General features: G+C 55.3%; 48 protein-coding genes, 2 tRNA genes and 1 other RNA gene (2 of these 51 only partly in view). 35 read left to right on the plus strand and 16 right to left on the minus strand.

All coding sequences use genetic code 11. The features are described from left to right. Nucleotides 1-717 carry the 3' portion of a TAXI family TRAP transporter solute-binding subunit gene (locus ACIGG6_RS08705; protein ID WP_399843946.1) on the plus strand. It extends 114 nt beyond the left edge of the window, so 717 of the gene's 831 nt are visible here — the last part of the coding sequence; its start codon lies off the left edge, out of view; its stop codon occupies nt 715-717. A 271-nt stretch (nt 718-988) separates the two neighbouring features. Beyond that, on the plus strand, nt 989-2812 hold the full coding sequence (locus ACIGG6_RS08710; RefSeq protein WP_399843948.1) for a diguanylate cyclase: 1824 nt from the start codon (nt 989-991) through the stop codon (nt 2810-2812). On the opposite strand, the gene ACIGG6_RS08715 is transcribed toward ACIGG6_RS08710, so the two are convergent. Next, entirely contained in the window at nt 2809-3765 is a 957-nt protein-coding gene (locus ACIGG6_RS08715) for a calcium/sodium antiporter (protein ID WP_399843950.1), read from the minus strand. The two genes, ACIGG6_RS08710 and ACIGG6_RS08715, sit on opposite strands and share 4 nt — an antisense overlap. Before the next feature lie 156 nt (nt 3766-3921). Between ACIGG6_RS08715 and ACIGG6_RS08720 the strand changes: the two genes are divergently transcribed. The 6 genes from ACIGG6_RS08720 (at nt 3922) to ACIGG6_RS08745 (ending at nt 10382) form a co-directional block, all read left to right on the plus strand. Continuing rightward, nucleotides 3922-4602, plus strand: coding sequence for an SOS response-associated peptidase (locus tag ACIGG6_RS08720; protein WP_399843952.1), 681 nt, complete (start codon nt 3922-3924; stop codon nt 4600-4602). A gap of 247 nt (nt 4603-4849) precedes the next feature. After that, the gene (locus tag ACIGG6_RS08725) at nt 4850-6145 is read left to right on the plus strand and encodes a tyrosine-type recombinase/integrase (RefSeq protein ID WP_399843954.1); all 1296 of its coding nucleotides are present in this window, start codon (nt 4850-4852) and stop codon (nt 6143-6145) included. A gap of 127 nt (nt 6146-6272) precedes the next feature. Further along, nucleotides 6273-7034, plus strand: a complete 762-nt coding sequence (locus tag ACIGG6_RS08730) for a hypothetical protein (protein ID WP_399843956.1) — start codon at nt 6273-6275, stop codon at nt 7032-7034. 93 nt (nt 7035-7127) lie between these two features. Continuing rightward, a complete protein-coding gene (locus ACIGG6_RS08735) occupies nt 7128-7319 on the plus strand; it encodes a helix-turn-helix transcriptional regulator (protein WP_399843958.1) in 192 nt (63 codons plus the stop codon). Then, nucleotides 7316-7585, plus strand: coding sequence for a hypothetical protein (locus tag ACIGG6_RS08740; RefSeq protein WP_399843959.1), 270 nt, complete (start codon nt 7316-7318; stop codon nt 7583-7585). Before ACIGG6_RS08735 ends, ACIGG6_RS08740 begins: the two co-directional genes overlap by 4 nt. Next, the gene (locus ACIGG6_RS08745) at nt 7578-10382 is read left to right on the plus strand and encodes a hypothetical protein (RefSeq protein ID WP_399843960.1); all 2805 of its coding nucleotides are present in this window, start codon (nt 7578-7580) and stop codon (nt 10380-10382) included. Before ACIGG6_RS08740 ends, ACIGG6_RS08745 begins: the two co-directional genes overlap by 8 nt. A 410-nt stretch (nt 10383-10792) precedes the next feature. On the opposite strand, the gene ACIGG6_RS08750 is transcribed toward ACIGG6_RS08745, so the two are convergent. The 3 genes from ACIGG6_RS08750 to smpB form a co-directional block, all read right to left on the minus strand. Further along, on the minus strand, nt 10793-13978 hold the full coding sequence (locus ACIGG6_RS08750; RefSeq protein WP_399843961.1) for an Eco57I restriction-modification methylase domain-containing protein: 3186 nt from the start codon (nt 13976-13978) through the stop codon (nt 10793-10795). Nucleotides 13979-14799: 821 nt separating this feature from the next. Then, nucleotides 14800-15179: a transfer-messenger RNA gene (gene ssrA, locus ACIGG6_RS08755) on the minus strand. 44 nt (nt 15180-15223) lie between these two features. Then, nucleotides 15224-15715, minus strand: coding sequence for an SsrA-binding protein SmpB (gene smpB, locus ACIGG6_RS08760; RefSeq protein ID WP_062360527.1), 492 nt, complete (start codon nt 15713-15715; stop codon nt 15224-15226). A gap of 127 nt (nt 15716-15842) precedes the next feature. Here smpB and ACIGG6_RS08765 point away from each other — a divergent pair, with 127 nt between their 5' ends. Continuing rightward, nucleotides 15843-16277 (plus strand): type II toxin-antitoxin system RatA family toxin, encoded by a 435-nt coding sequence (locus ACIGG6_RS08765; RefSeq protein ID WP_083023377.1) that lies wholly within the window; start codon nt 15843-15845, stop codon nt 16275-16277. Further along, complete coding sequence (locus ACIGG6_RS08770; RefSeq protein ID WP_399843962.1) at nt 16267-16578, plus strand: RnfH family protein; 312 nt, start codon at nt 16267-16269, stop codon at nt 16576-16578. Before ACIGG6_RS08765 ends, ACIGG6_RS08770 begins: the two co-directional genes overlap by 11 nt. Before the next feature lie 8 nt (nt 16579-16586). On the opposite strand, the gene bamE is transcribed toward ACIGG6_RS08770, so the two are convergent. Beyond that, complete coding sequence (bamE, locus tag ACIGG6_RS08775) at nt 16587-17051, minus strand: outer membrane protein assembly factor BamE (RefSeq protein WP_399843964.1); 465 nt, start codon at nt 17049-17051, stop codon at nt 16587-16589. A gap of 72 nt (nt 17052-17123) precedes the next feature. On the opposite strand from bamE, the gene fur reads away from it, so the two are divergent. Continuing rightward, the gene (fur, locus tag ACIGG6_RS08780; RefSeq protein WP_016915905.1) at nt 17124-17576 is read left to right on the plus strand and encodes a ferric iron uptake transcriptional regulator; all 453 of its coding nucleotides are present in this window, start codon (nt 17124-17126) and stop codon (nt 17574-17576) included. 123 nt (nt 17577-17699) lie between these two features. On the opposite strand, the gene recN is transcribed toward fur, so the two are convergent. Then, nucleotides 17700-19373: a DNA repair protein RecN gene (gene recN, locus ACIGG6_RS08785; RefSeq protein ID WP_399843966.1), complete on the minus strand. Its 1674-nt coding sequence runs from the start codon at nt 19371-19373 to the stop codon at nt 17700-17702. A gap of 199 nt (nt 19374-19572) precedes the next feature. On the opposite strand from recN, the gene grpE reads away from it, so the two are divergent. The 3 genes from grpE (at nt 19573) to dnaJ (ending at nt 23550) form a co-directional block, all read left to right on the plus strand. After that, entirely contained in the window at nt 19573-20202 is a 630-nt protein-coding gene (gene grpE / locus ACIGG6_RS08790) for a nucleotide exchange factor GrpE (protein WP_399843968.1), read from the plus strand. Nucleotides 20203-20354: 152 nt separating this feature from the next. Beyond that, nucleotides 20355-22286 carry a molecular chaperone DnaK gene (dnaK, locus tag ACIGG6_RS08795; protein WP_253501965.1) on the plus strand — a complete coding sequence of 644 codons (1932 nt, stop codon included), beginning with the start codon at nt 20355-20357 and terminating at the stop codon, nt 22284-22286. Nucleotides 22287-22395: 109 nt separating this feature from the next. Next, complete coding sequence (dnaJ, locus tag ACIGG6_RS08800; RefSeq protein WP_083023369.1) at nt 22396-23550, plus strand: molecular chaperone DnaJ; 1155 nt, start codon at nt 22396-22398, stop codon at nt 23548-23550. 68 nt (nt 23551-23618) lie between these two features. Here dnaJ and ACIGG6_RS08805 read toward each other — a convergent pair whose 3' ends face one another. Then, nucleotides 23619-24563 carry an HNH endonuclease gene (locus tag ACIGG6_RS08805; protein ID WP_399843971.1) on the minus strand — a complete coding sequence of 315 codons (945 nt, stop codon included), beginning with the start codon at nt 24561-24563 and terminating at the stop codon, nt 23619-23621. A 172-nt stretch (nt 24564-24735) separates the two neighbouring features. Here ACIGG6_RS08805 and ACIGG6_RS08810 point away from each other — a divergent pair, with 172 nt between their 5' ends. Then, nucleotides 24736-25017: a DUF2218 domain-containing protein gene (locus ACIGG6_RS08810; RefSeq protein ID WP_399843973.1), complete on the plus strand. Its 282-nt coding sequence runs from the start codon at nt 24736-24738 to the stop codon at nt 25015-25017. Nucleotides 25018-25132: 115 nt separating this feature from the next. Continuing rightward, nucleotides 25133-25939: a 4-hydroxy-tetrahydrodipicolinate reductase gene (gene dapB, locus ACIGG6_RS08815; RefSeq protein ID WP_399843974.1), complete on the plus strand. Its 807-nt coding sequence runs from the start codon at nt 25133-25135 to the stop codon at nt 25937-25939. A gap of 199 nt (nt 25940-26138) precedes the next feature. On the opposite strand, the gene ACIGG6_RS08820 is transcribed toward dapB, so the two are convergent. After that, on the minus strand, nt 26139-27497 hold the full coding sequence (locus ACIGG6_RS08820; RefSeq protein ID WP_399843975.1) for an NCS2 family permease: 1359 nt from the start codon (nt 27495-27497) through the stop codon (nt 26139-26141). A 566-nt stretch (nt 27498-28063) separates the two neighbouring features. Between ACIGG6_RS08820 and carA the strand changes: the two genes are divergently transcribed. From carA to greA, 3 genes are all read left to right on the plus strand, one after another. After that, the gene (gene carA, locus ACIGG6_RS08825; protein ID WP_399844019.1) at nt 28064-29209 is read left to right on the plus strand and encodes a glutamine-hydrolyzing carbamoyl-phosphate synthase small subunit; all 1146 of its coding nucleotides are present in this window, start codon (nt 28064-28066) and stop codon (nt 29207-29209) included. A gap of 75 nt (nt 29210-29284) precedes the next feature. Next, the gene (gene carB, locus ACIGG6_RS08830; RefSeq protein WP_399843976.1) at nt 29285-32515 is read left to right on the plus strand and encodes a carbamoyl-phosphate synthase large subunit; all 3231 of its coding nucleotides are present in this window, start codon (nt 29285-29287) and stop codon (nt 32513-32515) included. After that, nucleotides 32512-32988, plus strand: a complete 477-nt coding sequence (greA, locus tag ACIGG6_RS08835) for a transcription elongation factor GreA (RefSeq protein ID WP_044629467.1) — start codon at nt 32512-32514, stop codon at nt 32986-32988. Before carB ends, greA begins: the two co-directional genes overlap by 4 nt. 102 nt (nt 32989-33090) lie before the next feature. Here greA and yhbY read toward each other — a convergent pair whose 3' ends face one another. After that, nucleotides 33091-33417, minus strand: coding sequence for a ribosome assembly RNA-binding protein YhbY (yhbY, locus tag ACIGG6_RS08840; RefSeq protein ID WP_062360548.1), 327 nt, complete (start codon nt 33415-33417; stop codon nt 33091-33093). 114 nt (nt 33418-33531) lie between these two features. Between yhbY and rlmE the strand changes: the two genes are divergently transcribed. The 16 genes from rlmE to ACIGG6_RS08920 all read left to right on the plus strand — a co-directional run bounded on the left by rlmE (nt 33532) and on the right by ACIGG6_RS08920 (nt 50548). Continuing rightward, nucleotides 33532-34179 (plus strand): 23S rRNA (uridine(2552)-2'-O)-methyltransferase RlmE, encoded by a 648-nt coding sequence (gene rlmE / locus ACIGG6_RS08845; protein WP_044629468.1) that lies wholly within the window; start codon nt 33532-33534, stop codon nt 34177-34179. A gap of 227 nt (nt 34180-34406) precedes the next feature. Further along, a complete protein-coding gene (gene ftsH, locus ACIGG6_RS08850) occupies nt 34407-36404 on the plus strand; it encodes an ATP-dependent zinc metalloprotease FtsH (RefSeq protein WP_253501983.1) in 1998 nt (665 codons plus the stop codon). A gap of 107 nt (nt 36405-36511) precedes the next feature. Continuing rightward, the gene (gene folP, locus ACIGG6_RS08855; protein WP_399843978.1) at nt 36512-37429 is read left to right on the plus strand and encodes a dihydropteroate synthase; all 918 of its coding nucleotides are present in this window, start codon (nt 36512-36514) and stop codon (nt 37427-37429) included. Beyond that, the gene (gene glmM / locus ACIGG6_RS08860; protein WP_399843979.1) at nt 37426-38775 is read left to right on the plus strand and encodes a phosphoglucosamine mutase; all 1350 of its coding nucleotides are present in this window, start codon (nt 37426-37428) and stop codon (nt 38773-38775) included. The genes folP and glmM overlap by 4 nt, the downstream gene beginning before the upstream one ends. A gap of 129 nt (nt 38776-38904) precedes the next feature. Beyond that, nucleotides 38905-39654 (plus strand): triose-phosphate isomerase, encoded by a 750-nt coding sequence (gene tpiA, locus ACIGG6_RS08865; protein WP_044629471.1) that lies wholly within the window; start codon nt 38905-38907, stop codon nt 39652-39654. Nucleotides 39655-39658: 4 nt separating this feature from the next. Next, nucleotides 39659-40018 (plus strand): preprotein translocase subunit SecG, encoded by a 360-nt coding sequence (gene secG / locus ACIGG6_RS08870; protein WP_399843982.1) that lies wholly within the window; start codon nt 39659-39661, stop codon nt 40016-40018. Nucleotides 40019-40052: 34 nt separating this feature from the next. Next, nucleotides 40053-40139: transfer RNA gene (locus ACIGG6_RS08875), tRNA-Leu, on the plus strand. Between the two features lie 134 nt (nt 40140-40273). Further along, nucleotides 40274-40350, plus strand: a tRNA-Met gene (locus ACIGG6_RS08880). Nucleotides 40351-40648: 298 nt separating this feature from the next. Further along, complete coding sequence (gene rimP, locus ACIGG6_RS08885) at nt 40649-41110, plus strand: ribosome maturation factor RimP (protein ID WP_139527972.1); 462 nt, start codon at nt 40649-40651, stop codon at nt 41108-41110. A 70-nt stretch (nt 41111-41180) separates the two neighbouring features. Further along, entirely contained in the window at nt 41181-42695 is a 1515-nt protein-coding gene (nusA, locus tag ACIGG6_RS08890; protein ID WP_253501988.1) for a transcription termination factor NusA, read from the plus strand. A gap of 27 nt (nt 42696-42722) precedes the next feature. Beyond that, entirely contained in the window at nt 42723-45263 is a 2541-nt protein-coding gene (gene infB / locus ACIGG6_RS08895) for a translation initiation factor IF-2 (protein ID WP_399843984.1), read from the plus strand. A gap of 17 nt (nt 45264-45280) precedes the next feature. Further along, complete coding sequence (rbfA, locus tag ACIGG6_RS08900) at nt 45281-45694, plus strand: 30S ribosome-binding factor RbfA (protein WP_399843986.1); 414 nt, start codon at nt 45281-45283, stop codon at nt 45692-45694. Continuing rightward, complete coding sequence (truB, locus tag ACIGG6_RS08905) at nt 45694-46614, plus strand: tRNA pseudouridine(55) synthase TruB (protein WP_399843987.1); 921 nt, start codon at nt 45694-45696, stop codon at nt 46612-46614. Before rbfA ends, truB begins: the two co-directional genes overlap by 1 nt. Before the next feature lie 106 nt (nt 46615-46720). Next, the gene (rpsO, locus tag ACIGG6_RS08910) at nt 46721-46990 is read left to right on the plus strand and encodes a 30S ribosomal protein S15 (protein ID WP_009723734.1); all 270 of its coding nucleotides are present in this window, start codon (nt 46721-46723) and stop codon (nt 46988-46990) included. Between the two features lie 137 nt (nt 46991-47127). After that, a complete protein-coding gene (pnp, locus tag ACIGG6_RS08915; protein ID WP_399843988.1) occupies nt 47128-49290 on the plus strand; it encodes a polyribonucleotide nucleotidyltransferase in 2163 nt (720 codons plus the stop codon). Nucleotides 49291-49378: 88 nt separating this feature from the next. Next, nucleotides 49379-50548, plus strand: a complete 1170-nt coding sequence (locus tag ACIGG6_RS08920) for an MFS transporter (protein ID WP_399843990.1) — start codon at nt 49379-49381, stop codon at nt 50546-50548. Between the two features lie 74 nt (nt 50549-50622). Here ACIGG6_RS08920 and ACIGG6_RS08925 read toward each other — a convergent pair whose 3' ends face one another. From ACIGG6_RS08925 to ACIGG6_RS08955, 7 genes are all read right to left on the minus strand, one after another. Then, on the minus strand, nt 50623-51801 hold the full coding sequence (locus ACIGG6_RS08925; protein WP_399843992.1) for an acetyl-CoA C-acetyltransferase: 1179 nt from the start codon (nt 51799-51801) through the stop codon (nt 50623-50625). Between the two features lie 210 nt (nt 51802-52011). Continuing rightward, nucleotides 52012-52392 carry an aspartate 1-decarboxylase gene (panD, locus tag ACIGG6_RS08930; RefSeq protein ID WP_009723730.1) on the minus strand — a complete coding sequence of 127 codons (381 nt, stop codon included), beginning with the start codon at nt 52390-52392 and terminating at the stop codon, nt 52012-52014. 33 nt (nt 52393-52425) lie between these two features. Next, complete coding sequence (gene panC, locus ACIGG6_RS08935) at nt 52426-53286, minus strand: pantoate--beta-alanine ligase (protein WP_044629481.1); 861 nt, start codon at nt 53284-53286, stop codon at nt 52426-52428. Between the two features lie 21 nt (nt 53287-53307). Beyond that, nucleotides 53308-54099, minus strand: coding sequence for a 3-methyl-2-oxobutanoate hydroxymethyltransferase (gene panB / locus ACIGG6_RS08940; protein ID WP_399843994.1), 792 nt, complete (start codon nt 54097-54099; stop codon nt 53308-53310). Between the two features lie 154 nt (nt 54100-54253). Next, nucleotides 54254-54781, minus strand: coding sequence for a 2-amino-4-hydroxy-6-hydroxymethyldihydropteridine diphosphokinase (gene folK / locus ACIGG6_RS08945; RefSeq protein ID WP_399843996.1), 528 nt, complete (start codon nt 54779-54781; stop codon nt 54254-54256). Beyond that, nucleotides 54774-56162 (minus strand): polynucleotide adenylyltransferase PcnB, encoded by a 1389-nt coding sequence (gene pcnB / locus ACIGG6_RS08950; protein ID WP_089674860.1) that lies wholly within the window; start codon nt 56160-56162, stop codon nt 54774-54776. The genes folK and pcnB overlap by 8 nt, the downstream gene beginning before the upstream one ends. Nucleotides 56163-57059: 897 nt before the next feature. After that, nucleotides 57060-57671: the 3' end of a sigma-54-dependent transcriptional regulator gene (locus tag ACIGG6_RS08955; RefSeq protein ID WP_399843998.1), read on the minus strand. It continues 771 nt past the right edge of the window; only the last 612 of its 1383 coding nucleotides appear in the window; the start codon falls outside the window, past its right edge — the gene reads right to left on this strand; the stop codon is at nt 57060-57062.

The following is a 57671-nucleotide window of genomic DNA, read 5'->3' on the forward strand; positions in this document are numbered from 1 at the left end:
GCGCTCGCGGGTACGGCTTACCACCAAATGGGCGCTGAGTTGGCACAAGCGATTCGCCAAGACAGTAGTGGCACCGTATTGCTGAGTAATGAAGAGAGCCAAGGCTCCGTGCAAAATGTCATGGAAGTGGCCGCTCGCGAAGGCCTTTATATGTTTACTTCTCCGCCAGCGCTGGTTGCTCAAGCCCTGTCAGGCGAGGAACCGTTTAGCGGTGGAGATCACCGGCACTTTCACACTATTCGAGGTCTCTTCCCCGTCCCATCGCTGACGATGCACTTTGTTATGGCAGGAGACGACGGCACAACGACCATTGATGCCTTGGAAGAGAAGCACATTTTGATTGGGCGAGGCACATTCAGCGCAGGTGAAGCGGCGCGCTACTTTGAACTCTTTGACTTAAAAGACACAGTTCGGCTTGCTGATGCTTCCATCACCAACGGGGCTGAAGCACTACGCAATGGTCAAATTGACGCCTATGTGACCGCTAGCTCTTTCCCTACGCCCAATGTAATGGAAACCGCCTCCTTAGTGCCGATTACCTTGGTGAGCTTTACGGATGAGCAAATTGCTCTTACCGGCGCAGTACGCCAGATCATTCCGGGGGGCACCTACCCCGGCATTGCTGATTGCGTCACCACCACGTCACTTCCAGTGATGGCCTATGCCACTGAAAAAATGGATGACGAGACCGCCTATCTGCTGACTAAAGGTTTCTAGGAGCAGAAGGCTAACCTTGCTGAGCAGTCCGCTTGGTGGGAGGGCGTATCACCAGATGATTTAGCCCATTTGAGCACTCCCCTTCACCCTGGAGCACTGCGTTACTACGACGAAACAGGCATTGAGTTGCCTGAGGGTATACGCCAGGAATGATCGGCATAGCTATTTATCAAATAATAAGGGAGTGCCTCATACTGTTACATACAAGCGTGTTAGTCTCAGCAAAATTGATGGCGGTTGACTTGAGCTGCTTCGCTAAGGATTAACGCGTATGCGTCGTACGTTCGTTGTAAAGATGCTGCTAGGGGCTGCGATTCCTCTCTGCATGACACTAGCCAGCGGCGTGGCACTCTATCTGGCGCTACAAAGTAGTCTCAGTGCCTCTTCGCAAATGCTGCAGCAACAAGCCATTATTGCCTCTGCTAACAGCTTAAAATTGCGCTTTGTAGATGCAGAAACAGGTCAGCGTGGTTATGCATTAACCGGTAGGGAGGAGTTTCTCTTACCGTATGAACAGGCTAGTGCCTCTTTCAGCTTAATGTTTGACCGTTTGGTGCAAATGGTTGAAGACCAGCCAGAGCAGCTTTCGCGCCTCAACAATGCAGGTAATTTGTTTGAGCGCTGGCAGCGCGAGGCAGCCACGATCTCTATTGAACGCCTTCGAAACGGCATCAGCACGCCTGATGTCGAGAATTTAGAGCGTGGCAAACAGCTGGTAGACAGTTTCCGTTTGTTAATGAATGAGTTGACCGAAGCGGCCAATTTGCAGCTCCAGAGCAAACAGCAGGAAAGCGTGATAATTGGTCATCGGGCAAATTTGATTGCCATTGTAGGTTTTGGTAGCGCCGTGCTGGCCGCGTTGGTGATGTGGTTGCTGTTAGCTAACCAAACCTCGCTATCCGTCAATGGCATTACTCAGGCAGCTAAACGTATGGCTGAGGGGGATTGGCGTACGCGAGCCCCTGAAATTGGCCAAGACGAGTTAACAGAAATGGCCCGGGCGTTTAACCAAATGGCAGAGCGGTTGGAGGGGATGGTTAGTGAAGAGCAGAAAGCTCGCCACTCTCTTGCCCAGCGAGTCGATGATATGGTGGCGAGCCGCACAAAAGAGATGCTGGCTATGAATCATCTGGTAGAGATGCTGCAATCCTGCCACCGTCGCGATGAGGCGATTCTGGTATTAGAGTCGATTCTACCCAGCCTATTTACTACCACGTCAGGTGCATTATTTTTAAACGAAGAAAAAGGCGAACACTATCCGCTAGTGGTGAGTTGGGGGCAGCCTGACACCATAGAAAGTAAGCGTTTGGCTGAAGGGGATTGCTGGGCGCTGCGGCGCGGCAAACCTTATGAGATAAGCGGCCAGATAAATCACGAAATTATTTGTGCCCACATTGATAACGTAGGGGGGGGTCATTACTGCACGCCGCTTTCAGCCCATGGCAGCATGTTAGGGGTACTGCATGTTGGCCTCATTGAGGGTCGCCAGAAGGAGTGGGAAAACCGCAAACAGCTCGCCCAAGCGGTGGCCGAGCAAGTATCGTTAAGTTTGGCGAATATTCAATTGCGCGAGCGGTTGCAGCAGCAATCAGTACGCGACCCGCTAACCGGTCTCTATAACCGCCGCTACCTTGAAGAAAGTATCCAGCGCGAGCTGGGCCGTGCAAAACGCGAGCAGGCGCCGTTAGCGGTGATTATGCTCGATCTTGATCACTTTAAATGTATCAACGACAAACATGGCCACTCGGCGGGTGACAAAGTGCTGGTGGCAGTCAGCGAGCTATTAAAGCGTGCGCTGCGAGGTGAGGACTTAATATGTCGGTATGGAGGTGAAGAGTTCACGCTGATTATGCCTGGCGCCACACTCGACATCGCCTTACTCAGAGCTGAGCATCTGCGTAGTAGCATTGAGCAATTGCGTATTGAGGTAGCTGATGACCAGCAGCTTAACGTCACAAGCTCGATGGGTATCGCCGCCTACCCTAATCACGGCGACGATACTCAAGTACTGCTTAGCCTAGCTGATGATGCCCTCTACGAGGCTAAGAGTGCCGGTCGTAATCAGGTCCACATCGCGGCCGAGCCATTTGCTTAAAAAATAGTAAAGCTCAGCGCAATATAAGCCGCGTAGCCACCAAGCAGCGCGGCACCTTCCCAGCGTGATAGTCGCATACCGGTGTAGAGAAACAGCAGCAGAATGCTTGCTGAACCCAGCATGATCCACTGATCAAATTGGCTTACCCGCGCTGCAATCGGTAACGGCTGAAGGAAGGCGGAAATACCTAAAATCCCCAGCACGTTAAAAATATTGCTTCCCAGGATATTACCCACGGCCACATCGGCGTGGCGGCGCAGCGCCGCAATAACCGAAACGGCCATTTCAGGCAGCGATGTCCCCACGGCCACAATGGTGAGCCCAATGACCGCCTCTGAAATACCGATCGACTGGGCTAAGCCAATCGCACCGTACAGCAGCAACTGCGAGCCGCCGATCAGCATGATAAGGCCAAGCACTAGGGCGACAATAATCATCGCCGTAGAGCTAGGAATAGCCGAAAGCTCCTCGGCTTCAGCGCTGTGCATTTGCGCTTCTGGCAGTGACTGGTTGCGCTCAGTCCAATAGGCCCACATAAGATAAGCGGTGAGCATTGCGAGTAATAGCGCTGCTTCCCAGCGGCCTAGGGCACCGCTCCAGGCTAAAACGATAAACAGCAGGCTGGCGGCGACCACAACGACCCCGTCCCGTCGCAAGGCTAACGGATGAACATTCATTGGGCAGATCACCGCGCACAGCCCCAGGATCAGCAAAATATTGCCGATATTGCTGCCCACGATATTGCCCACGGCAATATCAGGCTGCTCTCTAATTGCCGCGTCCACCGACACCACCAGTTCAGGGGCAGACGTACCAAACCCGACCACCACTAGGCCGGTAAGCAGCGGTGAAACTCCCATGCGCTTTGCACCCGCCACGGCGCCGCGAATTAACGACTCACCCCCAAGAAATAACAGCACAATACCGGCCAGCAAGCTCAACCCATACAGCATGTGTCATATCCTTATTGATCCACTCAGCCATTTGCCAAGCGTAAGCCTCTAACATTAGCTGGCTTCATGAGAGCTGCACAGCCCCCCAAGAAGGCCTTTATGTATGCACGTAGTGCAAAAAGCGCTGAACTGGCGCACAAGGGCGGCTGCGAAGTAATGATTATTGGCTATGCTTCCCTTATGTGTGGACGATTCGCATTATTCACCCCGTTAGAACGGCTGGCCAGAAAGGTTGGTGCTTCTGTGCCGGAACAAAAGGTGGTATTTCGCTACAACGTGGCTCCCGGCACGTGGATTACTGCCGTGCGTCAGGCTTCAGAGAACGAACCGCCGGTGATTGACCAAATGTGGTGGGGGTATCGCCCGAGGTGGGCCAAAAGCACGGGGAATCAGCCGATCAATGCGCGTGTAGAAACCGTGGCCACTAATGCTTATTTTAAGTCAGCTTTCGCTAGGCATCGGTGTTTGATACCCGCAGATGGCTGGTATGAATGGATTAAAGACACCAAGCCCAAACAGCCACATTACCTCTGCCGTAAAGACCGAAAACCACTATTCTTCGCCGGCATTTTTGCGGAGCGTGAGGATGGCAGCCTAGGCTGTGCAATCATCACTGAACCAGCCCGAGGCAGCGCTACAGACGTACATGACCGCATGCCGCTGATCCTCGACGATGCTAGCCTTGAACACTGGTTAGCGCCTGATCTTACAGACCGGGAGACTATTCGCAGCATGGTCCACCATTTGGATGCGGATCTGATTGAGCACTGGCCTGTAAGCACCTTGGTCAACAAGCCCGTGGAAGGGCAAGGCGAAGAGCTCATAAACCCTGCCTAAACAGGCCGTTTTCAGACGGCAGGCACAAAAAAAGCACCCGTAGGTGCTTGATTTGTAGGGGTGTCTGGTGGAGGCGGCGTCCACCTGTATGCTGTATCATGCCATACCATTCTGAAGTCATAACCCATTGAAGGCATTGTATTTATTGCTTTTTGCTATCTTGCCCCGTATCGCCTAATATCACCCTATGCTATTTTTTATGGCTAATAGGTTGGCTAATGGGATGGCGTATAGGGGGGAAGGGGTAATGCCAAAGGTAGCGAAAGAGTTAAGCGCGGCTGAAGTGAGGCGGATAGACCGGCCCGGTTTCCACCCCGTTGGTGGTGTCCCCGGCCTGCTGTTACAAGTTAGCCCCGGTGGTGGGCGTTCGTGGGTATTGCGAGTGATGGTAGGCCAGCGCCGCCGTGGCTTTGGTCTGGGGAGCTTCCCCGCCGTTTCCCTTGGTGACGCCCGCAACAAGGCCCGAGAATTACGCGAAAAGCTGGCGCAAGGTATCGACCCGGTAGCAGAGCGCCAAGCCGCCCGCGCCGCCCATATTGCCGCCCAAGCCAAGCGCCTGACGTTTCGGGAAGCGGCTGAACAGTATCACGCTACCAAAGAAAAAGAGTTCCGAAACGCCAAGCACCGTAAAGACTGGATTAGCTCGCTAAAGCGTTACGCCTTTATTCATATCGGGGAATTGCCCGTTGGTGATGTGGAATTGCCCCACGTCCTGAAAGCACTAGAGCCAATATGGGAAAAGAAAACCGAAACCGCGACCCGTGTTCGCCAGCGTATTGAGAGCGTGCTGGCGTGGGCTACTGTGCGTGGCTATCGCAATGGTGATAACCCGGCCCGCTGGCAAGGCAACCTTGATGCAGTGCTGGCTAAGCCCGCCAAAGTAGGAAAAGGCAAGCGACACTTCCCAGCCTTGCCGTGGCAGCGTGTCCCCGAGTTCCTGCAAGACTTACGCACCCGTGAAGGCATGGGCGCTAGGGCGCTGGAGTTTGCCATTCTGACCGCCGCCCGGTCTGGTGAGATACGTGGCGCTACCTGGGATGAAATCGACCTGAGCGCCAAGGTATGGACTATCCCCGCTGACCGCATGAAGGCAGGCAAGCCCCACCGCATACCGCTATCACCCGCCGCCGTTACCCTGTTGGAGTCGCTGCCCCGTATGCAAGGCCAGTCATTGATATTCCCGGCGGTACGTGGTGGCAAAATCAGCGACGTAACCATATTAGCCACCGTAAAGCGGATGAACGCCACCAAAGAGAAGGAAGGCGGCGAACAATACACGGATCCCACCGATGGCCGCCCTGTGGTGCCCCACGGTTTCCGTAGTGCGTTTAAGGATTGGGCGCGCAACCGTTCAAACTATCCCGATGAGGTAAGCGAATTGGCGCTTGCCCACGTCAACAGCGACGCCACCCGCGCCGCCTATGCCCGTGATGAATTGCTGCCCCAGCGTACCAAGCTGATGAAGGCATGGGCTGACTATTGCGCAGAACCGGCCAAAGCCAGCGCCAGTGTCACGTCGATTCGCCAAAGAGCTGAGTTATGAATCCGTAGGACTTATTTGTTGGGATTATGCGTTTCAGACTGATGTTCCATACAGTTGTAGCCTCTTATGGCATATTAACTGTCGAGTAGGGGATGTTGACGATTAATTTTCTAGCCAAGGTGTAAACGTGAGTCTGTATAAAACTCTTTTGAAGCGTAGTCAGTGGCATACAGTGGATATGGCTGCTCAGCTTTTGAGTATTGAGCTAGGTGAGGCGGTATCTGTCGAGCAAGTGGCTGAATGTGCTAAATCGGGTGATTTTCCAATCTTTGTAGATATTTCTATGCCGGCATGGCCCCTAGTTGAGGAGGGTGTTTTAGCCGATTTTTACTGCATTTTTCCTGCGCAGCAACACCCTGCTCCACCTTCACCTATTCTTGGGATGAGAGTAAATGTATACGATACAGAGTGTACCCTCAGTGGGAAGTACCAGCTTCCTCAGTCTGTTGCTTTTTCGGAAGTGTCTGAATGGTATGTGAAAGATTTAGATAGTGGCGAGGCTTTTGTTCCGGCGCACCAGTATGTCAGCACGCCGAGTGGAAAGAGCTTTCCTGAAAGACCGGCAAGGCCAGCGCCAAAAGATTGGCTTTTCAAAAGAGAGGACTTGGAAAGTTTCGTATCAGAACTTCGCTCTGAAGCGGGGGAAGGAGAGAAGCAAAAACGTTCAAGTGATGAGGTGAAGGCTCTGGAAGCGCTTGGGCTTCTCACAGAAGTGATTGCCTATACTGGTACAGATAAGCATAAATATCAGTGGGGGGAGAAGCCGAATTGCACTCAGATTGCCAAGGCTATGGAAACTCAGGCTGGCAATGTTTCAGGCATGGGTGAGGAAAAGCTTAAACGGTTGTTGGGTGATGCATTAGATGCCTATGAAAAAAAATTCAGGTGATTGCCTAATACATTTTACATAACTGTATTTACACCAAAATGCTCGAATGAAGCTTCACGATTCACCTCGTACCCACACGATACGAGGTGAAGCATGACCCCCTACACTTATTTGACCGTTCGCCAAGCCGCCGCCCGCCTAGCGGTATCAGTCCCCACCGTATGGCGTTGGGCGCGTGAACGCCCTGACTTCCCGAAACCACACCGCCTTGGCCCTAACTGTACCCGCTGGCGCTTAGCAGACCTCGAAGCTTGGGAGGAGCAACGCGGGGAGGTAGTGCCATGAGTCCGCGTTTAATTCGATTGGCTATCGCATTAGCTAAAGGCCCCATAACCCGTGAACAGGCTGACCGGATAGCGCCAGCCAGTAATGGCCCTCACTTCATTGGGGAGTTGCGCCGCAAGCTGGAAATCGACCTGAATTGTGACCGCGTACCGTTCACGACAAAAGACGGGGAACCGTCATGGCATGGCCGCTATACGCCCACCCGAGAGGAACGCGCCAAGCTGATGGCGTTTGTGATTGAGCAGGGAGGCAATCTTGATGACTAGCGCAGAAAATAGCCCCGCTGTGGCTGCAACCACTGGCGAGGCTCAAGGTATTACTTCACCCGAAAAGAATAGCACCGTTACCGCCGCCCTGACCATTATCACGTCAACGAAACCGGCACGGTTAACCAAGTGCTACCGGCTGGCTGATGATGGTGAGTTGCTGAAGGATCCCGGCGGGGATATGTCACAAGGTAGCGCCACCGTTTACAGCGTGGATAGTCTGGCGACCTTTGCCCGCTTGTTGCAATCACTCAAGACCAACCAAGCACTGGCCTATGGCCGCCCTGAGCGGTTGAATACCGGGCTGGTATCTAAGCGCCGCTGGCTGGAAGCGGGCCGCCCTGATGATCCTATCCCCCGTAGCAAAGAGCATTTTTCTTGGCCTGCTGGCGCTGGCGTCATGATGGCCGATTATGACCCCGGCGATAGTGCTAACACGCTTTCCCGTGATGACCTGCTGGCTTGCCTTCATGAAGCCGTGCCTGCATTGGCTGACGTTGCCGCGCTGTGGTGGCCTTCATCGTCTAGCCATATCGTGAACACGGAAACCGGCGACGATTTAACCGGCCTGCGTGGCCAAAGGCTGTATTGGCTGGCGCTGGATGCCCGTGATATTGAGCGGGCCGGTAAGGCGCTGCAAACCTACCTTTGGGCCGCTGGCCATGGCTGGGTAGACGTGGGCGCGGCTGGTCAACGGCTGAAGCGTACCTTGCTAGATGCCAGCGTTTGGCAAGCTAACCGCCTGGATTTTGCCGCCGGTGCTGAATGTATCCTACCGCTTGCACAACAGCGAGGCGAGCCGGTGTCCGTTGGTGGTGGTGTGGCTGTGCTGGATACCCAAGCGGTAATTCCCGACCCGGATCCCAGCACCTTGGCTGCTGCTGAAAAGAACAGGGTAGCAGCCATGCTTGCCGCTAAGTCTGAGGCCGATATGGTGCAGGCTGACTATATCGAAACCCGCGCCAGCGAAATGGCAGGCAGTGACGCCAGCGCCGAAACCCTAGAGCAGAGCCGGGAAACCATGAGCCGCGCCCTGAGTCATGCTGTTTTGGCCGGGGACTTTCCCATCATGCTGGTGGCTGACAATGGCAGCCAGCAAGCGCTAACCGTGGGGGATGTGCTAGATAATCCCGACCGTTACCACAACAGCCTGACGCTTGACCCCATCGAACCGAAATACCAAGGCGGTAAGACGGTGGGCAAGCTGTACCTGATGGGTGCCCGCCCGCGTCTGTATTCGTTTGCACACGGTGGCAAAGCGTACAAGCTGAGCAGGCCACCCGCGCGCGTGGAGCTAGTTAAAGGGCGTACCGTGGAAGCAGTGGAGCAGGTGCTTGGCATTATGCGCCGCGCCCCTGATGTGTTCGACTTTGGTGGGCCGCTGGTGAACGCTACCGATGGCCGCGTTTACCCACTGGATGAACACGCGCTAAAGCACTGGCTAGGCGGTGCTACGCAATTTTGGCGCTGGCATAAGCTGAATAACGGGGATCACGCGGAAGTGCTAGAGGATCCCCCAGTAAGCGTGGCAAAGGCCCTGCTATCCCTTGGGGAGCGCCGCCAACTCAAAAGCCTTAGCGCGATTATCACCGCGCCTACCTTGCGCCTTGATGGCTCGCTGCTGAACCGTCCCGGCTTTGATGAAGCTACCGGCCTGCTACTGGAAGCGGAAGGCGACGAAATCCACCCGGTGCCCATGCACCCGACCGGGGAGCAAGTTGAAACAGCGCTAGAACGCCTGATGCTGCCGTTTGCCGACTTCCCGCTAGTAGGCTCCGTGGATAAGGGCGTTTTGCTTGCTGCGCTGCTGACAGCCGCCGTCCGCCCCGTTCTACCCACCGCGCCAGCCGTTGGCTTTGATGCACCCACCCAAGGCAGCGGTAAGACCCTGCTAGCCAAGTGCGTGGCTGTGCTGGCGCTGGGAGAGGTGCCCACGATATGGCCGCATACCCATGCCCGCGATGATGAAGAAATCCGCAAGCGTATTATGACCATACTGATGACCGGTGCCCGTGCTGTTATCTGGGATAACGTCATTGGCGTATTTGATAGCGCCGCCCTGGCTGGCGCTTTGACTTCCCAGCATTACAGCGACCGCATACTAGGCAGAACTGGCCATGCCAACGTGCCTAATAAGGCGCTGTGGCTGCTGACAGGTAACAACCTGACATTGGCCGGGGATTTACCGCGCCGCGTTCTCAAGTGCCGGATTGACCCGGAAACGGATAGAGCCTTTGCCCGTCAATTCGACTTGAATCCCGAAGCCTACTGCCAGCACTACCGCCAACGCATTATAGCCGATGCCCTAACCGTTATTCGTGGCTGGCTGGCATCTAGTGATGCGCCAGCACCGGGGAAGATGGCTAGCTTTGAAGAATGGGACTTGATGGTAAGGCAGCCGGTGGCATGGGTAGCCCGTCATTTTGACCTGCTGGGAGAGTATGCCGACCCGATGGAAGCGGTAGACGCTGCCCAAGCGGCTGACCCCGAGCAGGAACAGTTAGACGCGCTGCTGTGCTCGCTGGCTGATGTGTTTGGTAGCGACCCCTTCACCGCTAAGGAGGTGAAGAGTATCCATGACAGCTATCACGACCCCCAGCTAAAAGACTTCCACTACCCTGAAGAAAAGCAGGCATTGGCGGAAACTATAAGCGAGTTCAAGACAGCAAGGCAGCTAACGACCCGCGCCGTGGGGAACGTGCTCAAGTTCCGGGCTGACCGCGTGGTCAACGGTAAGCGCTTGCGCCGCCGTAATGGTCGGGGAGGCATTGCCGCGTGGGTAATTGAGAACGTCTGACATCCGCTGACTGATATGGTTGCTTTGGTTGGTCTGGTGAGTCTGTTTTCTACCGTCATGAAATAGGCATATCAGAATCTTTATAGATACCCATAGCGAAACAGGGAAAATCTAACCAACCAGAGCAACCAAACCCACCAAACTTACAAACCTGATAATGATAAATTTTATCGCTAATTTTGAACTGTAAATCGTCAGCTACTCGAAAATTTGGAAACTCTTAAAATTAGCGAAAGCACCTGTAATAGGGGCTTTCGGCGTTTTTATTCTAATTGGCTTTCTTAAAAAGTAGGGACATACCCCCGGGGGGCGAGAAAAGAGATGGAACCGGGAGTTAGTTGGGTGTGGCACCGTAGCATTGGCCACACCCCCTCTTTTTTATAAGCTAGGAAAAATTGCTTTTCCAGAGCCTAAATTGAAGCTTCAAGTAATGCAATTTCGTCGATTGTGAGCTCGAAGAGGTCATATACAAGACTATTTATCTGGGATTCAACTTGAGCAATCTCAGATGTAAGGCGGGAAATATCAGCCTTGTTGCGATTGATCCAGTCTTCCCATTCAGTTCTTTCAGAAAGAGGAATGTCACTCTTGAAGACTTTCTTTACCTCAGCCCGGAAGGCCGCGAAGTCGGGTAGAGTCCACCATTCATGAAGTTTAGTGTTCATTTTTGGCTCACGACCTATAGGACATAGGTCAGGTATTCTTCGCGTTAGTTCTATTTGTCGTTCAAGGCGTCTCTCTGCTAGCTCCTGTGCCTGCTGCGCAAACTTGCAAAGTTTTTTTTCTTTTACATTAGATATCTCTGGGATAGGCAGAATTTCTACAAACTGGTTTTTCATCCTAAAATAGCCACCACGAAATACCGTAGTTGCTCCTGTAAAGAAAAACCATGCCACATTAGAATTAAGTAGTGCTAGAAGAGCTAAGTCGTCGCTGGGAATCAGAAAGGTGGTTGCTTCTTGGTAGTAGCCTTTTTTTTCCAATGAAAATGGTCCGCGATTGCAAACTTCTATGTACGCTATCTTGCGAGCTTCAAAAGCAGGGATATACGCTTCTTGGGCTTGCTGTAGCTCGAACCATTCCTGCTTAGTAGCACGTGACTCTAGTCTCTCCTTAAACGGCAAAAGCCAATCTCGGATTGCTGGGTAGTCGTCAATTTTTACTCGTTTTTTAGGTATGTAAATTATCCAGTTACCTTTTGGCTCGGTTCTCCAACGGGATAGTTCATTGCCTTTAAGAATCGGCCTAAGTAATTCGGCTGACCTTGAGTCTTGAGTGCAGAGCCGTTCCTTAGTTTGAGTATCGATGATAAAAGCATCGTTCAGACCCGTCTTGATGCCGTAAAGAGGAGAGCCATAACATTCTTTGAGTGTCTTCTTATCAGCCTTGATTTTTTCTCGAAGAGAGCGAAGCGCTGGATTTTCCAATTCCCAAGAGCCAGATCCAAGCGCATCTTGCGGATAAAGACCCGCTGCTGCTTCCCACGTGGCATGAAAGTTGTTTTCGGGTAATCGGTCTACCTTCCAAAAACGCAGCTCATGTCCCTCCGGCAGAGGGCTGCTCTTCATAGTCAATATGGCCGGGTAAGTAGTCACACCTTTAAAAATCTGAAGGTCGCCAAAATCTACAATAGTTTCAATTGTTGCTTCTTTACGCAGGTAGTTGCGCAGTGGTTTTCCAGATCCAGTTTTAAAAAAAGTATTTGAAGAGATGTAGCCCATCCGTCCACCTGGTTTTAGGAGGCGAAGGCCCTGCTCATAAAAGTAGCAATAGAGGTCTGCTCTATCCGAAGATACTCTATATCGGGCTTCTAGGTACGGCTTAAGTGTCTTAAGTAACTCCATTCGAACGTACGGTGGGTTTCCAAGAACGATATCAAAACCACCTTCTGAAAATACCTTTGGAAAGGCATTGGCCCAAGTGAACCCATGTTCGAGGTAAGCAAAATTGCTATCTTCAATTAGGCTATCGCCCACGCGTATATTTCCATCAAGGCTATCGAGTACCTTGCCTTGCCTCGCTGTTTTTATCCAGAGTGAAAGCTTGGTAATCTCCACGCTTTCGGCATTTACGTCCACACCGAAAAGATTGTTCGTGAGAATTTCGCTATCAGGATCAAAAAGATCCTCTGTGTACCCATCTTTTCCTTCTAAGCTATTGATTTTATTGTTTACTCTCGTCAATTCTGACTTTAGGAAGTCGAAAGACATAATTAAGAAAACGCCAGAACCGCATGCGGGATCGACGATACGCAATGTTTTTAAAAACTCACGATAAGCCTGCCATGCTTCAAGCTCCGCTGTTTTTCGGCGCCAAGGTATTTTGGCGTAATCAGAAAGCGTTGCACCCTTCTTAGCGTATTCTTGAATAATGCTTTTGAAGGTTTCTTCAAAGTGTGTACCGAGTGTTTCCTCCACTATGAAACGAGCGATATAATCAGGCGTATAAATTACTCCATCACGCTTTCTCCGCCCGCTGGTACCTGAGCCTCTCACAGGCTCTTCCGCTTCACCTCGTGCTACGGCTTTGAGGCGTTCGACATCTGTGATGGACTGCTCAAAGATGTGGCCCAATACAGTGACTGAGACCTCTGAAGCGAAGTCATAATCACCGAGGATGTTGAACCCTTCGCAAACAGTGTTGGGCAGAGACAGGTTATCGATAACTTCGTCCGGACGAAACAATCCGCCATTGTAGCGCGGGATTTTCAACTCTTTATTGCCTAAGTTGATTGCATCGAAGAGTCCCTTAAAATTATCCCAAACTGGGCTGGGGTTATACAGGTTGTGGCTCTTAAACGCATTTGACAGGGTTTCACGAGGAAGAAGGCCTGTATCCTCCGCGAATGCTATAAAAAGCACGCGGTCTAATATTTTCTGAGCTATGGCAATAGCTTCCAGCGGGGCAATATTTTCTTCTGCTACGTTTACTGCTGCGATTAACTTCTGCCTAAGATCTTTGTAGTCTTGGTAGAGCTTTTCGGTGATGTCTTTGTCTTCGCGTTGGCTTTCTTTTAGAAGTTCAAGTGTGCGGCCTGATAGTAGGTTCTCCGCAGACAATAACAGCATGAATCGAGCGTATTCCTGGGGATCTGTGAGCTCATCGAGTTGAAATATCTCATAATCAGAGGTGCCTTCCCCAAACCCGTACAGTCGTAGCTCAATATAGTTTGAGACAAGCACCCATTTTACCCCCCTTGCATTCACAGCGTACTCCCATGCCTGTTGTACTGGACTCTTATTCCGGCCCGGCATGATTGCATCAAGGTTGCGTGTATCGGCGCCTTTCAATTCAAAGGGAGCCAGAATATCTGGGGTAGTGCCTCCGAAGTGGCCAAGAGCTAGGTCAACACTTCCTCGTAATATTCCTTGTTCAGACGAAACGGTGTATTCCGCGCTTTGTCCAGGGCCGTGGTATCCAAGCACTCCCTCCACAATTTGGGAAGTAAATTGGCCATGTAGGGAGGTTTCTTTGATACGTCGAATTCGTTTGGAGAGAATTAAGTCTTTCCATCCCTCAAGCGCTTCCAGGTGGCTAGCAGGTATGGTGGCTGGTGAAAGGTGGCGCTGAAGGGTCTTTCGGTTAAATAGGTTCATATATTAGTAATTTTCATTCGTTTGTGTGTGTCCCATAGCCCTTATATACAGCTCTGAGCTCCATCGAGTGTTAGAACCTTTCTCGCAATACACGAGAAACAGGCTCTACGAACTATGCTTGATAGCGTGCAAAAATGATGCGAAGAACGGTATTTATGCCCAACATAACATAGACCGAAATATGATAATCGAAATTAGGGGGAGCTATTTTGCTACTGCTCATCATGCAGCTTGTGTCCGCATGGAAACTCCACCATACACCCCTTAACATTATTACAATGTCATGAATTTTGAGTCCCGCCGAGCTGTTTGGTGACCTAGCTTGGACACTGGGAATTTCTTCAGAACGTGGCCATGGAGAACATCCGACATTGGAGTGTGGGAGACAAGCAGATGCGATGCTGTTAGCACGCTATGGGTCTTGCTGGAGAAGTCCAAATAGAGCTGCATGGTGGTTACAAAAAGCCTTAAAGGTGTAGGCCGGAGAAGGACTTTCCGATGTTGCTTGAGAGTTGTCCTGCATAGCAGCTAGGGGGGGGGCATGAAACTAGGCGGAACCGGGAAGTAGGGACATTTTTTCTAACCGTTCGGTTTACGGTTATTGCTGGAACCTTTCGGCGCCAGCAGAAATGTAAGCGGTGTCACCAGCTTGAAAACAAAAAAAGCGGACAAAGTGTGTTCGTGTCGTGGGCGTGACGTGGAATGTTAAGCTCACCTGCTTACAGGATAGAATAGGTGCAAACTATCACCTCAGGGGATGGCTAATAGGATGGCTAATAAACAAAAAAAGCACCCGTAGGTGCTTGATTTGTAGGGGTGTCTGGTGGAGGCGGCGGGAATTGAACCCGCGTCCGCCAGCACGCGCCCATTGGCTCTACATGCTTAGATTCCGTCATTTGCTTTAGCGCGACTGACTCCGACGGTCAGGATTCAGCCACGCGAGCCTTCTAAAGTTTAACGGTTGACGAGAAGACACCGCCAACCGCGGTCCTATCAGCTTTAGCTCATATCCCCGCAGTGATGAATAGGCACATCACCTTGGGGCCAGACAAGAAGCTAGCAGGGTTTAAGCTGCCAGCGCGCCTTGAGCGTAGTTTTCGTCGTTTGCGACTATTTTTCGTGATGTGGTATTTACGAGATACATCACGCTCTCGGCATGCACCGCAGGGTTTGTCACCGGCGTCGAAACCATGTCGCCCCCTTAGTCAGAGCCGCATTCTAACGTGCTCATCGCTAATTGACCAGTTATGCCTTGTTATGTTCCCGCATAATTCGACCTTTTTGGCGATTCCAGTCGCGGTCCTTCTCAGTGGCCCGCTTATCATGGATTTTCTTACCGGTCACCAGCGCCAGCTCGCACTTCACCTTGTTGCGCTTCCAGTAGAGCTTGAGCGGTACACAAGTGTGGCCCTTGTCCTGGGTGACCGAAAAGATTTTGGCGATCTCTTTACGGTGAAGCAGCAGTTTACGAGTTCGCGTGGGGTCAGCAATTTCATGGGTGCTGGCCGTGTTCAGCGGCATGATATGGCTGCCCAGCAGGAACGCTTCGCCGTTGCGAATTAAAATGTAGGTGTCGGTGAGCTGCGCTTTACCAGCACGCAGGCTTTTCACTTCCCAGCCAGCCAGCGCTAAACCCGCTTCGAAGGTTTCGTCGATATGGTACTCAAACCGTGCCTTCTTGTTCTGGGCAATGACACTGCTGCCGGGGCCCTTACTGTTACCTTTCTTAGTGGCCATGGAACCTCATCGTTGATCTGTCAGTAGCATCCCCCTTCGTTATGTGGGGAGGCGTGATACCATTCAAGGTCTGAAAAAATGTTTCCCATGATACGCTTTGGGCACTGTGAAGTCAGCGGAGAGGTCAATGCCAACCGTTAATCGTACCGCCTTGGTGCGGCACACCCCCCAACAAATGTTCGATTTGGTCAATGACTTCGAACGCTACCCCGAGTTCCTACCGGGGTGCCGACGTGCGCGTTTGCTTGAGCACGACGCCGACCATCTCATTGGTGAGATGACCTTAGGGCGCGCCGGGGTGGAGCAAACCATCACCACTCGTAACGACCTGTTTGCCCCCGAACGCATCGAGCTGTCGCTGGTAAAAGGGCCGTTTAAGCAGTTGAAAGGGCGATGGCTGTTTACGCCCATGGGCGAAGATGCCTGCAAGGTGAGCTTGGAAATGGAGTTTGTGTTTGCCAACCGGCTACTCAGCATGGCGTTTGGAAAGCTGTTCCAGCAAATTGCTGGGCAGCTGGTAGATGCTTTTACCAAGCGCGCCGACGAGATGTATGGCCGATAACCTGCTGAAGGTAGAGGTCGCCTTTGCTCTACCGCACAAACAGCGCATCGTCGCACTCGCGGTAACGGAAGGCACTACCGCACGGCAAGCGGTCGAGATGGCCGATTTACCCAGCCTGTTCCAAGAAGTGCCCAGCGACATTTTTGCACAGGCGCCGCTGGGTATTTTTGGCAAGGCCATTCGCCACCCGGAAAAAGAGCCGCTGCGCGAGGGCGACCGTGTGGAGGTGTATCGCCCGCTGCAGATCGACCCGAAGGCGGCCCGCCTAGAGCGGGCCAAGCGTCAGGCCAAAGAGCAGTAGCCTGGCGCTTACTCGCCAGTGATGGTCGGCTGCGGCTCGGGGGCGGTTTCCGGCGTGGGCGTTCGCTGGCTGGGCAGTGCATCTAGCGGGTCGGCACCTTCAACGGCTGGCCCCATACCGCGGTCTGTGCTCACCGGCAGGTCGCGGGATAGGTCTCCCTCCTGCTCAATGTTGACCAGTCGGCTCGCGTCATCAAACGTGAGCGTGACGCGGCGCTGCTCAACACCTTCATAGGCTTTATCGATGCGGTAGACGTAGTCCCATTCGCGGGAGTCGAAGGGCGCTTCCAGCAGTGGGCGGCCCATTACGTAGGCCACCTGTTCTTGAGTCATGCCCGGCTGGAGCTGGCTGACCATCTCCTGGGTGATCAGGTTGCCCTGGGGGATGTCGCGCTTATAAACGCCGACATAGCTACAGCCACTGACAACGGTCAGGGCGACGGAAAGGGTAATGATACGAGTCAATTTTTGCATTTGAGCCTGTTCTTCACTATCGTGGTTTCGGTCGATGATACCCGACCTAACCTGTTACTGCGAAGAGCAACCATGGCCGATCAGAACCATGAACTACGCAAAGCCGGGCTGAAAGTGACCCTGCCGCGCGTCAAGATCCTGCAGATTCTCGAAAATGCTTCGGGTCAACACCACCTTAGCGCAGAAGAAGTGTATAAAACACTGATTGATGCGGGCGAGGATGTTGGCCTGGCAACTGTCTACCGCGTGCTGACTCAGTTTGAATCAGCGGGCCTTGTGATTCGTCACAACTTTGACGGTGGCCATGCAGTATTCGAGATGACCCAAGAAGACCACCACGACCATATGGTGTGTCTGGAAAGCGGTGAGATCATCGAATTTGTCGATGACATCATCGAGCGTCGCCAGCAAGAGATCGCCGAAGAGCACGGCTACGAGCTAGTGGACCATGCTCTGGTGCTGTACGTACGCCCTCGCGGGTCTGACGTTACACGCCAGGATAGCGGCCCAACGAATCGCAAATAGTGAATCGTTAAAGCGAATAGCCGCGTAAAAAACGCCCCCAGGGTGCCAGCGAATACTCACTGGCGCTCTGGGGGCGTTTTGTATTCAACGGGGGCTTGGGGTAGGGCGCGCCCGTTTGGTGGATCAGTGAGGCAGGCGCTGGCTGGCGTGGAGCATTTCCCGCGCGTGGGCCAGCGTTTGGTCGGAAAGCGTTACGCCCCCCAGCATTCGCGCCAGTTCGCTGATACGGCCGCGCTCGTCCAGTAGCGCCATATGGGTCAGCGTGGTGTCTCGCTTGGCGTGTTTTTCAATATGTAAGTGCTGGTGCGCCTGGGCGGCCACTTGGGGTAGGTGGGTCACGGTCATTACCTGGCCGTTTTCTCCCAGTTTGCGTAGCAACTGGCCAACAATTTCTGCCGTTGCCCCTGAGATGCCCACGTCGACCTCATCAAACACTAGGCTTGGAATCGTCGAATGCGAAGCTGCCACTACTTGAATGGCCAAGCTGATGCGCGACAGCTCACCGCCAGAGGCAACTTTCGTTAGTGGTCGTGCGGGCTGGCCAGGGTTGGCGCTGATCAGAAACTGAACACGGTCTAACCCTTCCGGTGAGGGCGTTTCGCGTGGGGTAACGTCCACTTCAAAACGCGCTTTGCCCATGGCCAAGAAGGCTAGCTGTTGCTGCACCTCTTTGCCTAGATGTACGGTGGCCTTTTGGCGTGCTTCGGTGAGCTGTTTGGCTTCGCTGCGGTAACGCTCGCGGTACTCGGCCACTTGGCTGCTGAGGGCTTCTAAATCATCGTCGCTGGCTTCCAACTGTGCCACTTCCTGTTTGAGCTGGGCGTGCAGCGCGCAAATCTCCTCTGGGGCGACGTGGTGCTTGCGGGCAATGCGGTGTACATCGCCCATGCGCTCTTCCACCCACGCCAAGCGCTCAGGATCTAATTCAGTGGTGCTGGCTAAGCGGTGCAGCTCGCTGGCGGCCTCTTCTACCTGAATGCGGGCGTCGCTGAGCATGGTGAGCGTATTGGCAAGCGTGCCTTTATCGCTGCCGGGTAGGGCGCTGAGGTGGGCGTAGGCCTGGTTGAGTAGCGACAGCGCACCGCCTTCATCGCTTTCACAGCAGTCGGCGGCAAACTGGGTTTCGCGCAGTGTTTCTTCGGCGTGGGCCAGGGTGTGCTGCTCCTCTTCTAACGTTTGCAGCTCGCCTTCGGCAAGGCCCAACTGATCCAACTCCTCGACTTGGTAGCGCAGCAGCTGGCGCTTGGCTTCTACTTCGCTGCCCTCTTCGCTGAGCTTTTTCAGCCGCCGCCGAACGTTGCGCCATTCACGGAATGTTTCAGCAAGCTGTTGGCTGCGTTCGCGTAAACCGGCGTAGTCATCCAGCAGCGCCAAATGCGTTTCTTCGCGCATTAAGGCTTGGTGGGCATGCTGGCCATGAATTTGAATCAGCTGCTCACCCAGGGATTTTAAATCCGCGATAGTCACTGGATGGCCGTTAATCCATGCTTTGGAGCGCCCGTTGGCGGTCACCACTCGGCGCAGCAGGCACTCGTCGGCGGGCAGTTCGCGGGCCACCAGCCATTCGGTAGCGGCGGGCAGGTGCTGGATATCGAAACGGGCGGAGAGGTCGGTGCGCTCACAGCCATGGCGCACGCTACTAGCATCGGCGCGCTCACCCAGGCAGAGGCCCAAGGCACCCAGCAAAATGGATTTACCCGCCCCAGTTTCGCCCGTAATGGCGGTCATGCCACGGGTTAGGTCGAGTTCAAGGCGGTCAACGATAGCGTAGTCTTGGATCGCTAGCTGCGTAAGCATAAGGCCTCCTGAGGCGGTGCGGCACAGAAGCTGGATACTTATCCAATAATTGTTGTTTTATACAGTAGTCGATAACTCACTTCAATGCCCCTCTTGAGATGGCTTTTATGGCCCCCATATAGGCTGCATACGTGGTTAATACCCGCTACTTAACTCAGGTGGCCGCCACCGGCACCGCTACTTATTTCAGGAGCAAGGCATGGCAAAAGAACCGCAAACCCCGTTGGAAGATGAGCTGGCACGCCAAGAGCAGGAAGCAGAAGTGACGGATCAGTCTGCAGAAGAGCGTTTGGTAGAAGGCGAACTGGAAGGACTGATTGACGATGATGCCCCGCTAGAAGGCAGTATCGGTAGCCCCGAAGCCGATGTGCTAGCCGCCCAGGTAGAAGAGCTGGAGCAGAGCCTAGCGGAAGCCAAAGACCAAGCGCTGCGCGCGGCCGCTGAAGCTCAAAACGTACGCCGCCGGGCTGAGCAAGAAGCCGAGAAAGCGCGCAAGTTTGCCCTTGAGAAATTCGTCAAAGAGCTGCTGCCTGTGGTGGATAGCTTGGAGAAAGCCCTGGAAAGCATGCAAGGCGATGCCGCCGAGGTGCACCTTGAAGGTGTCTCCATGACGTTAAAAATGCAGCTAGACGTGCTGAGCAAGTTTGGCGTCGAGAGCATTGAGCCCCACGGCGAGCCCTTCGACCCGCAGGTACACGAAGCCATGGCGATGGTGCCGAACCCAGAGCTAGATCCCAATACCGTGATGGAAGTAATGCAGAAAGGCTATCTACTGAACGGACGCCTCGTGCGCCCGGCCATGGTGGTCGTCAGTCAAAAAGCGAATTAAGCCGCGTTGACGCAACGCAGTAAAAAAAGCCCTTGAAATGCTGCAAGCGGCCCCCAAATAAAGGGCAACCCGCGGGAAAACCCGCAGACGCCAAGTAAGTAACAGCGGCGTAAAACATCAGTTTTGTTTCAACCGAATTCGAGGTTTTTGCTATGGGACGCATTATTGGTATCGACCTGGGCACCACTAACTCTTGTGTGGCCGTGCTCGATGGTGACAGCGCTAAAGTCATTGAAAACGCCGAAGGCGGTCGTACCACGCCTTCCATCATTGCTTACACCGACGATGGTGAAACCCTGGTAGGCCAGGCCGCCAAGCGCCAAGCCGTTACCAACCCGGAAAACACCCTTTACGCCATCAAGCGTTTGATTGGTCGTCGCTTCAAAGACGACGTTGTACAAAAAGACATCAAAATGGTGCCGTATAAAATCGCTGAAGCTGATAACGGCGATGCGTGGGTAGAAGTAAAAGGCAAAAAAATGGCACCGCCGCAGGTGAGCGCGGAAGTGCTGAAGAAAATGAAGAAAACCGCCGAAGACTACCTCGGCGAGCCGGTCACTGAAGCGGTCATCACTGTTCCGGCTTACTTCAACGATAGCCAGCGTCAGGCCACTAAAGATGCGGGCCGTATTGCCGGTCTAGACGTTAAGCGCATCATCAATGAGCCGACTGCTGCCGCGCTTGCCTATGGTATGGACAAGACCCGTGGTGATAAAACCATCGCGGTTTACGACCTGGGTGGCGGTACTTTCGATATCTCAATCATTGAAATTGCCGACGTTGATGGCGAGACCCAGTTTGAAGTGTTGGCTACTAACGGCGACACCTTCCTGGGCGGTGAAGATTTTGACTTGGCGCTGATCAACTACCTGGTTGACCAGTTCAAATCTGACAGCGGCATCGACCTGTCTGGCGACAACCTAGCCATGCAGCGTCTGAAAGAAGCCGCCGAGAAAGCCAAAATCGAGCTTTCTAGCGCGCAGCAGACCGATGTGAACCTGCCCTACATCACTGCCGACAACACTGGCCCGAAACACCTCAACGTGAAGGTGACCCGTGCCAAGCTGGAGTCGCTGGTAGAAGAGCTGGTTCAGCGTTCGCTTGAGCCGTGCAAAATGGCGCTGAAAGATGCAGGCCTGTCCGCTTCTGAAATCGACGAAGTGATCCTGGTCGGCGGTCAGACCCGCATGCCGATGGTTCAGAAGAAAGCGGCTGACTTCTTCGGCAAAGAAGCACGTAAAGACGTGAACCCGGATGAAGCGGTTGCCGTGGGCGCTGCGATTCAAGGCGGTGTATTGGGTGGCGACGTAAAAGACGTTCTGCTGCTTGACGTTACCCCGCTGACCCTGGGTATCGAAACCCTGGGTGGCGTGATGACGCCGCTGATCGACAAGAACACCACCATCCCGACCAAGAAGACGCAAACCTTCTCGACCGCGGATGATAACCAGACGGCCGTGACCATTCACGTCGTACAGGGTGAGCGTAAGCAAGTGTCGCAGAACAAGTCGCTGGGTCGTTTCGACCTCGCCGACATTCCGCCGGCACCGCGCGGTGTACCGCAGATCGAAGTTGCTTTCGACCTGGACGCCAACGGTATCCTAAACGTGTCTGCTAAAGACAAGGCGACTGGCAAAGAGCAGTCCATCGTCATCAAAGCGTCCAGCGGCCTCTCCGATGAAGAGATCGAGCAAATGGTACGTGATGCCGAAGCCCACGCGGACGAAGACAAAAAGTTCGAAGCGCTGGTGCAGCTGCGTAACCAAGCGGATGGCATGATTCACGCCACTCGCAAGACCGTTCAAGAAGCGGGCGACAAGGCGACCGATGACGAGAAACAGGCCATCGAAACCGCCATCGCCGAGCTGGAAGAAGCGGTGAAAACCGATGACCAGGATAACATCCAGAAGAAGCTGGATGCGCTGACCGAAGTTTCCGGCCAGCTGGCGCAGAAGATGTACGCCGAGCAGGCAGAAGCGGCCCAGGCGGGTGGTGAAGGCGCTGAAGAAGCCAACACCAAGCAGGACGATGACGTGGTTGACGCCGAGTACGAAGAAGTCAACGACGACAAGAAGAAGCAGTAACCCACCTCTTTCTGCCAAGGAAAGTGGTGACGCGGGAGGCAACTCCCGCGTTGCTGTTTCCGCGGCCGAGACGCCTATAGTGCGTAGCTAACCAGGAGGCGTAGGACCCATGTCCAAACGCGATTATTACGAAGTCCTGGGTGTCGAAAAAGGGGCCGATCAGAAAGAGATCAAAAAGGCCTATCGCCGTCTGGCGCAAAAATTCCACCCTGATCGAAACCCGGACGATAACACCGCAGCGGAAAAGTTCCGTGAAGTGTCGGAAGCCTACGAAGTCTTAAGCGATGGCGAGAAGCGCGCGGCCTACGACCAGTTCGGTCACGCCGGTGTGGATGGCCAGGGCGGCGGCTTTGGCGGTGGTGGCTTCGGCGGCGGTGGCGCTGGCGATTTCAGCGACATCTTCGGCGATGTGTTTGGCGATATTTTCGGTGGCGGCGGTGGCCGTCGTCGTGGGCCCAACGCACCCGCCCGCGGTTCCGACCTGCGCTACAACCTAGAGCTGGATCTAGAGAGCGCGGTGGCGGGCACCACGGTGGATATTCGCGTCCCGCGCCATATCGAGTGTGACCGCTGTGATGGTGGTGGCGCCGAGCCAGGCTCCACCAAAGAGACTTGCCCCACTTGCCACGGCCACGGCCAGGTACGTATGCAGCAGGGCTTCTTTGCGGTCCAGCAAACCTGCCCCACCTGCCACGGCAGTGGCCAGCACATTAAAGTGCCGTGCCACAAATGTAACGGCGAAGGCCGCGTGCGCGAAACCCGCACTCTCTCGGTGAAGATTCCGCCGGGCGTGGATACCGGCGACCGCATTCGCCTCAATAGCGAAGGTGAGAGCGGCGTCAACGGCGGCCCAGCGGGCGATTTGTACGTTCAGGTCGCCATCAAGCCGCACCACATCTTCAAACGCGATGGTAAGCACCTGCAGTGCGACGTGCCGATCAACTTTGTTGATGCAGCGTTAGGTGGCGAGCTGGAAGTGCCCACGCTGGATGGTCGCGTGAAACTGAAGATCCCGCCGGAAACCCAAACCGGCAAGCTCTTCCGCCTGCGCGGTAAAGGCGTGAAGCCGGTACGCGGCGGTGCCCCCGGCGACCTGCTGTGCAAAGTAGTGTTGGAAACGCCCGTCAACCTCAACGACGAGCAGAAAGACCTGCTTCGCCAGCTGCAAAAGAGCTTTGATGACAGCAATAGTCATAGCCACTCGCCGAAGAAGACCGGCTTCTTCGACAGCGTGAAGAAGTTCTTTGAAGAGATGAAGCCGTAAGGGTGGTATAGCGTCACTACATAAAACGCCTCAGCACTTCAGTGTGCTGGGGCGTTTTTGTATCTGCTTCAGCGCAAAAGGTGATCCATTCGCCACGCTAAGGCCTGTTGATCGGGCTGCCAGCGTTTGGCTCGGGGCAGCACCACCGCTTGACCATGCAACTGCTGAAGCCATGCGTTATCTGGCATAAAGTCATCAAGAATTGGGCTGACATGCCATTTATGGTCCGGCCCCGGCGCGATCAATCGGTTATCCATCGCCCAGTGTAAATTGGGCGTCAGTGCTAAGCCATTTGTAGGGCGGTCGTCGTAGCTTTCGGCGAAAGGAATTAAGTGGGCGGCTTCTACCAGATAACGGTAGTCTGGCGTGATAAAGCGCAAACGAGTGGCGGCACAGCGGTAGTCGTAGGCTTCCAATACCAGAGTGCGAAAAGCGGCTGAGCGTGCCTGCTGTTGATGTGTCTCCTTAACTTCGCCCACTAAGCTATCGGGGTGCTTTTCGTAATCGCCGCTCTCTAGTGCATTGGCTAAATAGGTGTTCAGCGCGTGCTGCTGAGGATCTTCAGCGAAATAGTGCGCTACGATCAGTGCGCTGGCGTTATGAGCCATTTGTTTATTCTGAAAGGCACTAAATAGAGCGCTATCTAGCACTGCCTGTGTGAAGAGTGCCTTTAAACCCTTAAGCGATTTAGGCTGGCCTAAGCTATTGGCAACGTGAGCGATGCTGCTATCAAACACCGGCTCCCAAAGTGCGCCAGAAACGCCTTGGTCGCCCTTTAGGTGCCAAAGTGGCAGGTGAGGGTTAGCCGACTGACGGTCGCCGGTGGCGGCTTCATACAAATCGAAATAACGCGCTAGTAGCCGGTCATCAATGGCAACCGTCGGCGTGTTAATGTGCCCGTTTTGGATTTCACAAATAATCGCCAGCAGTAAGCAGGGCTTATTCGCTGCTAGTCGGCCTCGGCTGCGGCCTACCCGTAGGGCGGTCAGGCTTTTTAGCGTCTCATCTGTCATTGTTGTCTCTAAAATTGCTTAGGCTTGGTTGGAGATTACCACGGCTTTTGATAGTAAGGGCAGTGAGTAGCCGAACACACCGTTGCAAGGAATTCTCATTCGCTGCTTGGCTCTTTTCGCTGTGAGGATTAGGCTAGTAGATAATCACTTCTATTAAATTGGAGAGAGCCGCATGCCTTTATCCCGAGCAGAAATTGCCACCCCATCCGGCGCGCGGTTGATCAACCGCCTGTGTAAACACTGGGCGCATAAGCTTGAGGTGGAGCACAGTGAACAGGACGCCAAGATCGTGTTTGCCAGCGGTACTTGCCTGATGCACGCCGAACCTGATCGGCTACTGGTCTCCATCGAAACCCTGGAAGAAGAGCACTTGGACCAGCTAGAGGGCGTGGTCGAGAGCCATCTAATGCGTATGGCGAAAGACGAGCCGCTGGAGATTGTCTGGGAAAATTGAAAGTGCATGAAGGGCGCTGCCGTTAGCGCCGCATCGCTAAGGGTGGTCTGCTATAATCGCGGCCACCTTTTTTTGTTTCTAGTTGATGCCAAATAGCGCACGCGTAGGAGTTTCCATGACCCGAATTGCCATTGTAGGCGTAGCTGGCCGCATGGGCCGCACGTTAGTCAACGCCGTTGAGCAACAGGCTGATGCCTCGCTTGCAGGCGGTATTGTGGAGCCGGGCAGCTCCCTGGCCGGTGCTGATATCGGCGAGCTGGCAGGTGTGGGTAAGCGTGGTGTGGCCGCCGTGGATTCGCTCGACGCCATTGTGGATGACTTCGACGTGCTGATCGACTTCACTGCGCCCCAAGTTACCTTGGCGAATCTGGCATTTTGCGCCGAGCACGGTAAGCGCATTGTGATTGGCACCACCGGTATGAACGATGAAGAGCTGGCCGAGCTAGATAGCTACCGCGATAAAGTGGCCATGGTGTTTGCCCCCAACATGAGCGTGGGCGTGAACCTGACGCTCAAACTACTGGAAACGGCGGCCAAAGCCCTGGGCGATGAAGGCTACGATATTGAGGTGATTGAGTCCCACCACCGCCATAAAGTCGATGCGCCTTCCGGCACGGCCATTAAAATGGGCGAAGTGGTGGCCGAAAGTTTGGGCCGTACCTTGAAAGAGCACGGCGTGTTCGAGCGGGTAGGGCAGTGCGGCCCGCGTACTGATAAAGAGATTGGCTTTGCTACCGTGCGGGCGGGCGATATCGTGGGCGAGCATACCGTCATGTTCGCCACCGAAGGCGAGCGCATCGAAATCACTCATAAAGCTTCCAGCCGTATGACGTTCGCCAAGGGTGCCGTGCGTGCTGCCCGCTGGGTGGCCAATCAGCCCCACGGTCGCTACGACATGCAAGATGTATTGGGCTTGGAGTAATGAGGTAGGACAGCACGCAGCCTCTCGATATGTGTAGTGCTGGCTGCAGAGCGTAATGTTATGGGTTGCCTCTGAGCCTGCCCGCAGGGTGAGTCGTATGGACTCACCCTTATTTTTGAATGGGCTTTTAGTCTAAATGTGGCTGCGAACAGGACAGAGTGCTGTTTTTGGCTGAGCTGTCAGTAGTTAGAAGAGCGAGCTACTGTGCGGTTAGCAGCATAACCACCGCAAGCAGGGCTGAGGCCCACATGGCAGGCTTGATTTCGTTTAGCTTACCGGTCGCCAGCCGGATCAGCACAAAGCTGATAAACCCAAAGGCAATGCCAAGCGTGATGGAGTAGGTCAGCGGCATTAATATGATGGCCAGAAAGGCTGGGAAGGCTTCTTCAAGACGGCTCCAGTCGATCTTTCCAATGGGCGCCATCATAAACAGCCCGACCAGCACCAGGGCTGGCGCCGTAGCGATACTGGGGACTAAAGACAGCAGCGGAGAGAGAAACAGGAAGGGTAGAAACAGGACGCCAATAACCACGGCGGTGAGCCCTGTACGGCCCCCCTGGGCAACGCCCGCTCCGGATTCGATGAAGGTTTGCGCAGCGCTGGTGCCGAGTGGAGCTGCAATCATTGAGGCGAAAGCATCTACCGTCATGGAGCGCTTAAGGTTGCGAGGATTGCCGTTGGCATCCTTGAGATCCGCAGACTCAGACAAGGCCATAAAGCAGGAGAGTGAGTCGAAGAAGTTAGTGAACAGCATCACGAAAATGAAAGGCAAGTAAGCCACTTTGAGGGCGCCTAGGATGTCGACCTTCATGACCGCTGAGAAGTCCGGCCATGAGGCGAGGCCTTGCCAAACCACTAATACTTCGTCACTCCACAAACGCCCCATAGGGGCTGCCAGCAAAGTGGTTAAGGCGATGCCTAAAATCAGCGCACCATTGAAACCACGTATTACCAAGATTGCCGTGACCATCAGGCCGATAAAGAAGGTGATGAGGCTTGCGTCTAGTTCACCGAGGCTAACCAGGGTTGCTGGATTAGCAACGATAAACCCAGCATTCTTGAGTCCAATAAAGGTGATGAATAGGCCTATGCCGCAGGTGATGGCATAGCGTAATGAGGCAGGAATGGCCTCGATAATCGCTTCGCGAACGTTAAATAGCGCTAGAACCGCGAACAACACCCCCGACCAAAATACGCATCCTAGAGCAACCTCCCACGACAGCCCTGCGCCAAGCACCAAGGTATAGGTGAAAAGAGCATTCATGCCCATGCCAGGGGCGACCAGAATCGGGTTACGAGCGTAAAGGCCCATCGCTAAGCTACTGAAAAAGCTGATAACGACTGTGGCGGATAGGGCCGCAGAGAAAGGGATGCCAGCATCAGATAAGATGGCTGGATTGACCACGATGATATACATCCCGGCCAGGAACGTCGCAATGCCTGCCAGCACTTCGGTCTTCACCGAGGAGCCGCGGCGGCTGACATTGAAGTAATGATCCAGGCTGGTTGTAGCCTGAGTGGGTGGTGAACCGGAATACGGCGTAGGGCTTTGTGGCATGAGGATATTCTCTTTGTATTTATTGGATGAGCTATCGACAATAACAATTTTGACCAATTGGTCAACTAAGGAGAAGCGTAGACAAAAAAATAGTAGGAGGACAACCAAATATATTAATTTCGTATACGAAAATGCTTTCGGAACGTATTAGCGGCCTAACGGGCATGACATGCTGATTGCGAAAGTAAAACGTTATGCATAACGTCATCGGTAGTTTTGGGGCTAGCCGAAAGTCGAGAAATCCTGTAACATTCCAAAAATTTTGGCCCAGTGGCTGCAAAAAGCAGCAAAATATCTACAGTGAAGAGCTGTAGAGAGAGCACCGCGCTTGTTGCACTGGCCGTTAAGTGGGAAAAGTAGTCAGCTAAATGCTGCGCCATGGCTAACACCGTTATGAAGGCCAAGGAAAGAGAACAACAAGCGGGATGAAACCGATTTTTTATTGTCGGCTTCGTCCCGCTTTTTTACGACCCGACGTTTGCACGCAAACGCCGACAACCGGATCGCCGAGCCTGCGCCCACAGGCTCCCACCAGCATGGGAGAACTTGTCTTGAATAACCCCGCATTGAGCAAACCCGCGATATTGGCCCTGGAAGATGGCAGTGTGTTTCATGGAACTGCCATTGGCGCGGATGGAGTCACAAGCGGTGAGGTGGTGTTCAATACAGCCATGACCGGCTACCAGGAAATCCTCACCGACCCCTCTTACACCCGCCAAATCGTCACCCTGACTTACCCGCACATCGGCAACACTGGCATTAACTCTGAAGATGTAGAGTCCGCCTCGATTGCGGCAGCTGGCTTGGTAATTCGCGATCTCCCCCTGCTGGCCAGTAGCTTCCGTTCTGAGCAAACCCTCTCTGATTACCTGAAAAGCCAAAACGTGCTGGGTATTGCGGATATCGATACCCGCCGCCTGACGCGTATTTTGCGCGATAAAGGTGCCCAGAACGGTGCGATTCTGGCGGGTGCCGATGCAGAAGGTGAGGATGCCGTAGAGCGGGCGCTGGCGGCGGCGAAGGCGTTCCCAGGCCTGAAGGGCATGGATTTAGCCAAGGAAGTCTCGTGCAAAGAAGCGTACGAGTGGTCAGAAGGTGAGTGGACCTTGGGCGAAGGCTACGCGGATACCACCCAGGGCGAGCGCCCTTACCATGTGGTCGCGTTTGATTACGGCGTGAAGTTCAACATCCTGCGTATGCTGGCGGCGCGCGGCTGCCGCTTGACCGTGGTGCCGGCGCAAACGCCTGCGGCAGAGGTGCTGGCGATGAACCCGGATGGCGTGTTCCTGGCTAACGGCCCCGGCGACCCCGAGCCCTGTGACTACGCCATCAAAGCGATCCAGGAAGTGTTGGAAACCGACACGCCGGTGTTCGGCATTTGCTTGGGCCACCAGCTGCTGGCGCTGGCCTCCGGTGCCAAAACCGTCAAGATGGGCCACGGCCACCATGGTGCTAACCATCCGGTACAAGACCTAGATACCGGCACGGTGATGATCACCAGCCAGAACCACGGCTTTGCGGCCGATGAAGCGACCCTGCCGAGCAACGTACGTGCCACGCACCGCTCGCTGTTCGATGGCACCCTGCAGGGCATTGAGCGTACCGACCGCCCGGCGTTTAGCTTTCAGGGCCACCCGGAAGCCAGCCCTGGCCCGCGCGATGTAGCGCCGCTGTTTGATCGCTTTATCGCCATGATGCAGGCGCGCCGCTAAGTTAGCCGCGCTGCCTCTCATTGCCTAGTTACGCCGTTTTGATGCTCATCGTCACCACTTTTTGCGGGAACCGTTATGCCTAAGCGTACCGATATCAATAGCATTCTTATCATTGGCGCTGGTCCGATTGTCATCGGCCAGGCCTGCGAATTCGACTACTCTGGCGCTCAGGCGTGTAAAGCGCTGCGCGAAGAGGGTTACCGGGTTATTTTGGTCAACTCTAACCCGGCCACCATCATGACCGACCCCGCCATGGCCGATGCCACGTACATCGAGCCGATTACCTGGCAGGCGGTTGAGAAAATTATCGAAGTCGAGCGCCCGGACGCCATTCTCCCCACCATGGGCGGCCAAACCGCGCTGAACTGCGCGCTGGATCTTGAAAAACATGGCGTACTTGCTAAGTACAGTGTTGAGATGATCGGCGCCAACGCCGACGCCATTAATATGGCGGAAGACCGCGACCTGTTCGACCAAGCCATGAAGCGCATTGGCCTGGAGTGCCCGAAAGCCAAAGTGGCGCACACCATGGACGAGGCGTGGGAAATTCAGGCAGAGCTTGGCTTCCCGACGATTATTCGCCCTTCCTACACCATGGGCGGCTCCGGCGGCGGCGTGGCGTACAACAAGGAAGAGTTCGAAGAGATCTGTACCCGCGGTTTCGAGCTTTCTAACAACCACGAGCTGCTCATCGATGAGTCGCTGCTGGGTTGGAAAGAGTACGAAATGGAAGTGGTGCGCGACAAAAACGATAACTGCATTATCGTCTGCGCGATTGAAAACTTTGACCCGATGGGCGTACACACCGGCGACTCCATCACCGTGGCGCCGGCGCAAACGCTGACCGATAAAGAGTACCAGATCATGCGGGACGCGAGCCTCGCGGTACTGCGTGAGATCGGCGTAGAAACCGGTGGCTCCAACGTACAGTTTGGTATGGATCCGAAAACCGGTCGTCTGGTCGTGATCGAGATGAACCCGCGTGTGTCGCGCTCCTCGGCGCTGGCATCGAAAGCCACCGGTTTCCCGATTGCCAAGATCGCCGCGAAGCTGGCGGTGGGTTACACCCTTGATGAGCTTCAGAACGACATTACTGGCGGTCAAACGCCAGCGTCGTTTGAGCCGTCCATCGACTATGTCGTGACCAAAATTCCGCGCTTTACGTTCGAGAAATTCCCCCAGGCTAACGACCGCCTGACCACCCAGATGAAGTCGGTGGGTGAGGTGATGGCGATTGGCCGCACGTTCCAAGAGTCGCTGCAAAAAGCGCTGCGCGGGTTGGAAACCGGTAACGACGGCCTCGATCCGATCGTGACCGAATTCACCGATGAAGCCATGGCCCAAATCAAGGGCGAGCTGCAGGCGGCGGGTGCCGAGCGTATCTTCTTCGTGGCTGATGCTATGCGCGCTGGTATGAGCGTGGGTGAGATCTTTGCGCTGACCAACATCGACCGCTGGTTCCTGGTGCAGATTGAAGACCTGGTGCTAACCGAAAACGCTGTTGCTAAGCGTGCGCTGGCTGATTTCTCTGCCCGTGAGCTTTATCAGCTCAAGCGTAAAGGCTTTGGTGATGCGCGTTTAGCCAAGCTCCTGGGCGTGTCGGAAAAAGAGTTCCGCAAAACCCGCCAGGACGCAGGCATTCGCCCGGTGTACAAGCGCGTGGACACCTGTGCTGCCGAGTTTGCGTCGGATACCGCCTACATGTACTCCACCTACGAGGAAGAGTGCGAAGCGGACGTCTCTGATCGTCAGAAAATCATGGTGCTGGGCGGTGGGCCGAACCGTATTGGCCAGGGCATCGAGTTTGACTACTGCTGCGTTCACGCCGCCTTCGCCATGCGCGACGACGGCTATGAAACCATCATGGTCAACTGTAACCCGGAAACCGTTTCTACCGACTACGACACCTCTGATCGCCTCTACTTCGAGCCCGTCACGCTGGAAGACGTGCTGGAAATTGCCGATAAAGAGAAGCCGGTGGGCGTGATTGTACAGTTCGGCGGCCAAACCCCACTGAAGCTGGCTCGCGAGCTGGAAGCCGCAGGCGTGCCGATTATCGGCACCACGCCGGACGCCATTGACCGCGCTGAAGACCGCGAGCGCTTCCAGGTAATGATCGACAAGCTTGGCCTGAAGCAGCCGCCTAACGCCACCGCGCGCAGCTTTGAAGACGCCTTCGCCAAAGCTGAAAAAATTGGTTACCCCTTGGTGGTACGCCCGAGCTACGTTCTGGGCGGCCGGGCGATGGAGATCGTCTACGACGCCTCCGAGCTTGAAAACTACATGACTAACGCGGTGAAAGTCTCTAACGACTCGCCGGTACTGCTGGATCACTTCCTGAGCGCCGCGGTGGAAGTAGATATCGATGCGGTCTCAGACGGTGAGCAGGTCGTGATCGGCGGTATCATGCAGCACGTAGAGCAAGCGGGCGTTCACTCTGGCGACTCCGCCTGTGCGCTGCCGCCTTACTCGCTGCCCGCTGATGTGCAGGACGAGATGCGCGAGCAGGTCAAGAAAATGGCCGTGGAGCTGGGCGTAAAAGGTCTGATGAACGTGCAGCTCGCGTGGCAGGATGGCGAGATCTACGTGATCGAGGTCAACCCCCGCGCATCCCGTACTGTGCCGTTTGTTTCCAAGTGCATCGGCACCTCGCTGGCCCAGATTGCCGCGCGTTGCATGGCTGGTAAGACGCTGGCCGAGCAGGGCTTCGAACGTGAGATCGTGCCGCACTTCTATAGCGTCAAAGAAGCGGTCTTCCCGTTCAACAAGTTCCAGGGCGTTGACCCGATTCTCTCGCCGGAAATGAAATCCACCGGTGAAGTGATGGGCTCCGGCGATACCTTCGCGGAAGCCTTCTTCAAGGCGCAGCTAGGCGCGGGTGAAGCGATCCCAGCGCTGGATGGCGACCGTAAAGCGTTCCTGTCAGTGCGCGAACCTGACAAGCAGGGGATTATCGAAGTGGCCCGTTCTCTGCTAACATTGGGCTTCACACTTTGTGCAACACGCGGCACGGCAGCAGCGATTGAAGCCGCTGGGCTACCCGTGGAGCACGTCAATAAAGTCTACGAAGGCCGTCCCCATATCGTCGATCTGCTGAAGAACGACGAAATCGCCTACATCGTGAACACTACCGAAGGTCGTCAGGCAATTAACGACTCTTCGATCATTCGCCGTACTGCTCTCGCGCGCAAGGTGCCCTATGCGACCACCTTGGCGGGCGCTAATGCTGTTTGCATGGCGCTAGAGTACGGTAGGGAGATTACGGTGCGGCGCCTTCAGGATCTGCATGCAGGAGCAAGTCAATGAACAAGGTCCCGATGACGGTAGCGGGAGAAAAAAGCCTTCGCGAAGAGCTCAACCACTTGAAGGGCGAAGCTCGCCCTCAGGTGATTGCGGCCATCGCTGAAGCGCGTGAACACGGCGACCTAAAGGAGAACGCCGAGTACCACGCCGCCCGTGAACAACAGGGGTTTATTGAAGGCCGTATTCAGGAAATCGAGAGCAAGCTCTCTGGCGCCCAGGTGATTGATGTCACCAAGCTGCCGAAAACCGGCAAGGTGATTTTTGGGGTGACTGTGTCGCTCTTGAACCTGGATAGTGATGCCAGCGTTACCTATCGCATTGTTGGCGAAGATGAAGCCGACATTAAAGCGGGGCGTATTTCGGTCACTTCACCCATTGCGCGCGCGCTGATTGGTAAAGAAGAGGGCGATGTGGTGGTGGTGAAAACGCCCGGCGGCGACGTTGAGTACGAAATTGAGAGTGTTGAACACCTCTAATGTTGTGCGGATAGCGCCATAAAAAAGGCCCGATGCAGGTAGCTGCTTCGGGCCTTTTGGCTTAGCGGCGCTTGGCGCCGTGTCAGCATAGTACTGTGTGCGTTAGTGCCGCCCGTGATGGTTCTCGAAGCGGGTAACGTTGGAGAGCTTGGGGTTAGCCTTTGGGTTGCGGCGATAAAGCAGCGCCATTTTGCCAATGGTTTGCACCAGCTCGGCGTTGCTGTCAGCCAGCAGCTCGTTGATCATCGCAGCGCGGTCATCCCGTTCGGGCAGAGCGAGTTTCACTTTAATCAGCTCGTGATCATTGAGCGCGCGGCTGAGTTCTGCGAGCAAATTTTCGGAGACGCCGTTCTCAGAAACGGTGACCACTGGGTTCAAATGGTGGCCAATGCTACGAAATGCTTTCTTTTGTGCCTGTGACAAGCTCATGGTATCTTGCGGTATCCCGGTTAGCGCTTAACGTTCCATCTTACGGTGAAATGCCGCTAAGTGAAAGCAATCACGTGAACGCGCCCATCTCTTATTCCAGTGTCAGATTCCCACATGCAGCAAAAGCCTCCAAGCCGTAAACATTCAGTGAGCAAAACCAGCAATAACTGGAAGAAAGAACATTTTGACGACCAGTACGTGAAACAGAGCTGGCAGGATGGCTACCGCTCCCGGGCGAGCTATAAGCTGCTAGAGCTGGATGAGAAGGATAAACTGTTTCGTAATGGTATGACGATCATTGACCTGGGGGCAGCCCCTGGTGGATGGAGCCAAATCGCCGCCGAAAAAGTCGGGCCAGAGGGCGTGGTCATCGCCTCTGATATTCTGGAGATGGATGCGCTGGCAGGGGTGGACTTTATTCAGGGCGATTTTACCGAGGAGAGCGTACTTAACGCGATTCTTGAGCGTCTGGGAAATCGTCCGGTAGACCTTGTTATGTCGGACATGGCCCCCAATATGAGTGGTATGGCAGCCATCGATCAGCCACAAGCGATGTATCTTGTCGAGCTGGCGTTGGAGTTGGCCCGTGAAACGCTCTCGCCCAAAGGGCGGTTTTTGGTAAAGGTCTTCCAGGGGGAAGGCTTTGACGCCTACCTAAAAGAGCTGCGTGGCAGTTTTGACCGCGTGGTTACCCGCAAACCGGATGCCTCACGGGCTCGTTCTCGAGAAGTCTATTTTTTGGCGGAGGGCTTTCGCGGTTAGCCAGTGCTGGCAAGGCCCTGGTGGTATGGGCAAGTGCTATAGCAAAGATTTATCACCACGATTGCCAGACAGGCAAGCGTAAGGTGTGTCACATTATGTACATTGGACGAACGTGACACAGATGGCCCAAAGCCAAATGTGCTTTGGCAATGGTTGAACGTTAAGCTCTAGTGTAAGGTCAGAGTATTAGCGGTTAACTGACGGATTCTTGTAATGAGGGTAGCCCCTTGAACGATATGGCGAAGAACCTGATTCTGTGGTTGGTCATCGCGGCCGTTCTACTGACAGTGTTCAATAATTTCAGTACGGAAAGCGCACCACAAACCACTAACTACTCCCAGTTTGTGCAGCAGGTGCAAAATCAGCAGGTCCGCAGCGTCACGATTGATGGCTATACCATCAACGGTGAGCGCACGGATGGTTCGCAGTTCCAGACCATTCGTCCGGCGGCGGAAGATCCGAAGCTGATGGACGATCTGCTCAGCAATAACGTGACGGTCGTGGGTAAAGAGCCAGAGCAGCAAAGCATCTGGACGCGCCTGCTGATTGCCAGCTTCCCGATTCTGCTGATCCTGGCCATCTTTATGTTCTTTATGCGCCAAATGCAGGGCGGCGCTGGTGGCGGTAAAGGCGGCCCGATGAGCTTTGGCAAATCCAAGGCGAAGCTGCTCTCCCAGGATCAGATCAAAACCACCTTTGCAGATGTCGCAGGCTGCGACGAAGCGAAGGAGGAAGTAGAAGAGCTGGTCGACTTCCTGCGCGACCCCACCAAGTTCCAACGCCTGGGTGGCACCATTCCCCGCGGCGTACTGATGGTGGGCCCGCCTGGTACCGGTAAAACGTTGCTGGCCAAGTCCATTGCGGGCGAAGCCAAAGTGCCTTTCTTCTCTATTTCAGGCTCTGACTTCGTTGAAATGTTCGTTGGTGTGGGTGCATCCCGCGTTCGTGACATGTTCGAGCAGGCCAAGAAGCAGGCGCCCTGCATTATCTTTATCGACGAAATCGATGCTGTTGGCCGCTCGCGCGGTACCGGCATGGGTGGTGGTAATGATGAGCGTGAGCAGACGCTGAACCAGCTGCTGGTGGAAATGGACGGCTTTGAAGCCAACGAGGGCATTATTGTCATCGCCGCCACCAACCGCCCGGACGTTCTCGACCCGGCACTGTTGCGCCCAGGCCGTTTCGATCGTCAGGTGACCGTTGGCTTACCCGACATTCGTGGTCGTGAGCACATTCTTGGCGTTCACCTGCGCAAAGTGCCGCTGTCGGATGATGTGAAACCGCTGCTGATCGCGCGCGGTACGCCGGGCTTCTCCGGTGCGGATCTTGCCAACCTAGTGAACGAAGCCGCGCTGTTTGCCGCACGTCGTAATAAGCGTTTGGTTAGCATGGAAGAGCTGGAGCTTGCCAAGGACAAGATCATGATGGGCGCTGAGCGCAAATCCATGGTCATGACCGATAAAGAGAAGCTCAATACCGCTTATCACGAAGCAGGCCACGCGATTATTGGCTTGGTCATGCCTGAGCACGATCCGGTCTACAAGGTGACGATTATTCCCCGTGGCCGCGCGCTGGGTGTGACGATGTTCCTGCCGGAAGAGGATCGCTACAGCCTGTCGCGCCAGCAAATTATCAGCCAGATCTGCTCGCTGTTTGGTGGCCGTATTGCCGAAGAGATGACGCTGGGTGCTAACGGTGTGACCACTGGTGCATCTAACGACATCAAGCGTGCCACTGAGCTGGCTCACAACATGGTGGCCAAATGGGGTCTCTCGGATGAGATGGGCCCGATCATGTACGATGAGGACGAGTCTCACCAGTTCCTCGGTGGCCCTGGTCAGGGCGGCGGTAAGCTGAAATCTGGCGAAACCACCACGCGTCTTGATAAAGAAGTGCGCAAGATTATCGATGAGTGTTACGAGCAGGCGCGTCAGATTCTTCATGACAACCGCGATAAGCTGGATGCCATGGCAGAAGCGCTGATGAAGTTTGAAACCATCGACGCCAGCCAGCTTAAAGACATCATGGAAGGACGTGACCCGCGTCCGCCGGAAGGCTGGAACGACGGTGACTCCTCCGGTGGTGGAATGCGCGTCAGCGACGATAAGCCAGAAGCGAAAGCGGATGACCAAGCGCCTAACGCGTCAAGCGATGAAGGCGAAGAGGATGACGATGAGCCTCGCCGTCGTCCATCTGACCCGCTAGGTGGCCCTGCAGGTCCTTAATCAAGCCATACTGCTGGTGTTAGCAAAGGCGTCCCATATTGGGGCGCCTTTTTGTTATGCTGTGGGCCAATAGCAGTTACGTTTCTTTTCTATTTTTAGGCGGTAGCATGACACCGAACGTTGATCCTTCATCGCCTTCGCGCCAAGCAGAGAGTGCTTTGCAGCTGCGCTGTGGGCGCCATACGCTTGATCTTTCGTTTCCACGGGTGATGGGTATTTTGAACGTCACGCCTGATTCGTTCTCCGATGGTGGTCAGCATGTTGCCTTAGACGATGCGCTACGCCACGCCGAGCGCATGCTGGCCGAAGGCGCTGCCTTGATTGATGTGGGCGGCGAATCGACCCGTCCAGGCGCTATGGCGGTTTCTGAGCAGCAAGAGCTAGACCGTGTCGCACCCGTAGTGGAAGCGCTGGTGCGCGAACTAGATGCGTTGGTATCGGTGGATACCAGCAGCGCCACGGTAATTCGTGAAGCCAGCGCCTTAGGGGCGGGGATGATTAACGATGTGCGTGCGCTAGAGCGCGAGGGCGCACTGGCAGCTGCTGCCAGCAGCGGTTTGCCTGTGTGTCTGATGCACCGCCAGGGCGAGCCGCAGAACATGCAGCACTCTCCTGAGTACAGCGAGCCCGTAGAGCGTGCGGTCGCGGCGTATTTATCCGAGCGTATCGATGCTTGTGAAGCGGCAGGGCTGCGCCGTCATCGTCTTTTGATCGACCCTGGCTTTGGGTTTGGCAAAACCGTCGAGCATAACCTGCGTTTGCTCAAGTATATGGAGTCGCTGCTCGCGCTTGATCTGCCGATATTGGTAGGCATGTCACGTAAAAGCATGATTGGCAAAGTACTGGGTCGTTCGGTAGAAGAACGGTTAGCTGGCGGCTTGGCTTTGTCGGCTATGGCGGTTGAGCGTGGGGCGAGCATTCTACGAGTGCATGATGTTGGGCCTACAGTGGATGCTGTGAATATGGCTTGGGCGGTACTACAAGAGGGCTGTGAGCCGCCCGTTGATAAGGAACTCTCGTTATGACACGACGCTATTTTGGTACTGACGGTATTCGCGGTACCGTGGGCCAAGCACCGATTACCGCTGATTTTATGCTCAAGCTTGGCTGGGCGGCAGGGCAGGTACTGCGCCGAGAGAAAGGCCGCACGCGGGTATTAATTGGTAAAGACACGCGTATTTCTGGCTATATGTTTGAGTCGGCGCTGGAAGCGGGGCTTTCAGCCGCAGGTGTCGATGTCTCCCTGTTAGGGCCGATGCCCACGCCTGGGATCGCTTATCTCACACGTACCTTCCGGGCGGATGCGGGCATTGTGATTTCAGCTTCTCATAATCCGTTTGACGATAACGGCATTAAGTTTTTCTCCGCAGAAGGCAAAAAGCTGCCGGATGACGTGGAAGACCGCATTGAAGCGATGCTGGAAGCCCCGTTGACCACCGCCGATGCGGCGCAGCTAGGTAAGGCGGCACGCATTGACGATGCCGCAGGCCGCTATATTGAGTTCTGTAAATCCACCCTGCCGGATCGACTTAGTTTGCACGGACTGAAAGTGGTATTGGATTGCGCCCACGGTGCCACTTACCATATCGCGCCCAGCGTTTTTCGCGAGCTAGGGGCGGAAGTGAGCGTGATTGGCACCGCGCCAGATGGACTAAATATCAACCACCATGTGGGATCGACACACCCAGCAGCGCTGCGGGCGGCGGTAATTCAGCAAGGGGCGGATTTAGGCATTGCTTTCGATGGCGATGGCGACCGTGTACTGCTCGTTGATGCGGATGGTCGTGAGGTCGATGGCGACGATATTTTGTACTTAATCGCCCGTGACCGTTTTGAGCGCGGCCTTCTGGAAGGCGGCGTGGTCGGCACGCTGATGAGTAACTTCGGCCTGGGGATGGCATTAGACCGGCTCGGTATCCCGTTCCAGCGTGCCAAAGTAGGCGACCGCTTCGTGATGGAAATGATGGCAGCCAACGGCTGGGAGCTGGGCGGCGAAGCGTCGGGACACATTGTCTGTGGCCACGTACAAACGACCGGCGATGGTATTGTGTCAGCCTTGCAGGTGCTGGGGTTAATGGTGCGAGAGCAAAAGCCGTTACCATCGCTGCTGAAAGGGCTGGAAAAAGTGCCGCAATCACTGGTTAATGTGCGCTTGCCCGCAGGGTCGAATGCCAAAGAGGTTATGGCTGCCCAACCGCTGTTGGATGCTGTTGCTGCATTGGAGGCTGAATTAGGGGACCAAGGGCGGGTGCTGCTGCGCCCATCCGGCACCGAGCCATTAATCCGCGTAATGGTGGAAGGGCGCGCTCATTTGGATGTGGATCGCCTAGCCAATAAGTTGGCAGGTCAAGTGCAGGCGCTACTCGGCTAGCATGCTGGGTCGTGAATAGCCGTCCTTGCTCGGCAAAGCGCATCGTGCCTGTCATTGGGCTTGCAACAGCGGTTGTCTTGACAAGGCGGCTCCTATACCATTTCGCTCCACCTTGAGTGAGGATTATCCATGCGTACGCCATTAATCGCCGGCAACTGGAAAATGAACGGTTCTGCGGCGTTGATTGAGTCGTTTGGCAAAACGTTTGCTTCTGCTGCGCTGCCCGCCAATATCGACGTGGTGGTCATTCCGCCGTTTCCCTATCTAGACGCTGCGCGCCATGCGTTCAGCAACACGCCGCTGCAGTTAGGGGCGCAAACGCTTAATCCTCATCACTCCGGGGCGCATACCGGGGAAGTGAGCGGTAGCATGCTCAAAGAGTTTGGTGTGGCCTACGTGTTGGTGGGGCACTCTGAGCGCCGCCAGCTTTACCGCGAAAGCGACGAGCAGGTGTTTGACCGTCTGCTGGCAGCCCTTGATGCTGGGCTGACGCCTATTCTATGCGTGGGTGAAACGCTGGAAGAGCGCGATGCAGGCCGCACGATGGACGTTGTGTTGCGCCAAGTAGGCTATATCATGGCTCGCTTAGCGCCAGAACAGCGTCTGCAAATCGTTATTGCCTACGAGCCTGTGTGGGCGATAGGTACCGGCCGTACGGCCACGCCAGAGCAGGCGCAAGAGGTCATGGCAGGCATTCGTGCCTATCAGGCAGGGTTTGATGCGTCGCTTGCCGAGCAGCTGAAACTGCTTTACGGCGGTAGCATGAACGCAAGTAACGCGGCTGAGCTGCTCGCCCAGCCGGACATCGACGGCGGTTTAGTGGGCGGTGCCTCGCTTAAAACCGACGATTTCTACGCCATTTGTCAGTCAGCAGGATAACTCCATGCAAGTTGCAATTCTTATGGTTCACGTGGTGATTGCGGTCGCCTTGGTTGTACTCATCCTACTTCAGCAGGGTAAGGGTGCCGAAGCAGGCGCTGCTTTTGGTGGCGGTGCGTCGCAAACAGTGTTTGGCTCGCGGGGTAGCGGTAGTTTCCTCTCCCGCACAACGGGAATTCTTGCGGCGGGCTTTTTTGTCACCTCCATGGCGCTTGCGTACTTCGCGACCCAGGCAGGCCAAGCGCCGGAAGCGGGTATTCCTGATGCGCAGATGATCGAACAACAGCAAAACATTCCAACGCTTGACGACTCTCCTGCAAGTATGGATAATACCGCGCCAGTGCTAGAGGAAAGCAGCGAGTAACTGCTTGATGTCGCTTTCTTTAGCCTCCCCTGATGCCGAAGTGGTGGAATTGGTAGACACGCTATCTTGAGGGGGTAGTGACCGTATGGTCGTGCGGGTTCAAGTCCCGCCTTCGGCACCATCTGTTTCGCTGGTTTACCAGCTTCCCAGAATGTCAGGATTGGCACCTGAGACGAAAGACGCATTTGAAAAAGTTCTTGAAATGAGTTCTTGACGTAAGCCTTTCAAGTGTCTATTATCGTCGAACTAGATTGATGCGGGGTGGAGCAGTCTGGTAGCTCGTCGGGCTCATAACCCGAAGGTCATCGGTTCAAATCCGGTCCCCGCTACCATTTATTTAGTAACACTGTTTAAGCCTAAAAGCGTTCTACATTGTGCTTCCAGGCAGCGAAAAAATCGCGACATGTTGCTAAAATGGTATTACAGGTTTCTTTCAAAAAGCCCCTTCCTGTGAAGGGGCTTTTTGTTAGTAGCTTTTTATAAATAGCTTTTTGCGAGCCAAGAGTGTCTCACGAGCGGATGTTGTCCGAGTAGCCAGAGACACATTCCCAGGTAATGCCAATCAGCCACCTAGCTTTTCTTATGACTCCTGGCCAGGTGCCTGATGCAACGGCTATAGGAGCTTTGTCTGTGGCCACAAAACACGCTGCGCTTCACGCGCTGATCGAACCTGTCGTTGCCGCCATGGGCTTCGAGCTATGGGGTATCGACCATATTTCCCAGGGCAAGCATTCGCGGCTGGTAATTTACATCGAGCGCGAGAGCGGTGTCAGCGTGGAAGACTGCGCTGATATTAGCCGTCAAGTCAGTGCCGTTATGGATGTGGAAGACCCCATTCCCGGCGAATACCGCCTGGAGGTCTCGTCACCCGGCATGGCACGTCCCCTCTACTCCCTGGATCACTTTATTCGCTATCAAGGCCATCACGTGGCATTGAAGCTGCGCGTTGCCTTCGATGGGCGACGCAAGTATCAAGGGCTCCTCGCAGGTGTCGAGGGTGATGAAGTGCTGCTGCAACTGGAAGGCGAAGAGTACTGCTTTCCTATCGAAAGCATCGATTCTGCGCACGTTGTCCCGCAGTTCGACGAATAACACGGGTCGCGGCTTCCGGCAGGCGCCGGGATGATGCACAAAAGGACAGGTTTTCTGGCGAGGCAAACGCATGAGTAAAGAAATTTTAATGGTCGTGGATGCGATCTCTAATGAAAAAGGCGTCCCCCGCGATGTCATCTTCGAAGCGGTAGAAGCCGCGCTGGCCAGCGCGTCGCGTAAGCGTTTTGAGCACGAAGAAGCCAATGTGCGCGTTCATATTGATCGCCGCACCGGTGACTACGATACGTTCCGCTACTGGACCGTGGTCGAAGATGACGAATTCGAAACGCCAGACTACGAAATCAAAGAGACCATTGCCGAGCAGCGCGATCCGCCGCTGAAGCTGGGCGATGTTGTCGAGCAAAAAATCGAAAATGCCGTGTTTGGTCGTATTGCCGCGCAAACCGCCAAGCAGGTTATCGTACAGAAAGTACGTGAAGCCGAGCGCGCCGAAGTCGTGCGTCAATACGCCGACCGTGAAGGCGAACTGGTCGCGGGTATCGTGAAAAAGACCACCCGTGACGGCCTGATCATTGATCTGGGCGAAAACGCCGAAGCGTTTTTGCCGCGTAACGAAATGATCCATGGCGAGCGCTACCGTATGAACGAGCGTGTTCGCGCGCTGCTGGTCAAGGTTGACCCGGACGCTCGCGGTGCGCAGCTGCAGCTCTCACGCACCTGCCCTGAATTCATCATTGAGCTGTTCAAAATTGAAGTGCCGGAAATCGCCGAGCAGCTGATTGAAATCAAAGGTGCCGCTCGCGACCCCGGCTCACGTGCCAAGATCGCAGTGAAAACCAACGACCGCCGCATTGATCCGGTCGGTGCCTGCGTCGGTATGCGTGGCTCACGGGTTCAGGCGGTATCGTCTGAGCTGCAAAACGAGCGTGTAGATATCGTTCTGTGGGACGACAATCCCGCCCAGCTAGTGATTAACGCCATGGCGCCAGCCGATGTGGGGTCTATCCTAGTGGACGAAGATGCTCACGCCATGGACGTAGCGGTGGCCCAGGACAACCTGGCGCAGGCGATTGGCCGCAGCGGCCAGAACGTTCGCTTGGCGTCTGAGCTGACTGGCTGGCGTATCAACGTCATGACCGAAGATGAAGCGGAGTCCAAGCGCGAGCAGGAAATCGACAGCTTGGTGGACTCCTTTGTCCAACACCTGGGTGTGGACGAAGACGTTGCTCGCCTGTTGGTGGAAGAAGGGTTTACCACCCTGGAAGAAGTTGCCTACGTGCCGCTGGAAGAGATGCTCGAAATCGAAGAGTTCGATGAAGATTTGGTGGAAGAGCTGCGTGCACGTGCGAAAGACGAGCTGCTGACGATGGCGATTGCCTCGGAAGAAGCGCTAGACGGTGCCCAGCCGGCAGAAGATCTGCTGGAGATGGACGGCATGGAGCGCCACTTGGCCTTCATCCTGGCCAGCCGCGGTATCGTCACAATGGAAGATCTCGCCGAGCAGTCTGTCGACGATCTGGTCGATATCGAGGAGTTGGACGAAGCGCGCGCAGCGGCACTGATCATGACTGCCCGTGCGCCCTGGTTTGAAGTCGATGACGCATCGGATTCAAACACACAGTAAACAGGTCACGGGCTGAGGAGGGTCACTATGTCAGATATGACAGTTAAAGATTTTGCAGTAAAGGTGGGCCGCGATGTGCCCCGCCTATTGGAACAGATGAAAGAAGCTGGCTTGAAGCATGCTTCAGAAGGCGACGCCGTGTCTGAAGATGACAAGCAGACACTGCTGAGCTTTTTGAAGAAAAGCCACGGCGGCGGCGACAGCGAACCGAGCAAAAACCGTATTACGCTGACCCGTAAAACCCGCAGCCGCATCAAGACCGGCGAGCGCGGTAAAACGATCGAAGTACAGGTTCGTAAGAAGAAAACCTACGTTAAGCGCGAAGAAGATGAGAAGCCGAAGGCGCCTGAGCCGAAGCACTCTGGCCCGCGTCAGTTGGTAGGCGATATGGCGGAAGCAGAAGCAGAGCGTAAAGCACGCGATGCCCGCGCCGCTGAAGAGAAAGCCGCCGCTGCGAAAGCCAAAGCTGCCGAAGACGCCGCGCGTAAAGAAGCGGAAGAGAAGGCCAAAGCCAAAGCCGCTGAAGTGCCGGATATCGAAGTGCCCGAGCTTGAAATCGACGACACTCCGGTAGCAGATGATCTGCCGCCTGCACCGCCGAAAGAGGGCCGTACCGATCGTCGTACTGCGCCGCCGAAAAAGGCAGCCGCGAAGAAGAAAGGTCGTGACGACGACGATGATCGTGGCGATCGCGAAGAGCGTAAGCGCGGCGGCGGCAAGAAAGTGAAGCGTGCCGAGCGCCGTGGCGGACGTCGTGGTGGTGCTAGCCAAAGCGGTAATGGCAAGCACGGCTTCCAGAAGCCGACGCAGCCGATCGTTCGTGAAGTCTCGATCCCTGAGTCGATCAGCGTTGCTGAGCTGGCTGATAAAATGTCGATCAAGGCCAACGAAGTCATCAAGGCCATGTTCACCATGGGTGCTGCGGTGACCATCAACCAAACAATCGACCAGGATACAGCGGCGATTGTGGTGGAAGAGATGGGCCACAAGGTCAAACTGGTGAAAGATGACGCGCTGGAAACGGAAATGCTGGAAGGCATCTCCTACGAAGGCGAAGAGATCACCCGTTCACCGGTTGTGACCGTTATGGGGCACGTTGACCACGGTAAAACCTCGCTGCTGGACTACATCCGTCGTGCGAAAGTCGCCACTGGCGAAGCGGGCGGTATTACCCAGCACATCGGTGCTTACCACGTGGAAGATGACCACGGCGGTGTGACCTTCCTGGATACCCCTGGCCACGCGGCGTTCACCGCCATGCGTGCCCGCGGTGCAAAAGCCACCGACGTGGTTATCCTGGTGGTCGCCGCTGACGACGGCGTGATGCCTCAGACCGTCGAGGCGATTGAGCACTCGAAAGCGGCTGAAGTTCCCATGGTCGTTGCTGTGAACAAGATCGATAAAACGGGTGCTGACTTTGACCGCATTCGTAACGAGCTGTCGCAGCACGGCGTTATCTCTGAAGAGTGGGGCGGTGACACGCAGTTTGTTCATGTGTCTGCTAAAACCGGTGAAGGTATGGAAGACCTGCTGGAAGCGATCCAGCTGGCCTCCGAAGTGCTGGAGCTCAAAGCCGTTCCGTCTGCACCCGGTAAAGGCGTAGTCGTCGAGTCTCGTCTGGATAAAGGACGCGGTCCGGTTGCTACCGTGCTGGTTCAAAACGGTACGCTGAAGAAGGGCGATATCGTCCTGGCTGGCCTGCACTACGGTCGCGTACGTGCGCTGACCAACGAGCTAGGCAAGCAGGTCGATACCGCTGGCCCCGCCATGCCAGTAGAGATCCAGGGTCTCGACGGCACGCCGGATGCAGGTGATGACTTCATGGTAGTCGCCGACGAGAAGAAAGCCCGCGAAGTGGCTAACTTCCGTCAGGGTAAATACCGCGAGGTTCGCCTAGCGCGTCAGCAGAAGGCCAAGCTGGAGAACATGTTCAGCCAGATGGGCCAGGACGAAGTGGCCAAGGTCAACATCGTCCTCAAAGCCGACGTTCAAGGCTCGCTGGAAGCGATCAAAGGCGCCTTGGAAGAGCTCTCCACCGAAGAAGTGCAGGTGGCAGTGGTCTCCTCTGGTGTGGGTGGTATTACCGGAACTGACGCCAACCTGGCGCTGGCATCTGAAGCCATCGTGGTCGGCTTTAACGTCCGTGCCGACGCGGCTGCCCGCGAGATCATCGAGCGTGAAGGCCTGGATCTGCGCTACTACAGCGTTATCTACCAGCTGATCGACGAAGTGAAGCAGGCGATGAGCGGTATGCTCGCGCCCGAGTGGAAAGAAGAGATCGTCGGTGTGGCCGAAGTTCGCGACGTGTTCCGTGCGCCGAAGATCGGTGCGGTGGCTGGCTGTATGGTCGTCGAAGGCACCGTCTCGCGCAGCAAGCGTATCCGCGTTCTACGCGACAACGTGGTCATCTACGAAGGCGAGCTCGAATCGCTGCGCCGCTTCAAAGACGACGTACAAGAAGTGCGTAACGGTATGGAGTGTGGCATCGGCGTGAAGAACTACAACGATGTCCAGGTCGGCGACAAGATCGAAGTCTTTGACCAAGTGAAGGTCGAGCGCAGCCTGTAAGGCCGCGAGGAGCAAGCATGCGCGAATTTAAGCGTACCGACCGAGTAGCCGACCAGCTCCAGAAGGAGCTGGCGGTACTGATCCAACGCGAAGTGAAAGACCCGCGCTTGGGCATGGTCACGGTGAGCGGTGCCACCGTTAGTCGTGACCTTGGCTACGCCGATATCTACGTCACCCTGCTGGGTGAACAGGATCCTGAGCGTATCAAAGAGAACCTGCAGGTGCTGAAACGTGCCTCAGGGTTTCTAAGAAGCCAAATTGCCAAGCGTATCAAGCTGCGCCACGTACCTGAGCTGCGCTTTCATTTCGATGAAAGCGTGGTGCGTGGCCAGCACCTCTCATCGCTGATTGACGAAGCGGTCTCGACCGATCGTGCTCGTCAAGCCGATGACGAGGGTGGTAGCGAAGAGCAAGGTGAGGAGACGCGCTAATGGCTCGTCGCCGTCGCGGATTACCGGTCAATGGCGTGGTGCTACTGGATAAACCGAAAGGTATCTCCAGCAATCACGCGCTGCAGCGTGTGCGTCGTCTCTTTGAGGCGCAAAAAGCCGGGCATACCGGCACGTTGGACCCCATGGCGACAGGTTTGTTGCCTATTTGCCTGGGTGAAGCCACCAAGTTTTCCGCGCACTTGCTAGAAGCTGACAAGATGTATCGCACCCGGGTTGAACTGGGGGTGATCACCGACACCGGCGATGCCGAAGGCACGGTGATGGAGCGGCGCGAAGTGCCAAGCCTCACTGCTGAAGACGTTGAGTCTGTCTTGACGCGTTTTCGCGGCGAGATTGAGCAGGTGCCGCCCATGTACTCGGCGCTGAAGCATCAAGGTAAAAAGCTCTACGAGCTGGCCCGCGAGGGTAAGCAGGTTGAGCGTGCAGCGCGGCGGGTAAGCGTGTATGATGCGCGCCTGCTTGCGTTTGAGGGCACCGCGTTCGAGCTGGAAGTAAGCTGCAGTAAAGGCACTTACATCCGCACGTTGGCTGAAGATATTGGCCATGCTCTAGGCTGTGGTGCCCACATTAGCCAGCTGCGCAGGCTTAAAACGGGGCCGTTTAACGGCGACGCCATGTGGACACTGGAAGACCTGGAAGCATTAGCCAGCCAAGCCAATCGCGAGGCAGAACTGATGCCTGTGGATGTGCTAGTCGACCATCTGCCTTCGCTTAGTGTCGACGACACCTCGTTTGGAAGGCTTGCCCACGGGCAGTCTGCCCATCTAGCCATTGGTGAATTAGCACCAGATGCGCTAGCACGACTTTATTACGCCGAGACGTTTATCGGCCTTGGCGTTGTAAAAGGGCCTCAGGAAGTGGCCCCCAAGCGGCTGTTAAGTACAGTCGCCATTTCGTAAAACGTTGCAAGGATGTAACGATTTGCGCGAAAATAGTCGCTTGAGACTGCAAATATGCGTGGTCTCACCCATTCATTTTTAGGCATATTGCTTACTGGAGAGACAGATGGCATTAACCGCTGAGAAAAAGGCCGAGATCGTCAACGAATACGGCCGCGGCGATAACGATACCGGTTCCCCTGAAGTTCAGGTTGCACTGCTGAGCGCCAACATCAACGGCCTGCAGGACCACTTCAAAACCAACAAGCAGGATCACCACTCTCGTCGTGGTCTGATCCGCATGGTAAACCAGCGTCGTAAGCTGCTGGACTACCTGAAGCGTAAAGATTTCGAGCGCTATCAGTCTCTGATTCAGCGTCTGGGTCTGCGCCGCTAAGTTTTTAACGGCAATGATTCGAAACGGGCAGCTCCTTGCGAGCTGCCCGTTTTTTTGTTTCTGGTAGCCGTACGGCGCGTCAACGCCTAGAATGGTGGCGAGTCAAACGACCCAAGCGAAAAGACAAGTAGCTATTAATGTTAAAGGAAGTAGCCGTGAATCCGGTCAAAAAAACGTTCCAATACGGTCGTAGCACCGTCACCCTAGAAACTGGGCGTATCGCTCGCCAGGCCACTGGTGCCGTCATGGTCACCATGGATGAAACCGTCGTACTGTGTACGGTGGTGGCGAAGAAAGACGTCAACCCAGGCCAGCCCTTTTTCCCGCTCTCGGTACACTACCAAGAGAAAACCTACGCCGTAGGTAAAATCCCCGGTGGCTTCTTTAAGCGTGAAGGCCGCCCGACGGAGAAAGAGACTCTTACTTCCCGCCTGATCGACCGTCCGATCCGTCCGCTGTTCCCTAAAGGGTTTATGAACGAAGTGCAGGTGATCTGCACCGTTCTTTCCACCGACCGTAACCATGACCCGGATATCGCGGCCATGTTGGGCACCTCTGCGGCGCTGAGCATTTCTGGCGTACCGTTTAACGGCCCGATTGGCGCTGCTCGCGTTGGTTTCAACGAAGAGCAAGGCTACTTCCTGAACCCCACCGTTGAAGAACTGACCACGTCTGAATTGGATATGGTGGTTGCCGGTACGGAAAACGCCGTACTGATGGTGGAATCAGAAGCGCAAGAACTGCTCGAAGATGAAATGCTGGGGGCGGTACTGTTTGGCCACCAGGAGATGCAGGTAGCAGTCAACGCCATTAAAGAACTGGTCGCTGAAGCCGGTAAGCCGCGCTGGGAATGGCAGGCTCCGGCTGAGAACGTGGCGCTGAAAACCGCCATGGCCGAGGCCTTTGAAGCCAAAGTGGGCGAAGCGTACCGCATCACCGACAAAATGGCTCGCCAGGATGCGCTGGCTGCGCTGAAAGACGAGGCCGTTGAGCAGTTAGTGGCCGCTGAAGGTGAAGAAGCAAAAGGCAAGTTCAGCAAAGATGACGTGAAGGGCGCGTTCGCAGCGCTTGAGAAGCGTGTCGTGCGTTCACGCGTTGTCAAAGGCGAGCCGCGTATCGATGGCCGCGATAACGTCACCGTGCGCCCGCTGGCCATTGAAGTAGGCGTGCTGCCGAAAACTCACGGCTCTGCCATCTTTACCCGTGGTGAGACCCAGGCGATTGCCGTGGCCACACTGGGTACGCTGCGTGATTCGCAGCTGATCGAGTCGCTGGAAGGCGAACGTAAAGACCGCTTTATGCTTCACTACAACTTCCCTCCTTACTCGGTAGGTGAAGCTGGCTTTATGGGTGGTCCCAAGCGTCGCGAAATCGGTCACGGCCGCTTGGCGCGTCGCGGTATCCAAGCCATGCTGCCGTCTGAAGACGTATTCCCCTACACCATCCGTGTGGTGTCGGAGATTACTGAATCCAACGGTTCCAGTTCTATGGCATCGGTATGTGGTTCGTCGCTGGCCCTGATGGATGCGGGTGTACCGCTAAAAGCGCCGGTGGCGGGTATCGCCATGGGCCTCGTCAAAGACGAAGACGGCTACGCGGTGCTGACCGATATCCTAGGTGATGAAGACCACCTGGGTGATATGGACTTTAAAGTCGCCGGTTCTGAAGAGGGCGTGACCGCCCTGCAGATGGACATCAAGATCGAAGGCATCAACGAAGAGATCATGGAGACCGCGCTGCAGCAGGCCCACGAAGCGCGTATTGGTATCCTGGCTCAGATGAACGCCGTGATCAGTCAAAGCCGTACCGATGTGTCTGAAAACGCACCGTCCATGGCGACGATCAAAATCGATCCCGATAAGATTCGTGATGTTATCGGTAAAGGCGGCGCGACCATCCGTAAGATTTGCGAAGATACCGGCGCGTCTATCGACCTTGACGACGATGGCACCGTACGCATCTACGCAGAAGATAAAGCAGCGGCCAAAAAAGCCATCGATACCGTACTGGCGATTACCGCTGAAGCGGAAATCGGCAAGCTCTACAAAGGCAAAGTGGTGCGCATCGCTGACTTCGGTGCCTTTGTAAACATCATGCCGGGTACCGATGGTCTGGTACATATCTCGCAAATCGTCCAGGAGCGCGTCAACAACGTTCGCGACTTCCTGAACGAAGGCGACGATGTCATCGTGAAAGTGCTGGATATCGACAACCGCAATCGCGTGAAGCTCTCAATCAAAGAGATCACCGAAGAAGAGAAAGCCGCATTTGCAGCTGCCGAGGCGGATGTCGCTAGCTAAGTAGCGATCAGCGTACGACTTACCGCCCCCGCAGCCTCTGGCTGCGGGGGCGGTGTCGTTTGATAGGTCCAGGAATCGAGGAAACAGCATGGAGCAGCAGGAATCGCCGCGTTGGTGGGCGGTGGTCGCCGTGATGATCGGCATTTTTTTATTGGTCACTGCAGAGCAATTGCCTATTGGCCTGTTATCGCAGGTGGCAGACTCAATGGGTGTGACGCCTGGTATGGCGGGCTTAATGGTAACGGTTCCCGGCGTCGTCGCGGCGTTTTCAGCGCCGCTGTTGCCCGTTGCAGTCGGGCGTCTAGATCGCCGAATTATGCTGACCTTAATGATGGCGGTGATGGTGCTGGGCAGCGTGCTGTCAGCCATGGCAAGCAACTTTGTGTTTTTGTTGGCCGCTCGTGTGCTGGTCGGTATCAGCATTGGTGGTTTTTGGGCGATTGCGGGCAGTATTGCGCCGCGTTTAGTACCGAGTGCTCAAGTGCCTAAAGCCATGACCATTATTTTTGGCGGGGTGGCGGCGGCCTCCGTTTTAGGCGTGCCGCTGGGTACGCTGTTAGGCGATTTAAGCAACTGGCGAGTCGCGTTTGGTGCCTTGGGTGGCTTGAGCCTGATCACGGCCTTAGCACTTTGGCGCTGGCTACCGCCGTTGCCGCCCCGAGAGCCAGTGCGGCTAAGGGTGCTCGCGCAACAGCTAAAAAATCGTGGCGTGCGGGTAGCGGTGCTGACCACGGGCTTTGTGGTGGTCGGCCACTTTGCCGCTTATACCTTTATTAGCCCGATCCTTCAGGAGATTAGCGGGATTGCCCAACGTCACGTTGGAAGCTTGCTGCTGCTCTACGGGGCGGCGGGGATTTTGGGCAATATCGCGGCGGGTGTCTTTGCTGGGCGACATCCCTACCGTGCGGTGCTGGCGATTCCCAGCCTACTGCTGGTAGTCGTGGCGCTATTCCCACTATTAGGTGTTCAGCCCATTAGCGGCGTTATGCTGCTGATGGTGTGGGGCGCAGTCTTTGGCAGTGTATCGGTGAGTATTCAAACCTGGATACTGCGCACAGCGCCCAATACGGAAGCCGCTACGGCGCTGATGGCATTTGTCTTTAATATGTCGATTGGCCTGGGAGCCATGGTAGGTGGCCAAGTGGTTGATACCACCAGCCTGCCCATGGCCATGTGGGCGGCATCAGGGCTGTTTCTGCTGGGGATGCTATTGGTATGGCGCACACCCTCGCGCATTGTGGGGGAGAAGCGTCGCTAATGGCTTGGCAAGACCAGTGAAAAAAATGCCCCCGCGTGGCGGGGGCACTCTCTCTACGTTCCGCTTAAGAGGTGTTACGGACGCTCAATCGCCAGTGCAACCCCTTGGCCGCCGCCGATACACAGCGTAGCGAGGCCTTTTTTGGCGTCGCGGGCAATCATCTCGTGGAGCAGCGTAACCAGAACACGGCAGCCAGAAGCACCGATGGGGTGGCCCAGGGCAATAGCACCGCCGTTCACGTTCACTTTAGAGGTGTCCCAGCCAAGCTCTTTGTTGACCGAGAGCGCTTGGGCGGCGAAGGCTTCGTTAGCTTCAACGAGGTCTAGGTCATCCAAGCTCCAGCCTGCTTTTTCCAAGCAGCGGCGTGTTGCTGGGGCCGGGCCAATACCCATAATGGCCGGGTCGACGCCTGCGTTGGAGTAAGCTGCGATGCGGGCTAGCGGCTCCAGGCCGAGTTCTTTAGCTTTTTCCGCCGAGCAGAGCATGACGACCGCAGCGCCGTCGTTTAGCGACGAGGCGTTGCCAGCAGTCACGGCGCCATCTTTCTTGAACGCGGGGCGCATGCCGCCTAGCTTCTCGGCAGACACTTCTCGGGGATTTTCGTCGGTATCGAACACCACCGGGTCGCCTTTACGCTGGGGCACTTCCACCGGCACGATCTGGCTTTTGAATTTGCCCTCTTTAATGGCAGCGGCTGCTTTCTGCTGGGAAGCAGCGGCAAATTCGTCCATCTCTTCCCGAGTGATGCCGTACTTCTCTGCCAAGTTCTCGGCAGTGATCCCCATGTGATAGTTATTGAACGCGTCCCACAAGCCGTCATGAACCATGGAGTCGATGGCTTTCCAGTCGCCCATGCGCTGGCCGTTACGGGAGTTCGGCAGGATGTGTGGAGAGGCAGACATATTCTCCTGACCACCGGCCAGAATAATGTCAGCGTCGCCGCAGCGAATGGCTTGGGTCGCTAGATGCAGTGCTTTAAGGCCCGAGCCACATACTTTATTAATCGTCATGGCTGGTACGGTGTCAGGTAGGCCCGCTTTAATAGCTGCCTGGCGTGCCGGGTTTTGGCCGACGCCTGCAGTGAGCACTTGGCCCAGTAGCACTTCATCGATTTGCGCAGGAGCCACCCCGGTGGAAGCCATAATATCTTTAATCACTAGTGCGCCCAGGTCGCTGGCAGGAATACCAGCGAGTGATCCACCAAAGCTACCTACGGCGGTGCGGCGTGCCGCCACAATGACCACGTCTTGCATACGATAACTCCTTGAGTAAGTGTTGCATCGTTCCTATGGCAGATAGACGTCGCTGCCTATCCGTTGTTATTAACATCGTTATTAGCGTGTATTGACAGGCTTGGCTATCAGCATAGGGGAAGGTTGTGCATTGCGGCAATACGCTTTTTTTGGCAAATAAAAACGGGCCGATCAACGGCCCGTTAAATAACGCATTCTCAGATGATTAGCTTATGCCAATTGGACCGGAATGGCGTTGCTGGTATGGCTAACGTGGTTGCCTTCTTGGAGGTACACCAGCGCAGGCTGATGGTTTTCAAGTTCGGCTTCTGAGTAGTGGGCGTAGCTGCAAATAATGATGCGGTGCCCTGGCGAGGCCAGATGCGCCGCTGCGCCGTTGATCGAGATCAAACGTGAGCCCTCTTCGCCACGAATGGCATAAGTGGTGAAGCGCTCGCCGTTCTCCACGTTATAAATCTGAATCTGTTCATTTTCGCGGATGCCGGCCATATCCAGCAGTTCGCCGTCGATGGCGCACGAGCCTTCATAGTTCAATACGGCGTGGGTAACACGGGCCATATGCAGCTTGGCTTTGAGCATAATGGTATGCATGGAAACTCCTGGGTAAAGAGCTAGCCTGACGGGCTAGTCAGTGGCAGCGCTAGGAAGCTGCACGCTGAGATTGTCGATAAGCCGGGCTGGGCCGAGCTTGGCGGCGGCTAAGAGCACGGCATGGCGCGTGGAGGCCGCCACAGGTTTTAGGGTGGCATCCCGCAGCTCAAGATAGTCCGGCGTAAAGCCGGCATCATACAGCGCGGTTTTACCCCGTTGTAGTACCTGTTCGGCGGATTCGCCTTGGGCCAGCGCATCACGTAGCTCGCACAGCGTACGGTAGAGCGTGGGCGCTATGGCGCGCTCCTGCTCGCTGAGGTAGCCATTACGTGAGGAGAGCGCCAAGCCATCGTCGGCGCGCACAATCGGCACGCCAATAATCTCGATGGGCATGTGCAAGTCAGCCACCAGCTTGCGGATCACCGCGAGCTGCTGGTAATCCTTTTCACCAAAGCAGGCGACGTCTGGCTGCACTAGGTTAAACAGCATGCTCACTACGGTGGAGACACCGTCAAAATGCCCAGGGCGTGAGCCACCGCAAAGCCCTTCGCCGACCTCGGGCACGTGGACGCGGGTTTGAGCTGCCAGCCCGTTGGGGTAGAGGGCGCTGACTGTGGGGGCAAACAGAAGGTCACAGCCTGCTTCGGTGAGCTGGCGCTGGTCAGCTTCAAACGTGCGCGGGTAGGCGTCTAAATCTTCGCCAGGGCCAAACTGCATTGGGTTAACAAACAGACTGGAGACGACCACATCTGCATGCTGGCGGGCGGTCGCAATGAGTGCCAAATGCCCAGCGTGCAGGTTGCCCATGGTAGGCACCAGCGCAATGCGCTGGCCCTTTAGGCGATAGTCGCGCAGAGTGGCGCGTAGCTCGTTAATATCTCGCAAAGTGCGCATAGGGGATTCGCTGTCACTCACTTAAAAACAGTGTTCCAGAGCGGGAAACGTGCGGGTTTTGACCGCTTCATGGTACTGCTCAAACGCACCTTGAATAGAGTGTGCGTCCGCCATAAAGTTCTTCACAAAACGCGGTGTGCGGCCATGGGTAACGCCCAGCACGTCGTGCATTACCAGAATCTGGCCGTCGGTATCCGGGCCTGCGCCAATACCGATGACTGGGACATCGAGGGCGTCGGTAACCGCTTTGCCCAGGCTGGCGGGTACGCACTCCAGCAAAATAACCGATGCGCCTGCCTCGACCAGCACTTTGGCGTCATGAATAATTTTTTCTGCTTGCTCAGCCTCGCGGCCCTGGACCTTATAACCGCCCAGTTGGTAAACGGTTTGCGGCGTCAAGCCTAAGTGGGCGCAAACAGGGACGCCGCGGCGGGTTAGTTCGCGTATGCCGTCGGCCATCCACGCTTCGCCCTCAACTTTCACCAACTCTGCACCCGCACGCATCAGCGCCGCGCCATCCTCCAATAAGCGTTCGGTGGTGGCGTTGCTCATAAACGGTAGATCGACCATCAGCAGGCTGTGGCCTTTGCCGCGCGCAGCGCAGCGGGTGTGGTAGCAAATATCGTCGATGGTCACTGGGAGGGTGCTGCTATGGCCCTGTAGAACCATGCCCAGGGAGTCGCCTACCAGTAGGACATCAATACCCGCCGCGCTAGCAGTATGGGCAAAGGAGGCATCGTAAGCAGTCAGGCAGCTGAACGTTTCACCGGCGCGCTTATACGCCTGCAGAGTGCTCAGGGTGACGGTTTTCATGGCGTGCTCTCATTCAATCTTTATGGGGCCGATGCGGCAGGGGCGTGTGACGCGCCTGCTTTGCTCGGCCATTATTATCGCAGCGTCCCTGCATGCGCGATGTGGCGTAACCGGCAATTGTTACCTGAATGAGGGTGTGGTGTCGAGATTTGTGTCAGATGGTAGCAGTCGCGGTGACGCCGGTATCATTTAAGCGCCGAATATCGCTCATATTTACAGCTGTTAGCCAGTGATTAAGCGGCTGCTGATGCAGGGTGATGGGCTGCTGAAGCGCTGTGGCGACTTCCACCAGTGGGACTAACACGAAAGCGCGGGCGTGCATCTGCCCATGGGGAACGGTCAAGCGTGGCTGATGAAGCGTGAGTTGGCCGTAGAGCAGTAGGTCTAAATCCAGCGTGCGCGGCCCCCAGTGGCGCAGCCGCCGCCGACGGTGGCGCTGCTCCAACGCCTGCAGTTGATCCAGCAGTGCCAAAGGCGAAAGATGCGTCTCGAGGCAGGCGACCGCGTTGATAAAGTCAGGCTGGTCTTGAGGGCCTACGGGGGGAGTGGCGTAGAGTGACGAGCTAGCCACGAGCCGAGATAAGGGCAGGGCAGCTAGCTCTTGAAGCGCCTGCTGCACCTGACCTTTGGGGTTCTCCAAATTGCTACCAAGGCCAATGTAACTGCGAACGGCGTTATTCACTGTTCGCCTTCCGCGGCTTGCGGCGTTTTTTGCGCCGGCGGTCACCTTGGCTGGCAGGGTCGCTGCCGACTTTTTGCAGTAGGCGGAGTTGTTCGTGCTCATCGCCTTTCTGAAACGCCGTCCACCAGTCGCCTAGCCCACGGGGAATTTCACCCGCCTGTTCACGTAGCAACAGGAGGTCATAAGCAGCACGGAAGCGCGGATGCTCGCGGGTTTGGAAAGCCCGTTTGCCCCGGCGCATCGGCAAGCGTGCTTGCAGCTCCCAGATTTCGCGCATGGGGATACCAAAGCGCTTGGGAATCGAAATATGCTGCAGCTGACGCGAGACAACCTCTTGCGCTGCTGTTTGTAATGCAGGCACGGCGGGCATACCTTCGCGCTCAAGCGCCGCTTGGCGATGGGCCACGGGTGCCCATAAAAAAGCTGCTAATAAGAACGCCGGCGTGACTGGACGGCCGTCAGCAATACGCTTATCGGTATTGGTCAACGCTTGTTCAATCAGCTCTTCTGCCCAAGCGGCATCGGCCATGGCTTCTTCTGATTCTGGGAAGAGCATGCCAAACAGATTGTAATGGCTGAGCAAGCGGAAAGTGATTAATCCGTGGCCCGCCATAAACAGCTTGAGCACTTCATCGAACAGGCGCGCAGGCGGAATTTGCAGCAGCAGCGGCGCCAAGTCGTACATCGGTGCTTCGGTGGCGGGCTCGATGGTGAAGTCGAGCTTGGCTGCAAAGCGAACCGCGCGCAGCATCCGTACCGGGTCTTCACGGTAGCGGGTCGTGGGGTCGCCGATCAGCCGCAGTGTGCGTGACTCAATATCCCGCGCGCCGTTGGCAAAGTCGTGGATCGTGAAATCAGCAATATTGTAGTAGAGCGCATTGACGGTGAAGTCACGGCGCAGCGCGTCTTCTTCGATATTGCCCCACACGTTGTCCCGCAGCAGCAGGCCATCGTCCGACTGGTGAGCGATATGGTCGCCGTGCTCGTCCTGAGGTTTACCACGGAAGGTGGTCACCTCGATGACTTCGCGGCCAAAGCGCACGTGAACGATGCGGAAGCGGCGGCCAATCAGGCGTGAGTTGCGAAACAGATCGCGTACCTGCTCGGGCGTTGCGTTGGTGGCAACATCGAAGTCTTTCGGCATTTTGCCCAGCAGCGCGTCGCGAATGCAGCCACCGACAAGATAGGCATCGAAACCAGCCCCATTGAGGCGGTACAGCACCTTGAGCGCGGCTTCACTGATTTGCTGACGAGAGACGGGATGCTCGGAGCGCGGAATAATACGAGGACTGAGCGCATCAGAGGCGCTCTCTGGGGAATCGAGCAGGGATTTCAAGTGCTCTCCCGGGCTATGTAATAAACGGGTAAATCCTTTAAACATGCGGCGATATCGACTCGCAGTGTAGCGAAAACGGGTTCGAAAACGTAACCGTATGGAGGACGGTAAGGGATTGAGTGTATCCGACCCCTTCTGGCTTGCAAAGCGCCGAGGAGAGGTTTGCTAGAAGACCACAACATCGAGCCCTATAAACGCGGAAAGGGGAGGCTACGTGAGCCTCCCCTATAAAGCAGACAATCAGCGTCCATGCTGCTATTTTTATTCATGATGGCACATCGCCCTGAATACGCACCGCAGTCGGCAGGCGTAAGAACCACTCTGATCCCGACCGCCTCGTATTCAAAACAATAATCCAACCGCGAACTTTTCTCTCCCGGCGAGTTGTTATTGGCTCCGGGGGTGTACACCTATGCTGCTATTGTTGTTGTTTGGGTGCAGAACCTTGTGTACGTCGCGTCCTTATTTGGGCACTTGCTGGCTGTTGTTATTGTTCGCTGCGCTTTGTTGCATGGCTCCGTTTGGTGGCCTTGTGCTGCGCATGCAAGTAATGAGATTCAAGCCTATTGTTCTTGTTAGTGCTGTTATCTCTACCTGGCCCTGTTGTTTTTGTTTTGGCTCAGGTCGGGGCGGTGTCATGTTGTTTTTGTTAGCGACTAACCGCGCTGCCCAGTTTGTTCTTCTTACCCAGTAATATTGCACTCGCCGTGCCACTCATTCGATACGTTATGTATTTCAATGGTTTGGAGGTTTATGGGTAGGCCAGGGAACTAATTGGGAAGGAAAGTGTTACCCGTTTTTGACCCTATTTTTCGCTTCGTTGTGTGGGAAGGTAACAGTGTCTGGGTAACGATATTTTGAGTATTTCTTATGAAAATCAATCTATTAGACGTTAGTCTTATGGTCAGGGGATAGCCCCTGCAAAAACAGCCAATCGGTACGCTAATTCTGGCGGCGGGCAGTTTTTTTCCGCGGAATGCCCAGTCGCTGGCGACGTTCCCATAAGTTTTTACGGCTAATACCTAGTTTCTGGGCCAGCTCGGTTTCGCTCATTTGGTCCTGGTGTTCCAGCACAAAATGCTGGAAGTAATCTTCGAGGGAAAGGTCGTCTTCGTCGGCCGTCGTGGCGTCGTCATTTGTGGAAGCCCCAGGGCTAACGGCAGGTGGGTGAGGTCGGTTAGTCACCGGGCCAAGTCCCAAATCATCGGGGTGAATCAAATGCCCTTCGGCGAGAATAACTCCGCGCTCCAGAGCATTTTCAAGCTCGCGCACGTTACCGGGCCAGGGGTAGTCGCGTAGGTCCTGACGAGCCGCTCTAGAGAGCCGCAGCCCGGGGCGCTCGTGGCGCTTGCAGGCCTTTTCCAGCAGGATGTCGGCGATTTTAAGTACGTCGTCTTCGCGCTCGCGTAGCGGTGGCAGGGCAATCTGCATCACGTTCAGCCGGTAGTACAAATCAAGCCGGAACTCGCCGCTTTTGGAAAGCGCGCGCAGGTCGCGGTGAGTGGCGGCAATCAGCCGAACATTCACATGGCGGGTTTCCACGGAGCCAATTTT

This window comes from Vreelandella lionensis (assembly GCF_044543515.1).
Lineage (GTDB): Bacteria > Pseudomonadota > Gammaproteobacteria > Pseudomonadales > Halomonadaceae > Vreelandella > Vreelandella lionensis.

Excerpts from the sequence above, each read along its gene's own strand:
- ACIGG6_RS08750 (WP_399843961.1), bottom strand. The coding sequence starts at position 13,978 with ATGAACCTATTTAACCGAAAGACCCTTCAGCGCCACCTTTCACCAGCC.
- rlmE (WP_044629468.1), top strand. The coding sequence starts at position 33,532 with ATGCAGCAAAAGCCTCCAAGCCGTAAACATTCAGTGAGCAAAACCAGC.
- ACIGG6_RS08720 (WP_399843952.1), top strand. The coding sequence starts at position 3,922 with ATGATTATTGGCTATGCTTCCCTTATGTGTGGACGATTCGCATTATTC.
- bamE (WP_399843964.1), bottom strand. The coding sequence starts at position 17,051 with ATGCAAAAATTGACTCGTATCATTACCCTTTCCGTCGCCCTGACCGTT.
- ACIGG6_RS08765 (WP_083023377.1), top strand. The coding sequence starts at position 15,843 with ATGCCAACCGTTAATCGTACCGCCTTGGTGCGGCACACCCCCCAACAA.
- folP (WP_399843978.1), top strand. The coding sequence starts at position 36,512 with ATGACACCGAACGTTGATCCTTCATCGCCTTCGCGCCAAGCAGAGAGT.
- dnaJ (WP_083023369.1), top strand. The coding sequence starts at position 22,396 with ATGTCCAAACGCGATTATTACGAAGTCCTGGGTGTCGAAAAAGGGGCC.
- ACIGG6_RS08740 (WP_399843959.1), top strand. The coding sequence starts at position 7,316 with ATGAGTCCGCGTTTAATTCGATTGGCTATCGCATTAGCTAAAGGCCCC.
- secG (WP_399843982.1), top strand. The coding sequence starts at position 39,659 with ATGCAAGTTGCAATTCTTATGGTTCACGTGGTGATTGCGGTCGCCTTG.
- dapB (WP_399843974.1), top strand. The coding sequence starts at position 25,133 with ATGACCCGAATTGCCATTGTAGGCGTAGCTGGCCGCATGGGCCGCACG.
- pcnB (WP_089674860.1), bottom strand. The coding sequence starts at position 56,162 with ATGTTTAAAGGATTTACCCGTTTATTACATAGCCCGGGAGAGCACTTG.
- greA (WP_044629467.1), top strand. The coding sequence starts at position 32,512 with ATGAACAAGGTCCCGATGACGGTAGCGGGAGAAAAAAGCCTTCGCGAA.
- fur (WP_016915905.1), top strand. The coding sequence starts at position 17,124 with ATGGCCGATCAGAACCATGAACTACGCAAAGCCGGGCTGAAAGTGACC.
- panD (WP_009723730.1), bottom strand. The coding sequence starts at position 52,392 with ATGCATACCATTATGCTCAAAGCCAAGCTGCATATGGCCCGTGTTACC.
- ACIGG6_RS08920 (WP_399843990.1), top strand. The coding sequence starts at position 49,379 with ATGGAGCAGCAGGAATCGCCGCGTTGGTGGGCGGTGGTCGCCGTGATG.
- recN (WP_399843966.1), bottom strand. The coding sequence starts at position 19,373 with ATGCTTACGCAGCTAGCGATCCAAGACTACGCTATCGTTGACCGCCTT.
- ACIGG6_RS08745 (WP_399843960.1), top strand. The coding sequence starts at position 7,578 with ATGACTAGCGCAGAAAATAGCCCCGCTGTGGCTGCAACCACTGGCGAG.
- ACIGG6_RS08925 (WP_399843992.1), bottom strand. The coding sequence starts at position 51,801 with ATGCAAGACGTGGTCATTGTGGCGGCACGCCGCACCGCCGTAGGTAGC.
- smpB (WP_062360527.1), bottom strand. The coding sequence starts at position 15,715 with ATGGCCACTAAGAAAGGTAACAGTAAGGGCCCCGGCAGCAGTGTCATT.
- ACIGG6_RS08805 (WP_399843971.1), bottom strand. The coding sequence starts at position 24,563 with ATGACAGATGAGACGCTAAAAAGCCTGACCGCCCTACGGGTAGGCCGC.
- glmM (WP_399843979.1), top strand. The coding sequence starts at position 37,426 with ATGACACGACGCTATTTTGGTACTGACGGTATTCGCGGTACCGTGGGC.
- truB (WP_399843987.1), top strand. The coding sequence starts at position 45,694 with ATGGCTCGTCGCCGTCGCGGATTACCGGTCAATGGCGTGGTGCTACTG.
- tpiA (WP_044629471.1), top strand. The coding sequence starts at position 38,905 with ATGCGTACGCCATTAATCGCCGGCAACTGGAAAATGAACGGTTCTGCG.
- carB (WP_399843976.1), top strand. The coding sequence starts at position 29,285 with ATGCCTAAGCGTACCGATATCAATAGCATTCTTATCATTGGCGCTGGT.
- ACIGG6_RS08725 (WP_399843954.1), top strand. The coding sequence starts at position 4,850 with ATGCCAAAGGTAGCGAAAGAGTTAAGCGCGGCTGAAGTGAGGCGGATA.
- rbfA (WP_399843986.1), top strand. The coding sequence starts at position 45,281 with ATGCGCGAATTTAAGCGTACCGACCGAGTAGCCGACCAGCTCCAGAAG.
- ACIGG6_RS08810 (WP_399843973.1), top strand. The coding sequence starts at position 24,736 with ATGCCTTTATCCCGAGCAGAAATTGCCACCCCATCCGGCGCGCGGTTG.
- rpsO (WP_009723734.1), top strand. The coding sequence starts at position 46,721 with ATGGCATTAACCGCTGAGAAAAAGGCCGAGATCGTCAACGAATACGGC.
- infB (WP_399843984.1), top strand. The coding sequence starts at position 42,723 with ATGTCAGATATGACAGTTAAAGATTTTGCAGTAAAGGTGGGCCGCGAT.
- ACIGG6_RS08820 (WP_399843975.1), bottom strand. The coding sequence starts at position 27,497 with ATGCCACAAAGCCCTACGCCGTATTCCGGTTCACCACCCACTCAGGCT.
- panB (WP_399843994.1), bottom strand. The coding sequence starts at position 54,099 with ATGAAAACCGTCACCCTGAGCACTCTGCAGGCGTATAAGCGCGCCGGT.
- pnp (WP_399843988.1), top strand. The coding sequence starts at position 47,128 with ATGTTAAAGGAAGTAGCCGTGAATCCGGTCAAAAAAACGTTCCAATAC.
- ACIGG6_RS08715 (WP_399843950.1), bottom strand. The coding sequence starts at position 3,765 with ATGCTGTATGGGTTGAGCTTGCTGGCCGGTATTGTGCTGTTATTTCTT.
- yhbY (WP_062360548.1), bottom strand. The coding sequence starts at position 33,417 with ATGAGCTTGTCACAGGCACAAAAGAAAGCATTTCGTAGCATTGGCCAC.
- ACIGG6_RS08710 (WP_399843948.1), top strand. The coding sequence starts at position 989 with ATGCGTCGTACGTTCGTTGTAAAGATGCTGCTAGGGGCTGCGATTCCT.
- grpE (WP_399843968.1), top strand. The coding sequence starts at position 19,573 with ATGGCAAAAGAACCGCAAACCCCGTTGGAAGATGAGCTGGCACGCCAA.
- dnaK (WP_253501965.1), top strand. The coding sequence starts at position 20,355 with ATGGGACGCATTATTGGTATCGACCTGGGCACCACTAACTCTTGTGTG.
- nusA (WP_253501988.1), top strand. The coding sequence starts at position 41,181 with ATGAGTAAAGAAATTTTAATGGTCGTGGATGCGATCTCTAATGAAAAA.
- ACIGG6_RS08770 (WP_399843962.1), top strand. The coding sequence starts at position 16,267 with ATGGCCGATAACCTGCTGAAGGTAGAGGTCGCCTTTGCTCTACCGCAC.
- ACIGG6_RS08735 (WP_399843958.1), top strand. The coding sequence starts at position 7,128 with ATGACCCCCTACACTTATTTGACCGTTCGCCAAGCCGCCGCCCGCCTA.
- panC (WP_044629481.1), bottom strand. The coding sequence starts at position 53,286 with ATGCGCACTTTGCGAGATATTAACGAGCTACGCGCCACTCTGCGCGAC.